This is a genomic window from Luteimonas sp. MJ250 (genome assembly GCF_039548455.1).
Classification (GTDB): domain Bacteria; phylum Pseudomonadota; class Gammaproteobacteria; order Xanthomonadales; family Xanthomonadaceae; genus Luteimonas.
In genome coordinates this window covers 1-57,671 of record NZ_JBCLVB010000016.1, presented here as the reverse complement: position 1 = coordinate 57,671, position 57,671 = coordinate 1, and the positions used below count along the sequence as shown (strand labels likewise).

The 57,671-nt window shown below is 70.4% G+C and carries 34 protein-coding genes and 1 pseudogene (1 of these 35 running past the window's edge); 9 read left to right on the top strand and 26 right to left on the bottom strand.

What is annotated here, in order from left to right:
* From WCE37_RS13870 to nudE, 8 genes are all read right to left on the bottom strand, one after another.
* Window positions 1-579: the 5' portion of an ABC transporter ATP-binding protein gene (locus tag WCE37_RS13870; RefSeq protein ID WP_343255477.1), read on the bottom strand. It extends 126 nt beyond the left edge of the window; 579 of the gene's 705 nt are visible here — the first part of the coding sequence; the start codon lies at window positions 577-579; the stop codon falls past the left edge of the window.
* The gene (locus tag WCE37_RS13865) at window positions 576-2,066 is read right to left on the bottom strand and encodes an efflux RND transporter periplasmic adaptor subunit (RefSeq protein WP_343279874.1); all 1,491 of its coding nucleotides are present in this window, start codon (window positions 2,064-2,066) and stop codon (window positions 576-578) included. The genes WCE37_RS13870 and WCE37_RS13865 overlap by 4 nt, the downstream gene beginning before the upstream one ends.
* 64 nt (window positions 2,067-2,130) lie before the next feature.
* Entirely contained in the window at window positions 2,131-3,435 is a 1,305-nt protein-coding gene (locus WCE37_RS13860; RefSeq protein ID WP_343279873.1) for a HAMP domain-containing sensor histidine kinase, read from the bottom strand.
* An 18-nt stretch (window positions 3,436-3,453) separates the two neighbouring features.
* Window positions 3,454-4,167 carry a response regulator transcription factor gene (locus WCE37_RS13855; RefSeq protein ID WP_343255474.1) on the bottom strand — a complete coding sequence of 238 codons (714 nt, stop codon included), beginning with the start codon at window positions 4,165-4,167 and terminating at the stop codon, window positions 3,454-3,456.
* Between the two features lie 88 nt (window positions 4,168-4,255).
* Window positions 4,256-4,558, bottom strand: coding sequence for a DUF962 domain-containing protein (locus WCE37_RS13850; protein WP_343279872.1), 303 nt, complete (start codon window positions 4,556-4,558; stop codon window positions 4,256-4,258).
* Between the two features lie 38 nt (window positions 4,559-4,596).
* Window positions 4,597-5,427 carry a nucleoside triphosphate pyrophosphohydrolase gene (gene mazG / locus WCE37_RS13845; protein ID WP_343279871.1) on the bottom strand — a complete coding sequence of 277 codons (831 nt, stop codon included), beginning with the start codon at window positions 5,425-5,427 and terminating at the stop codon, window positions 4,597-4,599.
* A 42-nt stretch (window positions 5,428-5,469) separates the two neighbouring features.
* Window positions 5,470-6,306 carry a 3'(2'),5'-bisphosphate nucleotidase CysQ gene (cysQ, locus tag WCE37_RS13840; protein ID WP_343279870.1) on the bottom strand — a complete coding sequence of 279 codons (837 nt, stop codon included), beginning with the start codon at window positions 6,304-6,306 and terminating at the stop codon, window positions 5,470-5,472.
* Complete coding sequence (gene nudE, locus WCE37_RS13835; RefSeq protein ID WP_343279869.1) at window positions 6,293-6,847, bottom strand: ADP compounds hydrolase NudE; 555 nt, start codon at window positions 6,845-6,847, stop codon at window positions 6,293-6,295. Before nudE ends, cysQ begins: the two co-directional genes overlap by 14 nt.
* Window positions 6,848-6,885: 38 nt before the next feature.
* Here nudE and bioA point away from each other — a divergent pair, with 38 nt between their 5' ends.
* Both bioA and WCE37_RS13825 read left to right on the top strand, forming a co-directional pair.
* Window positions 6,886-8,292 (top strand): adenosylmethionine--8-amino-7-oxononanoate transaminase, encoded by a 1,407-nt coding sequence (bioA, locus tag WCE37_RS13830; protein ID WP_343279868.1) that lies wholly within the window; start codon window positions 6,886-6,888, stop codon window positions 8,290-8,292.
* Between the two features lie 85 nt (window positions 8,293-8,377).
* Window positions 8,378-9,115 carry a 16S rRNA (uracil(1498)-N(3))-methyltransferase gene (locus tag WCE37_RS13825; RefSeq protein ID WP_343279867.1) on the top strand — a complete coding sequence of 246 codons (738 nt, stop codon included), beginning with the start codon at window positions 8,378-8,380 and terminating at the stop codon, window positions 9,113-9,115.
* Between the two features lie 20 nt (window positions 9,116-9,135).
* On the opposite strand, the gene WCE37_RS13820 is transcribed toward WCE37_RS13825, so the two are convergent.
* From WCE37_RS13820 to pilG, 7 genes are read right to left on the bottom strand one after another with little or no spacing between them, the layout of a single operon-like run.
* Complete coding sequence (locus tag WCE37_RS13820; protein WP_343279866.1) at window positions 9,136-9,624, bottom strand: chemotaxis protein CheW; 489 nt, start codon at window positions 9,622-9,624, stop codon at window positions 9,136-9,138.
* Window positions 9,625-9,637: 13 nt separating this feature from the next.
* Window positions 9,638-11,095, bottom strand: coding sequence for a chemotaxis protein CheB (locus WCE37_RS13815; RefSeq protein WP_343279865.1), 1,458 nt, complete (start codon window positions 11,093-11,095; stop codon window positions 9,638-9,640).
* Window positions 11,088-17,525: an Hpt domain-containing protein gene (locus WCE37_RS13810; protein WP_343279864.1), complete on the bottom strand. Its 6,438-nt coding sequence runs from the start codon at window positions 17,523-17,525 to the stop codon at window positions 11,088-11,090. Before WCE37_RS13810 ends, WCE37_RS13815 begins: the two co-directional genes overlap by 8 nt.
* An 11-nt stretch (window positions 17,526-17,536) precedes the next feature.
* Window positions 17,537-19,558, bottom strand: coding sequence for a methyl-accepting chemotaxis protein (locus WCE37_RS13805; protein ID WP_343255464.1), 2,022 nt, complete (start codon window positions 19,556-19,558; stop codon window positions 17,537-17,539).
* Between the two features lie 29 nt (window positions 19,559-19,587).
* Window positions 19,588-20,172, bottom strand: coding sequence for a chemotaxis protein CheW (locus WCE37_RS13800; RefSeq protein WP_343255463.1), 585 nt, complete (start codon window positions 20,170-20,172; stop codon window positions 19,588-19,590).
* A 1-nt stretch (window position 20,173) separates the two neighbouring features.
* Window positions 20,174-20,539: a response regulator gene (locus tag WCE37_RS13795; protein ID WP_343279863.1), complete on the bottom strand. Its 366-nt coding sequence runs from the start codon at window positions 20,537-20,539 to the stop codon at window positions 20,174-20,176.
* A gap of 19 nt (window positions 20,540-20,558) precedes the next feature.
* Complete coding sequence (gene pilG, locus WCE37_RS13790; protein WP_343255461.1) at window positions 20,559-20,960, bottom strand: twitching motility response regulator PilG; 402 nt, start codon at window positions 20,958-20,960, stop codon at window positions 20,559-20,561.
* Window positions 20,961-21,139: 179 nt separating this feature from the next.
* Here pilG and gshB point away from each other — a divergent pair, with 179 nt between their 5' ends.
* Both gshB and WCE37_RS13780 read left to right on the top strand, forming a co-directional pair.
* A complete protein-coding gene (gene gshB, locus WCE37_RS13785) occupies window positions 21,140-22,099 on the top strand; it encodes a glutathione synthase (RefSeq protein WP_343279862.1) in 960 nt (319 codons plus the stop codon).
* Between the two features lie 25 nt (window positions 22,100-22,124).
* Window positions 22,125-22,997 (top strand): energy transducer TonB, encoded by an 873-nt coding sequence (locus tag WCE37_RS13780; RefSeq protein ID WP_343279861.1) that lies wholly within the window; start codon window positions 22,125-22,127, stop codon window positions 22,995-22,997.
* Window positions 22,998-23,001: 4 nt separating this feature from the next.
* Here the strand turns inward: WCE37_RS13780 and tsaB are convergent, their stop codons facing one another.
* The 4 genes from tsaB to mrcB form a co-directional block, all read right to left on the bottom strand.
* Window positions 23,002-23,811, bottom strand: a complete 810-nt coding sequence (tsaB, locus tag WCE37_RS13775) for a tRNA (adenosine(37)-N6)-threonylcarbamoyltransferase complex dimerization subunit type 1 TsaB (RefSeq protein WP_343279931.1) — start codon at window positions 23,809-23,811, stop codon at window positions 23,002-23,004.
* A 134-nt stretch (window positions 23,812-23,945) separates the two neighbouring features.
* Window positions 23,946-26,141, bottom strand: a complete 2,196-nt coding sequence (locus WCE37_RS13770) for an ATP-dependent DNA helicase (RefSeq protein ID WP_343279860.1) — start codon at window positions 26,139-26,141, stop codon at window positions 23,946-23,948.
* A 90-nt stretch (window positions 26,142-26,231) separates the two neighbouring features.
* Window positions 26,232-26,780: a hypothetical protein gene (locus WCE37_RS13765; protein ID WP_343255456.1), complete on the bottom strand. Its 549-nt coding sequence runs from the start codon at window positions 26,778-26,780 to the stop codon at window positions 26,232-26,234.
* A gap of 62 nt (window positions 26,781-26,842) precedes the next feature.
* Entirely contained in the window at window positions 26,843-29,224 is a 2,382-nt protein-coding gene (gene mrcB / locus WCE37_RS13760; protein ID WP_343279859.1) for a penicillin-binding protein 1B, read from the bottom strand.
* Between the two features lie 145 nt (window positions 29,225-29,369).
* Between mrcB and WCE37_RS13755 the strand changes: the two genes are divergently transcribed.
* On the top strand, window positions 29,370-31,463 hold the full coding sequence (locus WCE37_RS13755; RefSeq protein ID WP_343279858.1) for a glycosyltransferase: 2,094 nt from the start codon (window positions 29,370-29,372) through the stop codon (window positions 31,461-31,463).
* A gap of 9 nt (window positions 31,464-31,472) precedes the next feature.
* On the opposite strand, the gene WCE37_RS13750 is transcribed toward WCE37_RS13755, so the two are convergent.
* Entirely contained in the window at window positions 31,473-32,729 is a 1,257-nt protein-coding gene (locus WCE37_RS13750) for a hypothetical protein (RefSeq protein WP_343279857.1), read from the bottom strand.
* 39 nt (window positions 32,730-32,768) lie between these two features.
* A complete protein-coding gene (locus WCE37_RS13745; RefSeq protein ID WP_343279930.1) occupies window positions 32,769-34,883 on the bottom strand; it encodes a bifunctional (p)ppGpp synthetase/guanosine-3',5'-bis(diphosphate) 3'-pyrophosphohydrolase in 2,115 nt (704 codons plus the stop codon).
* 119 nt (window positions 34,884-35,002) lie between these two features.
* Here WCE37_RS13745 and WCE37_RS13740 point away from each other — a divergent pair, with 119 nt between their 5' ends.
* Entirely contained in the window at window positions 35,003-35,482 is a 480-nt protein-coding gene (locus tag WCE37_RS13740) for a hypothetical protein (protein WP_343279856.1), read from the top strand.
* Here the strand turns inward: WCE37_RS13740 and WCE37_RS13735 are convergent.
* Window positions 35,475-39,758, bottom strand: a complete 4,284-nt coding sequence (locus WCE37_RS13735) for a DUF3418 domain-containing protein (RefSeq protein ID WP_343279855.1) — start codon at window positions 39,756-39,758, stop codon at window positions 35,475-35,477. The genes WCE37_RS13740 and WCE37_RS13735 overlap by 8 nt on opposite strands.
* Window positions 39,759-39,832: 74 nt before the next feature.
* Between WCE37_RS13735 and WCE37_RS13730 the strand changes: the two genes are divergently transcribed.
* Both WCE37_RS13730 and recQ read left to right on the top strand, forming a co-directional pair.
* Window positions 39,833-40,402: a Dps family protein gene (locus tag WCE37_RS13730; RefSeq protein ID WP_343279854.1), complete on the top strand. Its 570-nt coding sequence runs from the start codon at window positions 39,833-39,835 to the stop codon at window positions 40,400-40,402.
* A 106-nt stretch (window positions 40,403-40,508) separates the two neighbouring features.
* Window positions 40,509-42,344: a DNA helicase RecQ gene (gene recQ, locus WCE37_RS13725; RefSeq protein WP_343279853.1), complete on the top strand. Its 1,836-nt coding sequence runs from the start codon at window positions 40,509-40,511 to the stop codon at window positions 42,342-42,344.
* A gap of 124 nt (window positions 42,345-42,468) precedes the next feature.
* Here the strand turns inward: recQ and WCE37_RS13720 are convergent, their stop codons facing one another.
* Window positions 42,469-46,158, bottom strand: a complete 3,690-nt coding sequence (locus tag WCE37_RS13720; RefSeq protein ID WP_343279852.1) for a hypothetical protein — start codon at window positions 46,156-46,158, stop codon at window positions 42,469-42,471.
* Window positions 46,159-46,178: 20 nt separating this feature from the next.
* On the bottom strand, window positions 46,179-54,860 hold the full coding sequence (locus tag WCE37_RS13715; protein ID WP_343279851.1) for a CARDB domain-containing protein: 8,682 nt from the start codon (window positions 54,858-54,860) through the stop codon (window positions 46,179-46,181).
* A gap of 334 nt (window positions 54,861-55,194) precedes the next feature.
* Between WCE37_RS13715 and WCE37_RS13710 the strand changes: the two genes are divergently transcribed.
* Entirely contained in the window at window positions 55,195-56,586 is a 1,392-nt protein-coding gene (locus WCE37_RS13710) for an ATP-binding protein (protein WP_343279850.1), read from the top strand.
* A gap of 9 nt (window positions 56,587-56,595) precedes the next feature.
* Here WCE37_RS13710 and WCE37_RS13705 read toward each other — a convergent pair whose 3' ends face one another.
* Window positions 56,596-57,300 carry a response regulator transcription factor gene (locus WCE37_RS13705; RefSeq protein WP_343279849.1) on the bottom strand — a complete coding sequence of 235 codons (705 nt, stop codon included), beginning with the start codon at window positions 57,298-57,300 and terminating at the stop codon, window positions 56,596-56,598.
* Window positions 57,301-57,537: 237 nt separating this feature from the next.
* A pseudogene (locus tag WCE37_RS13700) lies at window positions 57,538-57,671 on the bottom strand (IS3 family transposase); the annotation flags it as partial.

Here is a 57,671-nt window from a genome sequence, read left to right as displayed (position 1 = left end):
GCGCTTGAACAGCGCCAGGATCTCTTCGCCGGTCTTCGAATCCAGCGCACCGGTGGGCTCGTCGGCCAGCAGCAGCGGCGGCTTGTTGACCAGCGCGCGTGCGATCGCCACGCGCTGCTGCTGGCCGCCGGACAGCTCGTTGGGACGATGCCCCGTCCGCCCGCCCAGGCCCACTGCGTCCAGCACCTCCTCGGCCATGCGCAGCCGCTCGGCCGGCGGCACCCGGGAATAGCTCAGCGGCATGGCCACGTTCTCGAGCGCGGTCATCCGCGGCAGGAGGTGGAAGCCCTGGAAGACGAAGCCGATCTTCTCGCGCCGCAGCGCCGCCAGCTCCTCGGCGTCGAGCGTGGAGACATCCACGCCGTCGCAGAAGTAGCTGCCGGAACTCGGGGTATCAAGGCCGCCGATCAGGTTCATCAGCGTCGACTTGCCCGACCCCGACGGCCCCATTATCGCCACGAACGCGCCGTGCTCGATGCGCAGGGCGACGTCCTTCAGCGCAACGACTTCGGCCTCGGTGCCGGCGGAGTAGACCTTGCCCAGGGCGCGGGTCTCGATGATCGGCACGGCTGTGCTCATCGCGCGGCGCGCTCGCCGGTGATGAGCTGGTCGCCGGCCTGCAGCGCGCCGGAGATTTCGGTGGCGGTGCCATCGGTCGCGCCGACGCGGACCATCACCGGCTCCGGGCTGCCGTTGGTCAACCTGTAGACCGTGGCCCGCGTGGCGCCGACCAGGTTGGCGACGGCCGCGTCCCAGCGCTGCGCCTGCGCGGCGTCCAGGCTGTCGCGGAATCCGGCGAAGTCCTCGCGAAAGCGCTGCAGCATGCGCTGGCGGATCTGCGAAGCCATCGCCCCGGAAGGCGCGCCACCGCGCGATTGGCCGAAGCCGCCACCGCCGCCATTGCGTGCGGCCGGCGCGGCCTGCCGTGCTGTCTGTCGCGCCTGGATCGCCGTGACCGCCTCGTCGAAGGCCACCTGCTGGTCGGTTGACAGCTCGAGCGCCACTGCCTCGCGACGGAGGTCGTCGGTGACGCCGCCGCGGGCGCCGCCCTGCGGCATCGTCGGCGCGGCGCCTTCGGCTCCCGTGGGCTTGTAGCGCAGCGCGGCGTTGGACACCTTCAGCACGCCGTCGCGGCGGCTGACCTCGATCTCGGCATTCACCGTCAGCCCCGGCAGCAGCGTGCCGTCACTGTTGTCGACGGTCACCACCACCGGATAGGTCACCACGTTGCTGGTGTTGGTCGCGCTCAGGCGGACCTGTTCGACCACGCCGCGGAACTGGCGGTCGGCAAAGGCATCGGCAGTGAAGCTCACGCCCTGCCCGGCCTGCACCTGGCCGATGTCGGCTTCGTCCACCGCGAGCTCGATCTTCATCTGCGACAGGTCTTCGGCGATGGTGAACAGCTCAGGCGCCTGCAGGCTGGCGGCGACGGTCTGGCCGGCCTCGATGGTCCGGGTCAGCACCACGCCATCCACCGGCGAGCGGATCACCGTCCGCTGCAGGTTGATGCGCGTGGTCTGGGTGGACGCGGTCTGCTGGGTGATCTGCGCCTGCGCCGAGGCAACCTGGGCCCGGGCCTGGTCCAGCGCGGCGCGCGACAGGTCGATGTCGCTGCGCGCCACCAGCTGGCGCTCGCCGAGCTCTGCCTTGCGCCGGTGGTCGAGTTCGGCGTTGCGCAGGGTTGCCTGCGCCTGGGCGAGGCTGGCGCGGGCGCTGGCGATTTGCGCCGAGCCCTGCTCGATCTGCGCCTGGTAGCTGCTGGGATCGATGCGTGCGAGCACCTGGCCCTGCTCGACCTTGTCGTTGAAGTCGACCAGCACTTCGGTCACCTGCCCCGAGATCTGGCTGCCCACGACGACCGTCGAGATCGCGCTCAGGGTGCCGGTGGCCGAGATCGCGACGCGGATGTCGCCCTCTTCAACTTCGACGGTGCGCCAGGCCCCGGCGTCGGCGGACGCGCTGCGCTGGCTGAAATACCAGGCGCCCGCACCAAGCGCGAGAATGGCGATGACGATGGAGACAAGGGTCTTTCGAGGGCGACTGGCGCGCTTGGGTCGATGGCTCATTTCGCTGCGTGATCCGGCTGGGGTCGTGGAGGCTAACGCACCAGTATGGCCGGCGTTGACCTGCTCAGTCCTCGCCTGCTGCCGGAAAGCGGAGAATGACGTTGGTGCCCTGGCCGAGCGCGCTCTCGATATGCACCGACCAGCCGTAGCGCGCCGCCAGGCGCCGCACGATGGCCAGGCCCAGGCCCCGTCCGCCGACGTACTGGTCGGCGCGGTAGAAGGGCTCGAAGACGCGCTCAAGCACGTCGCGCGCCATGCCGACCCCGGTATCGCGGACTTCGATACGATCGTGCTCCACACAGACCTCGATGCTGCCCGTCGGAGTGAAGGTGCAGGCATTGCGCACCAGCTGCTCGAGGATCACCGCCATCGCGCGCCGCGAGCCGCGCAGCGTGGGCGCGGCGTGCTCGACCAGCGAAATGCCGACGGCCGACTCTTCGATGAGTTCGCCGATCAGCGCCTGGCCCGCCGCGACCGCTTCGGCGGCCACGTCCAGCGCACCGAATTCCTCGGTGTTCAGCGGCAGGTCCTCACGGGCCAGGATCAACAGCGCGTCCACCACCGCTTCCATGTCGCGCGCAGCCACCTGCACGCGGTCCAGCGAACGATGCATCCGCGGCGGCAGCTCGGGGTCACGGCGCAGCATGTCCGCGGCCACACGCACCACGGTCAGCGGCGTGCGCAGCTCGTGGCTGGCTTCGCGGGTGAAGTCGCGCTCGCGACGGGTAAAGGCCTGGGTGCGTTCGGCCAGGCCGCGCAGCGCGCCCTCCAGCATGCGCACTTCACGCCCCACCTCTCCCGGCAGGCGGGCGGGATCGATGGCGTCGAGTTCGACACCCAGCGGATCCCAGTTCGCCACCTCCGCCGCCATCGCGGTTACCGGCAGCACCATCCTGCGTGCGATCCGGTAGCTGAGCCAGCTCACCGTCGCAATCGCGAGCGTGGTCAGGATCGACGCGATCAGCAAGGACCAGCGGCCGACGTTGTCGACCAGCCGGAATGCGATCCGCAGGTACAGGCGACCGCCTGGTCCGTCCTCGACCAGCAGCCGCTGCGACGTGCCATGGACCTTCAGCCGGTGCAGGCCTGGGCCCGCCGCGATGTATTCGGCGGGCACGCCCGCGGCCACCGGATCGGTGCCGGTCTGGACGAAGTAGCCGTTCACCGACGACGTCCACGGCGGCGGGTAGGCGGGATCCTCCGCCACTTCGCCCCAGAACCGGGACGCTTCCGCCTTGACCCACTGCGTCGCCAGCACGCCGCGCGCAAACACGGTCGACGCGTACAGCGAGGCCACGACCGCGATGATCGCCAGCAGCGCCTGCAGCACGAACACCCGGCGCAGCTTGCGCGGCAGCCCTTGTGGCATCGACGTTCTCCGCTGCCGTCAGGCGGGCGGCTGCTCGATGTCCGCGATCCGATAGCCGGCGCTTTGCACGGTGTGCAGCAGCGGCTTGTCGAAGGGCTTGTCGATGGTCTTGCGCAGGTTGTACAGATGGCTGCGCAGGGTGTCCGAATCCGGCAGGCTGTTGCCCCAGATCTCGCGCTCGATCTCCTGTCGGTTGACCACCCGCGGCGACTCGCGCATCAGGATGGTCAGGAGCTTGAGGCCGATCGGCGAAAGCTGCAGCTCGGTGCCGGAACGGGTCGCGCGCAGACTGGCCGGATCAAGCACCAGGTCGGCGACCTTCAGCACTTCCGAGCCCACTTGGCGGCGCTCGCGGCGGATCAGTGCGCGCAGGCGCGCTTCAAGCTCTTCCACGGCGAAGGGCTTGACCAGGTAGTCGTCGGCACCTGCGCCAAGGCCGGCCAGCTTTTCGTCCAGGGTGTCCCGCGCGGTCAGCATCAGCACCGGGGTCGACTTGCGGGCTTCCTCGCGCAGGCGCTTGCAGACCTCGACGCCATCCAGTCGCGGCAACATCAGGTCGAGCACCACCACGTCGTAATTGTTCTCGCTGGCCAGGCGGTATCCGTCAAGGCCGTCGGCGGCGTAATCCACCTCGAATCCGCGGCTCTCCAGATATTCACCCACCATCTCCGAAATATTGCGGTTGTCCTCGACGATCAACACCAGGCCACCCGGTTCCTGCGATCCGCGCATGTGCATGTCCTCCAACGGACGTCTTCAGCTTTGTGAAAGCGTGCCGGGAAACAGGTCGACGCGATGTGAAGACCACCCGCGGGGAGGGCTACAGCGGGATCCGGCCGGTCAGGATGTCCTTGAACATCACCCAGTCTCCTGCCAAGGAGTAAAGCGGGTGGCGAAAGGTGGCCGGCCGGTTGTGCTCGAAAAAGAAGTGGCCTACCCAGGCGAAGGCGTAACCGCAGCCCAGGGCTGCGAGCAGCCAGCGGGGATCGGCGGCGATCACGGCCGCGGCTACGCAGCCCAGCGCACCGCAGCTGCCAAGGAAGTGGAGGCGTCGTGACGTGCGGTTGCGGTGCTCGTCCAGGTAGAACGGATAGAACTCGCGGAAGCTGGCGAAGCGGGCCATGTGGTGGCTCCTGTCCTGCCGTTGCCGGCCATCATGCCTCAGCCACCGGAGGACCGCTCGGCGGCCTTGGCGAGGTTCCAGTACGCGTCCTGCGCGTCCAGCGGCAGGTCCGCCATGCGCGTGCCGTCGGCGGCGGCGAAGGCTTCCATGGCGCGGAAGCGGCGTTCGAACTTGTGGTTGGCGCGGCGCAGCGCAGTGCCGACATCCACCTTCGCGTGGCGCGCGAGGTTGGCCGCCACGAACAGCAGGTCGCCGAGCTCGGCTTCCAGGCGCTCCTGCGCAGCGGTATCGCGGGGCGCGGCGGCGACCGCTTCGAATTCCGCGCGGACTTCTTCCAGCTCTTCCTCCAGCTTCGCCATCACCGGCGCCGGGCCGGGCCAGTCGAATCCGGTGCGCGCGGCGCGGTCCTGCAGCTTCACCGCGCGCTGCCACTCCGGCAGGCCGCGGGTGATGCCCGCGAGCGCCGAGCCGTCGGCCGCGCCCGCGGCGGCGCGTTCGGCGCGCTTGATCGCTTCCCAGCTTGCAAGCGCGGCATCGGCATCGGCAGCTGCCGCATCGGCATCGCCGAACACATGCGGATGGCGGCGCTCCATCTTCTCGGAGATCGCCCGTGCGACGTCTTCAAAGCCGAAGTGACCGGCCTCGCTGGCCATCTGCGCGTGGAACGCCACCTGCAGCAGCAGGTCGCCCAGCTCCTCGCGCAGGCCATCCATGTCGCCACGGTCGATCGCATCGGCGACCTCGTAGGCCTCCTCAACCGTATACGGCGCAATCGTCGAAAAATCCTGCGCCAGGTCCCAGGGGCAGCCGTCGTCGGGATCGCGCAGCTTCGCCATGATTTCCAACAGTCGCTGGAGCTGGTCTGACATTTGTGGAACTCCGGGAAAGCTCTGCGGCGGATCTGCGCGGCGTCAGCCGCGAAAATCCATGGCAAAAGGATCTTGAACCCACTCCCGCCACGGCAACCCGGGATCGCCCAGCGCAACGAAATCCCCGTTGAGCACGGTGTCGCGCTGGTTGTAGCGGAAGGGGCGTCCGCGCAGGTCAAGCACGCAGCCGCCCGCGGCCTCGAGGATGGCCTGGCCGGCGGCGGTGTCCCACTCGCTGGTCGGGCCCAGGCGCGGATAGGCGTCCATGCCGCCCTCGGCGAGCAGGCAGAACTTGAGCGATGAGCCGAGGCCGATCGATTCGTGCCGTCCGATGCGACCGAGCATGGCCGCGGTGCGGGCGTCGAGGTGCGAACGGCTGGCGGCCACGCGCAGCGGCGCAGCAGCCGGGCGGCGGGTGGCGATGGCACGTTCCACGTCACCGTCGCGACGGCAGGCACCCTGCCCCGGCGCGCCGTGCCAGACCGCGCCCGTGACCGGCGCCTGGATCACCCCGAACACCGGCACGCCGTCGTCGACCAGGGCGATGTTGACGGTGAACTCGCCGTTGCCCTTGAGGAACTCGCGGGTGCCATCGAGTGGATCGACCAGCCAGAAGCGCGACCAGCCGCGACGCAACTGCAGCGGCACCGTATGCGCCGACTCCTCGGACAGCACCGGGATGTCCGGCGTCAGCCGCGACAGCCCGTCCAGGATGCAGCGGTGCGCGGCCAGGTCGGCCGCGGTCACCGGGCTGTCGTCGGCCTTGGCGCGCACCGCGACGTCGCCGCCGTACACGGCCATGATCGCCGCCCCCGCCTCGCGGGCGATCGCGATCACGCCTTCGCGCAAGGTATCGCGCACGCCCTCAGCCGCCGACATGGTGCTGCAGCCAGTCGCGGGCGATGAACAGTGCCGCGATCGAACGGCCTTCCGAAAAATCCTCGCGCAGGATCAGTTCGTGCAGGCGGTCCAGCTTCCACGGCACCACCTCGAGTTCTTCCGGCTCGTCGCCGGGCAGGCGCTCCGGGTAAAGATCGCGCGCAACCACCAGGTGCGTGGCGTGGCTCATGTACGTCGGCGCCAGAGTCAGGCTGCGCAGCACGTCGATGCGGCGGGCGCCGTAGCCGGCCTCTTCCTTCAGCTCGCGGTCGGCGGCCTCGGCGGGCGTTTCACCGGCGTCGATGCGGCCCTTCACCAGGCCCAGCTCGTAGCGGTGCACGCCGGCGGCGTACTCGCGCACCAGCAGCACGGTGTCGTCGTCGAGCAGCGGCACCACGACCACCGCGCCGTGGCCGCGGCCGTGCAGGCGCTCGTAGCGCCGGCGCTCGCCGTTGGAGAACTCCAGGTCCATCCGCTCCAGCCGGTACGGACCGGCATCGGACTCGGTGATGTCGTGGATGATCGGCAGCCGGCGGGTCATCGGCGCCCTCGTGCGGGCCGAGGGGCGATAATGCAGCGATGTCCGACAAGTCTTTGCACGATCCCGCCATTCTAGCCGAGGGCGACCACTGGCGATCCCGCGACCTCGCCGTCGTCTGGCACCCCTGCACGCAGATGCGGGAACACCCCGACACGATGCCCCTGCTGAGCGTCGCCCGCGGCGACGGCGCCTGGCTGGTCGGCCATGACGGCCGCCGCACGCTGGACGCGGTCAGCAGCTGGTGGACCAACATCCACGGCCATGCCGAGCCGCGCATCGCCGAGGCCATCGCGCGCCAGGCGCGCAGGCTGGAGCACGTGATCTTTGCCGGCGCCACCCACGAAGGCGCGGTCGAACTCGCCGAGCGCCTGCTCGCGATCGCCCCGCGCCAGCCCGGCCGCGACCCGCTGGCCAGGGTGTTCTACGCCGACAACGGCTCGGCCGGGGTCGAGGTGGCGCTGAAGATGGCCTTCCAGTGGTACCGCAACCGCGGCGACGAACCCCGGCGCACGAAGTTCGTGGCGCTGGCCAACGGCTACCACGGCGAGACCATCGGCGCGCTCTCGGTCGGCGACATCCCGCTGTACCGCCGGGTCTACGCGCCGCTGCTGGTCGAAGCGATGTTCACCCCCTCGCCCGACGCCTGGAACGCGCGCCCCGGCCAGTCGGACGAGGACTGCGCCGAAGAGGCCGCCGACGCCCTGGCGCGCCTTCTCGACGAGCATCCCGGAGAGGTCTGCGCCCTGATCCTGGAACCGCGGCTGCAGTGCGCCGGCGGCATGCGCATGCACCACCCGGTGTACCTGAAGCGCGCGCGCGAGCTCTGCGACGTGCACGGCGTGTTCCTGATCGCCGACGAGATCGCCACCGGCTTCGGTCGCACCGGCACCATGTTCGCCTTCGAGCAGGCCGGCGTGATGCCGGACCTGATGTGCGTCTCCAAGGGGCTCACCGGCGGCTTCCTGCCGCTGGCCGCGGTGCTGGCCACGCAGTCGATCTACGACGGCTTCCTCGACGATTCGCGCGAGCGCGCCTTCCTGCATTCGCACAGCTACACCGGCAACCCGCTGGCCTGCGCCGCGGCCCTGGCGACGCTCGATATCTTCGAATCCGACGACGTCATCGCCCGCAACCGCGTGACTGCGGCGAAGATGGCCGACGCCGCCGCATCGATGGCCGCGCTGCCGCACGTGGCCCAGGTCCGTCAGGCGGGGATGGTGGTCGCCTTCGAGCTGACCCGCGATGGCGAGCGCACGACGCCGTTCGATCCTGCCGCGCGGATCGGCCTGCACGCCTATCGCGCAGCGCTCGAGCGCGGCGTCATGCTGCGCCCGCTGGGCGACATCCTCTACTGGATGCCGCCGTACTGCATCGACGACGCCCAGCTTGCGCTGTTGGCGGAGACTACCGAGGCTGTGATCATCGAGGCGACGCGGAGCGCATAGCCGTCTATTCGCGGACAGCGCGGATCGGGCGGACGTTTTTTCAGCAGTTGTTCCAACACCAGGCCCCTTGCAATAGAGGATCCCGATGCGCCAGAACCGCGAATATGTGGACGGAACCCTGGCGGTCGGCGCCAGGCTTGCGCTGCCGGAAGCCGCGGCGGCGCATCTGCTCAGGGTGCTGCGCCTCGGCGTCGGCGACGAGTGCGTGCTGTTCAACGGCGACGGCTTCGACTACGACTGCCGCATCACCGCCGCCGGCAAGCGCGGCGGCGAGGTGGAGGTGCTGTCGAAGCGGACAGTGGACAAGGAGTCGCCACTGCGGATCACGCTGCTGCAGGGCGTGGCGCGCGGCGAGAAAATGGATTGGATCCTGCAGAAGGCGACCGAGCTCGGCGTCGCCGCCTTTGTCCCGGTCAACAGCGATCGCACCGAGGTGCGGCTGGACGATGCGCGCGTGGCGAAGCGCCTGGCCCACTGGCGCGCTGTGGTTGCCGCGGCCTGCGGCCAGAGCGGGCGCGCGTCTGTTCCAGCGGTGGAACCGCCGCTGATGCTGGCACGGGCGCTCGACACGCTGCCGGGCGAGGCGCTCAGGCTCACGCTGGATCCCGCGGCGGCGGACTCGGTGCGCGGCCTCGCCGCTCCCGGCACGGCGTCCGTGGTGGTTGCCATCGGGCCCGAGGGCGGTTGGTCACCGCGTGACCGTGCCATTCTGGCCGCGGCCGGATTCCAGGGACTGCGCCTGGGACCCAGGATCCTGCGCACCGAAACCGCGGGCATCGCCGCGATCAGCGCCCTGCAGGCTGCATTTGGCGACCTTTGCTGAGGCCTGGGCCCCGCCGGGGCTCAGGCCGCCAGCGCCTCGCGGATGGCACCTTCGATGGCATCGACGTCGGGCAGCAGGGTCGGCTCGTCGTTGAGCAGAACGCGCATCAGGACGCCCAGCGGCAGCTGCGGTGCGTCGCCGTCGGCGTCGCCCTCCCCGGCGTCCGCCACCAGCGCATCGCGCGACACCGTCACCAGGCGCGGGAAGCCCTTGGTCAGCAGGGCCACGTAAGGCAGGTGGCTGTCGCCGCCAAGCGCCTTCAGCACGACGACCTTGCTGCCCAGGCCGCCGGCATCATCGGCGATCCCGGCCAGGCGCGAAAACGAGGCCAGCGGCAGCTGCCAGCCGCGCCAGCGGATGCGGCCCAGCAGCCAATCCGGCGCGTCGGCCACCGGTTCCGGCGGGGCGTAGGACAGCACCTCGGCGATCATGGCGTTGGGCATCAGCAGGCGCGCGCCCTCCACCTGCATCAGCACGCCGCGGATGTCCTGGATGGCGGGAGAAGTCATGGGTCGATCCTCATCATGGCCAACGATCAAGCAGGAGCTGCGCGAGCTCGCCGGGTTCGGCGGCCTGCGCGCCACGGGCGACCAGGGTTTCGACCGCGGTGCCGTCGTAGCAGCTGGCTGGCGCCTGTGCGAGCACCATGGCACCCTCGCCGGCCAGGGCCATCGCTGCATCGACGCGGTCCACGCTGGCACCGCTGAGGAAGACGAGCGCGCTGTCGCCAGCTGCGAGCGAAGCGTAGTGGTCCAGCGCGCCGCCTTCGGCGATCGCGAAAACCCGGCGCGCGCGATCGCTGGCAACGGCCATGTCCGGCGCCAGGAAGTACACCGTGCCGGGCTCGGCCGGGCCACCGGCTTCGGCAAGCGCGACCGGGAGCGCGGTGGCGCGCTGCATCTGCTGCACCAGGCGCTCGTAGCGGCCTCCGTCGAGCTGCAGCCGGATCAGCACCGTGCGCGGGAAGTCCTTGCCGAGACCACCCAGCAGCTGGCGAACGGCGTCGGGGCCGCCGAGGCCGGCTTCGACCATGACCGCGCCGCGCAGCACACCGTGCCCGTAGCTCTCCGGGTCGGCGAGCGACAGGCCGTCGAGGCGCAGGGCAAGCGTGTCGATGTCGACGGCGTCGCCGCCACGTTCGCGCGTCGCGATGGGCGCATCGTCCTCGGCGAGCGACAGGCCGTCGCCGAGCGAACGCGGGTCGACCGCCGGCTCGCCCTCTTCGCGCGTCGCGATCGGCGCGTCGTCGTCGGCCAGCGAGAGGCCGTCGCCGAGCGTGAGCGGATCGACCGCAACGGGGTCGACGCCGGCCTCGGGATCCTCAGCGGTCGCGGCCGTACCGGCCAGCAGCCGGGCCAGGTCGGGATCGTCGGCCAGGGATACATCGTAGGCATCGGAGGACGAGGACCAGTCCATGTCTTCGGCGGATACCAGGCCGGCAACGTTCGACTCGCCCGCATCGGCTTCCGGCTGGAGCGCTTCAAAACCCTCGGCACGCGGCACGTCCGCGGCGAGGTCCAGGGCGGTATCGGCGAGGGCGTCGCTGTCCACGCTGGCGGGATCGAAGTCCTGTTCCGGAAGCCGGCCCGGCGCGGGATGCACGGCGTCGTCGGATCCCGCACCCGGAGGCAGGACGTCTTCGTGCCCGTTGAGCTTGGCGGCGAGGTGCCGCACCCAGCGTGCGGCATCCCAGCCGTCGCGCTGCGCGGCCACTTCGGCCTCGTCGAACATCACCAGTACGGCGGGATCCGACAGCAGCGCGTCGAAGTGCTCGAGCGAATCCTCGATCGCGGGTTCCAGGGCCACGAGTACGGCCGCCGGTGCCAGGGCGAGGGTCGCGGCGTGGTCGCCATCGGTCGGATCCACGATCGCGACCAGCGCCGCGCCGGCTTCGCCGATCGCGGCCTCCAGGCGCTGCCGGGCTTCGCCGGGGCGCGCGAGCAGCAGTACCCGGACGGGGGTCGTGCCCTGCTCAGCCATCGCGCTGCAGCTTCAGCAGGTCTTGGACATTGCGCAGCAATTCGTTCTCCTGGTACGGCTTGCCGAGATAGCGTTCGACGCCAAGCTCGAATGCGCGCTGGCGATGCTTCTCGCCGGTCCGCGAGGTGATCATGATGATCGGCACGTTGCGCAGCCTCGGGTCGGCCTTCATCGCCGTCGCAAGCTCGTAGCCGTCCATGCGCGGCATCTCGATGTCGAGCAGCATCAGGTCGGGCACGCGCTCGACCATCCGCTCGAGCGCATCGATGCCGTCCCTCGCCGTCGCGACTTCGTAGTTGTTGCGCTCAAGCACGCGGCCGGTGACCTTGCGCATCGTGATCGAGTCGTCGACCACCATGACCAGCGGCACGCGGCGCTGCTCGGTCGCAGCCACCGGCGCAACGTCGCGAGGCTGCGCCACCTGCTGTCGACGCACCAGCGGCGCGATGTCGAGGATCACCACCACGCTGCCGTCGCCCATGATCGTGGCGCCGAAGATGCCCGGCACCGATGCGACCTGCGGGCCAACCGGCTTCACCACGATCTCGCGGTTGCCGAGGATCTGGTCGATGGCCACCGCCACGCGCAGCTCACCGGAGCGGATCAGCAGCAGCGGCATCTGCAGGTGGCCTTCGGCGCGCGCCGCGGCATGGCCGACCAGGCCGCCGAGATCGTGCACCGTGTAGTCCTCACCACCGTAGGCGTAGCTCGCCCCCGGCTGCTCGAACTCGTCACGCGAAATACGGCCGACGCCGCGGACCGAGGCGATGGGCACGGCGAAGCTGGTCTCGCCGATCTTCACGAACACCGCCTGGGTGACCGCCAGCGTCTGCGGCAGGCGCATCGTGAACGTGGTGCCCTTGCCGGGCACGCTGGCGATGTCGAGTGCGCCGCCGAGCTGTCGAACCTCGCTCGCGACCACGTCCATGCCGACGCCGCGACCGGACAGGCGGCTGACCTCGTCGACGGTGGAGAAGCCGGGTTCGAAGATCAGCGCATCCAGGTCGCCATCGGCCAGCGCGACGTCGTCGCGGACCAGTCCGCGCTCGACGCCGCGGCGGCGGATCGCGGCGCGGTCGAGCCCCGCGCCGTCGTCGGCCACCACCAATACGACTTCAGAGCCCTCGCGGCGCACCGAGATGCGCACCGAGCCCTCGTCGGGCTTGCCGTCCTCACGACGCTTGCGCGGCGTCTCGAGGCCGTGTGCAACGGCGTTGCGCAGCATGTGTTCCAGCGGCGCGGTCATGCGCTCGAGGACGTTGCGGTCGAGTTCGCCCTGGGCACCGTCCAGCTTGAGCTGGGCATGCTTCCCGGTCTCGGTCGCGGCCTGGCGCACGACGCGGCGCAGGCGCGGCACCAGCGAATCGAAGGGCACCATGCGCGTGCGCATGAGGCCTTCCTGCAGGTCGGAGCTGACGCGCGACTGCTGCAGCAGCAGGGTTTCGTACTGGCGCGTCAGGTCGTCGAGCGTGCCCTGCAGGCTCGACAGGTCGGCCGCGGACTCGCCCAGCGCACGCGACAGCTGCTGCAGGGTGGAGAATCGATCGAGCTCCAGCGGGTCGAAGGTCGGATCCGCCAAATCCTGCTCGCGCTGGTAGCGGGCGATGATCTGCGCTTCGGTCTCGATGTCGAGGCGGCGGAGCTGGTCGCGCAGACGCATGTTCGTCTGCTCCATCTCGCCCATCGCACCGCGGAAGGCACCCAGCTGCTGCTCGAGGCGGGCGCGATAGATCGCCACCTCGCCGGCGTAGTTGACCAGGCGATCAAGCAGGTCGGCGCGGATGCGCACCTGCTCCTGCGGAGCGCGGACGGCGATGTCTTCGTCGTCGGCGTGGAGCGTGTCCACGACCGGCGCGGTGAGCGGCGGCAGCACGACGACCGGCGCGGCGGCGCGTTCGCCAGGCACCACACCCAACAGGTCCTCGCCGCGGGCGCGGGCGTCGAACGCGTCGATCAAGCCCTGCGAAGGACTGATCGCGAGCCGCTCACCAACGCGGGTGACCATCGCATGCAGGCGGTCGAAGCCGCGCTCGAGCAGCGGCACGTCGCCGCGTGCAAGGTCGAAGCGCTGCTCCGACACCGCCTCCAGCAGCGACTCCATCGAGTGGCCGAGCTCGCCGATCGCGAACACGCCGGCCATCCGCGCACCGCCCTTGAGCGTGTGCAGGTCGCGCTGCAGGCCGACCAGTGATTCACGATCGTCGGCGGATTCGCGCAGTCGTGCCAACAGGCCGTCGGAGTGGTCGAGAAGGTCGCGGCCTTCTTCGACAAAGATGTCGACCAGCTCGGAATCCAGGCCACTGAAGTCGAACTCGACGTCCGGATCCTCTTCGTCCGGGATCGCGGCAAGCATCGCCGTGCTCGCGGCCGCGCCGACACGGTCGGCTTCGAGGCGCTCGGCTTCAAGGCGCTCTTCTTCGAGGCGCTCTTCTTCGAGGCGTTCGGCTTCGAGGCGCTCTGTTTCGACTCGCTCGGCTTCGACTCGCTCGGCTTCGAGACGTTCGGCTTCGAGGCGCTCGGCTTCGAGGCGCTCGGCTTCGAGACGCTCGGCCTCGACGCGCTCGGCTTCGACGCGCTCGGCTTCGAGACGCTCGGCTTCGAGACGCTCGGCCTCGAGGCGCTCGGCTTCGAGGCGGTCTGCTTCGAGACGCTCGGCCTCGGCACGCTCCGCCTCGAGACGCGCGGTCTCGACTCGCTCGGCTTCCAGGCGTTCGGCTTCGGCCTGTTCCGCGGCGAGGCGTTCGGCCTCCTCGCGCTCGGCGTCGATGCGCTCCAGCTCGAGGATCTGCGCTTCCAGCGCTGCCAGTTCGATTCGCTCGGCTTCGGCACGTTCGGCTTCGGCGAGCTCGGCTTCCAGCCGCGCCATCTCGATGCGCTCGGCTTCGACCCGCGCCGACTCGGCGCGCTCAACGTCCGTGCGCTCCGCTTCAAGGCGCTCGGCTTCAAATCGTTCTGCCTCAAGGCGCTCCGTTTCGAGACGCTCCGCCTCAAGACGCTCCGCCTCAAGACGCTCCGCCTCAAGACGCTCCGCCTCAAGACGTTCCGCCTCAAGACGTTCCGCCTCAAGACGTTCCGCCTCAAGGCGCTCCACCTCGAGACGCTCTGCTTCGAGACGTTCTGCCTCAAGCCGCTCCGCTTCGAGACGCTCTGCTTCGAGACGTTCTGCCTCAAGCCGCTCCGCTTCGAGACGCTCTGCTTCGAGACGTTCTGCCTCAAGCCGCTCCGCCTCAAGCCGCTCCGCCTCAAGCCGCTCCGCTTCAAGCCGCTCCGCCTCAAGACGTTCCGCCTCAAGCCGCTCCGCTTCGAGACGCTCTGCTTCGAGACGTTCTGCCCCAAGCCGCTCCGCCTCAAGCCGCTCCGCTTCAAGCCGCTCCGCTTCAAGCCGCTCCGCATCCTCCGCAGCTGCCCCGGTGAAACCGGCGTAGGCGCTGAGGTCGACATCCACCAGCGTCGGCGCGAGCTCATGCGCGTCGCCATCGGCGTCCACGATGGCATCCAGCGCACCGGCCTCCGCGTCCATGGGTGCCGGCGCCGGCAAACCATCGCGCAGCGCCGCGAGGCGTGCGGCCAGCGCCACGACCACCGGCACTTCCGGGTGCGCCGACTGCAGGCCGGCGATGGCCGCACGGGCGACGTTGGCGAGCTCGCCGATCGCGGCGACGCCTTCGGCAGGGGCCGGATCAGCGCTTGCGAGCAGGCGGCGCACATAGGCCTCGCCCGGTGTCAGCGCCTGGGCCACCGTCGGCAACTCGGTCATCGCGAATGCGCCGTTCATCGTGTGCAGCGCGCGCAAAAGACCCTCGGACGCCGGGATGGCATCCGTCGATGCCCGTGCCACCCAGGCATCGACGGTGACCAGGTGGCCGGCGACCTCCGCATCGAGGATTTCGAGCAGGAGGGCATCGACGGACGCCGGAACCATGTCGAACCCGTCAGCGACCGGAGCTTCGCCTTCACCCGCGTCAGCTGCTGCAGCGTCGGCATCCACGGCTTCACCGGCAACGGCCTCCGCAGCGGCATCTGCACCGGCCTCGGCGTCAGCCACCGCGTCCGGAACACCGGCTTCGGCAGCCGCGTCCGCCGGCGCGGCAACCCTGTACTGCTCCGCGGCCGTCGCCTCGTCCGGCATGCCCTCGTCGCCCGCGGCGATGCGCTCGGCCGACGCCTGCATGCGCGCGAGGTCCGATTGGACGACCCCGTCACCGCGCAGCGCCGCCTGCAGTTCGGGAAGGGTATAGAACGCCTGGTCGACCATGGCCACCACGGCCGGGCTGGCCGTCCGCGTGCCGTCGAGCACGCGGTTGAGCATGTTCTCGACCTTCCAGCTGAACTCGCCCAGCGTGCGCGCGCCTACCAGCCGGCCGCTGCCCTTGAGCGTGTGGAATACGCGTCGGATCGGGCGCAGGCGCTCGAGGTCGTCGGGCTGCGCCCGCCACATCGGCAGCAGCTGGTCGAGGTTGTCGATTTCTTCGGCGAATTCCTCGAGGAAGACTTCGCGGATCTCGTCGTCGATTTCGTCGCCGGTGGCTTCGAAGCCGCCGCTGCCGGCGGCCGCAGGCGCGGCGGCGGACTGCCGGGAGGCCTGGTCCGGCAGGGCCGAGGCATCGGCCGGCGCCGGGGCGCGATCGATCAGCGCCGCCACCGTGCGTTCGATGTCGGCCTCGCTTACCCGCGGCCCATCGGCCACGGCCTGCGCCGGCATCGCCTGCTCCGGCAGCCTCTCGGCAGGCAGCGGCCAGTAGCCGAGCGCCTCCAGGCTGTGGCGACTGACGTTGAGGATTTCCTCACGGTTGAAGCGGTTCTCACGCAGGGCCTCGAGGTAGTACTCGAGGCTGGCCAGCGCGTCGGCGAAGGTGTCGAGCTGGCGGCCGTTGGGCACGCGCCGGCTGCCGATCAGTTCGTCTTCGATGTAGCGGCGCACGCCGGCCAGGTAGGCCGCCGGCTGCGGCAGTTCCAGCATTTCGAGGGCGCCGGCGACCTCGCGCAGCAGGCGCGGCACTTCCGCCAGCTCGCCGTGGTCCCAGCCGGTCTCGATGAAGGCCACAAAGGCCTGGCGCGCGTCGGCGAAGTTGGCGATCGCCTCGCGGGCAAGCACGTCGAGCACCTTGTCGGCCTCGCCTGCGGCAAGGTCGCCCTGCACCGGCGCGTCCTGGTCGCCGGCGCCGAGGCGCGCGACCTGGTCGTCGAGGGTGGCGTCGACGTAAAGCAGTGCGCCGGCGACGTCGAGCAGCGCGCCCTCGTCGGCCGGGCGCCGGCCTTCGGCGATCTCGGCCATCGCCTCGCGCTGCTGCTCGACCACGCCGCGGGCGATGCCCAGGCCAAGCATGCCCAGGGTGTCGCCGACGCGGCCGAGGGCTTCCACCTGCGGCAGCAGGCGGCCGAGGTCGGTCGCGCCGGTGCGCAGGTGAAGGTCGAGCGCGTCCTTGACCCGGAGCAGGTCTTCCTTGACCGCCGCGGCCACGGTGTCGAGCAGGGCCCGGTTGCGGCCGGTCATACTGCCCTGGGCGTGGCTGATCTCGGAGTCGGTCGGGAGCTGCGCCTGCAGCTCGAAGGTGTCGTGCAGCGCGCGCAGGTCGGCGTGGTCCGCGCTGGCGTGGGCGGCGTGGTACAGCAGCTGGCGGGTCGGCTCGAGCGACGCTTCCGCGCGCGGGATGCCGAAGCCGTCGTCCTCGAACAGGCGCCGGGACTCGCGCTCGACGCTGGCGAAGGCCTGGCGCAGCGTCGGGGTCGCCTCGATGGCGCCATCGGCGACGGCCCTGGCCACGGAGCCGGCCACCCAGAGCATGCGCCGCGCAGGCTCGGCCTGGACATGGCCAAGCAGGGCGTCAAGCGCCGTTGCCAGCGCCGCGCCGCCAGCGCCGCCGCCCTCCTCCGGCCACGCCGCCATCGCCGCGCGCAGCTCGGCCAGCAGCGGCTGGGCGCGCGCGTTGCGCACGGGCATCGGATCGTTGGCGACGTCCACCGGCGCCAGATCGCCCGGGAGCGGGCGCTGCAGGTCCGGTGCGAACAGCACGCTTTCCGACAGCCCGGTCTCGCCGCGCGCTGCGCGCAGGTCGTTGAGCAGCGGCAGCAGGACGATCGGGATGTCCTTGTGGCCGCTCTGCAGGCGTTCGAGGTAGTCGGGCAGCAGCACGACGCCGCGCATCAGCATCGCGCAGGCGGCGTCGCGGTCGGCCACGGCGCCGTCCTGCAGCGCGTGCGCCAGGCGCTCCATTTCCTCGGCCACCATCGCCGGCGCATACAGCTCGACCATGCGCAGCGTGCCCTGCACCTGGTGCAGGTAGCCGGCACAGAAGCGCATGCGGCTGGTGTCGGCGGGGTCGGCGGCGAAGTCCTCGATCTCGATCCGCGCCTGGCGCAGGGTCTCGTCGAGCTCCGGCTTGACCCAGCCGAGCGTGGTGTAGTCGATCGCGTCGCGCAGTGCGGTCATTGGTCTGTGCTTCAGGCCGGCAGCTTGAAGTCGGCGACCGAGCGGCGCAGGTCGGCCGCGAGCTGGGCGAGGTTGCCGATCGACTCGGCGGTCTGGTTGGCGCCCTGCGAGGTCTGCGCGGTGATCGACTGGATGGTGTTCATCGTCTCGGTGATGTTCGACGCCGCCGCGGACTGCTGCTGCGACGCACCGGAGATGCCCTCGATCAGCGCCGCCAGGCTGGTCGAGACACTTTCGATCTCGCCCAGCGCGGTACCGGCGTCCTCGGCCAGGCGCGCGCCGGCGACCACCTCGGACGTCGTCTGCTCCATCGAGCTGACAGCTTCGTTGGTGTCGGACTGGATGGTCTCGACCAGGGTCTCGATGCGCTTGGTGGCGTTGGAAGCGCGTTCGGCGAGTCGCTGCACTTCGTCGGCCACGACCGCGAAGCCGCGGCCCGCTTCACCGGCGGACGCCGCCTGGATCGCCGCGTTCAGCGCCAGGATGTTGGTCTGTTCGGAGATGTCGTTGATGAGCTCGACGATCGAGCCGATTTCCTGCGAGCTCTCGCCCAGGCGCTTGATGCGCTTGGAGGTTTCCTGGATCTGGTCGCGGATCGAGTCCATGCCGGCGATCGTCTCGCGCACCACGCCCGCGCCCTTGGTCGCGATCTGCACCGAGCGCTGCGCCACGTCGGCCGATTCGGCGGAGTTGCGCGACACCTGGTTGATGCTGAGCGCGATCTCGTTGATGCGGTCGGACGCGGAGTTGATCTCCTGCGCCTGGTGCTCGGCGGCCTCGGCCAGGTGCATGGCGGTGGCCTGCGTTTCCTGCGCGCTGGACGCCACCTGCACCGAGGTGTCGGTAATCGTCTGCACCAGGCTGCGCAGCTGCTCGACGGCGAAGTTGATGGAGTCGGCGATGGCGCCGGTCATGTCCTCGGTCACGGTGGCCTTCACCGTCAGGTCGCCTTCCGCGAGCGAACCCATTTCGTCCAGCAGGCGCATGATCGCCTCCTGGTTGCGGTTGTTGAGCTCCATCGTGGTTTCGTAGCGCTCGCGGCGGTCGCGGCTGAGCTCGCGCATCAGGCCGACCAGGGCAAGCGCGGCCAGGGCGAGGAAGGCGATCGAGATCCAGATGTTGCCGAGGATCGAGGTGTCGCTGAGCGAGCCGAAGGTGGTCAGCGACTGGAACAGGGTCTCGCTGTCGCCGAGCAGCTTGTCCGAGCCGGTGGTCAGCGAGGCCGCCGCGTTCTGGGCGCTGAACAGGTTCTGCGAGCTGGCCAGGATCGCGTCCAGATCCTTCTTCATCTCTTCCCACTGCGACGCCGCCTGGTCGAGCGCGGCCAGGGCGGCGGCGTTCGACAGCGCCTGCACGTTCATCGCCTCGTCGCTCGATCGCAGGCCGGCCAGCACCTGCTCGAACACGCCGGCATCGCGCGCCAGGGCGTCGCCGGCCAGCGATGCGCCCGGGCCACCCGCCTGGATCTCGGTCACGCGGCGGGCCATGGTCGAGGCCAGCACCACTTCGCGCAGCGCGATGTAGATCTGCGAGGACGGCGAGCCGCTGGCCGACATCGCGCGCACCACTTCGTCGAGCTGCGCCTGCAGCTGCGGCACGGCCTGGGTGAAGCGCTGGGCGTTGCCGGCAAAGGCCACCACGGCGGCCTCGCTTGCGATCACCTGCTCGGCGTTGGCGGCAAGCGGCTCCCAGGTGGCGGCCACGGCGCGGATTTCACCGGCGACGTCCGGCGTGTCGCCGAAGTTGCCGATCAGCTGCTGGATATCCCCGTCGATCGCGGCCTTGGTGCCCTTGAACGCGGTGTACGAGGCGCTGCTGCCGTCAACCGCTTCCCGGCCCTGGTTGGCCAGGCGCTGCGAGTTCACCTGCAGGCTGGACGCCGCGGTGCTGGCACCACCCAGGCGCGAAGCCTTGGTCATGGCGTAGATGGTATTGCCTGCGAATACCAGCAATGCGGCCACCAGGAGCCAGATCCAGACCCTGGCACCGATGCTGCGACCCTTGCCGGTCTCGTTGTCGATCACGTTGCTCATGGTCTACCCCTGGCCTGTCTGATGCGGCATCACGCCGCTGCTTGTCTGAATTCGGGCGTGCGGGACAGCCTGTCGAGGCTGAACACTCCCCACGCGTGGCCGCCTACTTTGTAGGCGCGATCGATGAAACCGGAATAGCGGCCCTCGGCAAGGACCTCGTGGTTCGACTGCTGCTCTTCCAGGAAGCTGCGCTGGCCGAACAGTTCGTCGATGGTCACCGCGACGTTGCCGCCGGGCTGGCGCACCACCAGCACGCGCTGGCCCTCGTGCAGCACCGTGCGCTCGCCCTCGAGGAACAGGCGCAGGTCGACCACCGGCAGCAGGTTGCCGCGGATGTTGGCCACGCCGAGCATCCAGGGCTGCGCGCCCGGCACCGGCGTGAGCTGCGGCAGCGGCAGGATCTCGACCACTTCGTCGAAGCCCGAGGCCAGCAGCCGCGGACCGACGCGATAGCCGACGCCGCGCCAGAGGCCTGGCGCATCGAGCTGCTCGGGCAGGCCGACCACGTGCGCCAGGCTGCGCCGTTCGAAGCCCGCGAGGACCTCGAAGGGCTCGGGCGACCGTGGTTCGGTGGACCGCGGCTCGGCCCGTGGGCGGACGTCGCGTCGCGCCATGTCAGCCGCCCAGCAGCGCGTTGATGCGCTCGACCAGCTCGCTTTCAACCGGCGGCTTGACGATGTAGCCCTTGGCCCCCTGGCGCATGCCCCAGGCCTTGTCGGTCTCCATGCCCTTGGTGCTGACGATCAGCACCGGGATGGCGGCCGTGGTGGCGTCGCGCGACAGCGCCCGGGTCGCCTGGAAGCCGTTCATGCCCGGCAGCACGACGTCCATCAGCACCAGCGCCGGCAGCTCGCGCCGCGCGACCTCGATGCCGTCTTCGGCGTTGCCGCAGGCAAGCACCTCGTGCCCGTTGCGCTCGAGGAGCTGGGTCAGGACCGCGGTGTCTGTCGGCGAGTCCTCGATCAGCAGGATCTTTGCCATGGTGTACCTGCCCCCCCGGTCAGGTGTTGACGTGCGTTCGGATCGCGTCGAGGAGTTCCTCGCGCGTGAAAGGTTTGGTGACGTACTGCTCGGAGCCGACGATTCGGCCACGCGCCTTGTCGAACAGGCCGTCCTTGGAGGACAGCATGATCACCGGCGTCTGCTTGAACAGCTGGTTGTTCTTGATCAGCGCGCAGGTCTGGTAGCCATCCAGGCGCGGCATCATGATGTCGACGAAGATGATCTGTGGCCGCTGGTCGGCGATCTTGGCCAGCGCTTCGAAGCCGTCGGTCGCGGTCACGACGTCGGCGCCCTCCCGGCGCAGCAACGTCTCCGCGGTGCGGCGGATGGTCTTCGAGTCATCAATCACCATCACGCGCAGGCCGTCGAGGCTGCCGGCGCGGTTTTGGTCCTGCGTCATCGTGTCTCCCCGGTGCATGGCGGCCGATTGTCAGGCGCCGCTGCGAACAGCCAATCTTCCAGCAGACCGCAGCAGTGTCAAGCGCGAAATCGACGGACTGCGGCCGGCATCCAGCTTATGCCCGTGGCCGCGCGCGCGCAGCTGATAACATTTGTCAGTATCTGCCGCGGATGGCCACCATGCCTTTAGATGTCGTTGTTGTGATGGACCCGATCGGATCGATCCAGGTCGCCAAGGATTCCACCTTCGCCATGCTCCTCGAGGCCCAGCGGCGCGGCCATCGGCTGCACTACGTGCTTCCGGGCGGACTGTCGATGGATGGCGGGCGCGCGCGTGCGCGCGCGGCACCGCTGAGGGTTCGCGATGACCCTTCGGACTGGTTCGAACTGGGAGCTGCGTCACAGCGGAACGTTGGCGACGGCGACGTGGTGCTGGTGCGCACCGACCCGCCGGTCGACGCCAACTACATCCACGACACCCAGATCCTGGACATCGCGCGCCTGGCCGGCGCCAACGTGGTCAACGACCCCCGCGGGCTGCGCGACCTCAACGAGAAGCTCGCCGCACTGCTGTTCCCGCAGTGCTGTCCGCCAACCCTGGTCAGTCGCGAGGCGGCCGCGCTCAAGGCCTTCGTCACCGAGCACGGCCAGGCCGTGCTGAAGCCGCTGGACGGCATGGGCGGGCGCTCGATCTTCCGCGCCGCCGCCGGCGAATCCAATCTCAACGTTATCCTCGAGACCCTCACCGACGGCGGCCGCCAGCTGGCGATGGCCCAGCGCTACCTGCCGGAAATCACCGAGGGCGACAAACGCATCCTGCTGATCGACGGCGTACCGGTGGACTATTGCCTGGCGCGCATCCCGCAGGGCGACGAGTTCCGCGGCAACCTCGCTGCCGGCGGCCGCGGCGAAGGCCGCCCGCTGAGCGAGCGCGACCGCTGGATCGCGGCGCAGGTGGGTCCGGAGATGGTCAGGCGCGGCATGCGCTTCGTCGGCCTGGACGTGATCGGCGACTGGCTGACCGAGGTCAACGTCACCAGCCCGACCTGCATCCGCGAGCTCGACGCGGAGTACGGCCTCAACATCGCCGGCCTGCTGTTCGACGCCATCGAGCGCGGCGCGCCCCGCGCCGACGCCTGATGCCGGCCGGGGCCGGCGCGCTGCGGTGAGTACGATGGCGGTGCCCGGCGGCGTCGGCGAGCGCGAGCGCCTGGGCGCGACCCTGGTGCTGTCGCTGCTGCTGCACGGGATGCTCGTGCTCGGCATCGGCTTCGCGCTTGAGGACGCGGCGCCGGTGATGCCCACGCTCGACGTCATCCTGACCCGCACCACCAGCCCGCTGACCCGGGCCCAGGCGGACTTCCTGGCCCAGGCCAGCAACGAGGGCGGCGGCGAGGACGACGCCAGCCTGCGACCGCGCGACCCACAGGCGGGCCAGCTGCCGAGCGACGAGGCCGGGATCGCCCAGCGTGCCGTGCGCGCGCAGTCGCCCGACGTCACGCCGCCGCCCGAGGCGCGGGTCATTGCCAGCCGCCACGGCGAGGACGCGACGCCCACGCCCCTGGCCACCCCGCGCAGCGACGAACAGCCGCTGCCGCGCGGCCCGGAGAAAATCGACCACGACCTGGCGATGGCGCGCCTGGCCGCAGAGATCCACCTCCAGTCCGAGCGCTACGCCAAGCGCCCCAAGCGCAAGTTCGTCTCCGCGAGCACGCAGGAATGGGTCTACGCCACCTACCTGCGCGCCTGGGTCGACCGCGTCGAGCGCGTCGGCAACCTCAACTATCCCGACGAAGCGCGGCGCCGCCAGCTGTCGGGGACGCTGGTGATCAGCGTGGCGATCCGTCGCGACGGCTCGGTGGAACGCGCCGAGGTGATCCAGTCAAGCGGCGTCCGCCTGCTCGACGACGCCGCGCTGCGCATCGCCCGCCTGGCAGAACCTTACCCGCCGCTGCCGCAGACCGACGAGGCGATCGACGTCCTGCACGTCACCCGCACCTGGAACTTCCTGCCCGGCGGCGAGCTGGTGGACGACTGAGGCCTCAGCCGCGACGTTCGCGCGCGGCGACCTGCTCGGCCAGGGTGAGCGCGACGTTGTTGCGCAGATACGCGGGCTCGACCAGCTCCGGCGCGATCCCGCCGCCTTCGGCGAGCGCCAGCGCGGCAAGCCGCGCGAGGTCGGCAGCGCGCGGCAGGGCCCTTGCGTCGATCGACGCGAGACGATCGCCAAGCCGGCGCGCCAGCGCGCCGTCGGCCGCCGCGAAGCCGGTGCCGACGCCGACGCCGACGCCGACGCCGTGCCAGGATCCACCGGGCGGCAGCTCGATGACGTCGGGCGCGGCCACCACCTCGCGATCCAGCGCGCGCAGGCCGTCGCCGTCGCGCACGAAAGAACCGGCATAGACCTCGCCCATGCGCGCATCGATCGCGGCGAGGATGAAGCCACCCGGCAACGCTTCGACGTCGGGGACATCGGCATCGGAATCTGCATCGACACCTGCCGCGTGATCGAGCGCATCCCGGCAGGCTTCCCGCTGGGTCCGCAGCCCACCCGACGCCAGCACCGCCAGCGTCGACACCGCGACCAGCGGGCGATCCAGCGCCAGTGCGATGCCCTGGGCGATCGAGATGCCCAGGCGCACGCCGGTGAACGCACCGGGACCGCGGCTGACGGCGATGGCATCCAGGTCCGCGCGCCGCAGCCCGGCTTCCGCCAGCAGGGTTTCGGCCCAGGGCAGCACCAGCTCCGCATGCCGCCGCGGCGCGATCTCGAAGCGCTCGCTGACCGCGCCATCGACCATCACGGCGACGGAGCAGGCTTCGGTGGAGGTCTCGATGGCGAGCAGGCGCATGTGCGAGCGGTAGTCGACGGGGGGCAACAGGTTACCGCGTCGGCGAATCGCCGCCGGCGTCGGACCCGCTAAAGCGCCGATCGCGGCCGTGGCCGCTCCCACAGTGACATCGGGCCCACGTGGCTGCGGTGATCTCAGCCTTCGTCGAAGAACGCCACCGCGTCGGCGACGTCGCGGGTGCGCGGGAACGGCGGCAGCGAGTCCAGGAAGCGGCGCCCGTAGCCCTTGCCCAGCAGGCGCGGGTCGCAGAGCACCAGCACGCCGCGGTCGGTCTCGGTGCGGATCAGGCGGCCCACGCCCTGCTTGAGCGCGATCACCGCCTGCGGCACCTGCTCGTCGCGGAAGGGGTTGCCGCCGGCGCGACGGATCGCCTCCAGCCGCGCCTCGAACACCGGATCGTCGGGCGACGCGAAGGGCAGCTTGTCGATCACCACCACGCTCAGTGCGCCGCCTGCGACATCGACCCCTTCGCGGAAGCTGGCCGAGCCGAGCAGCACGCCGTTGCCCGATTCGCGGAAGCGCTGCAGCAGCACGTGCCGCGGCGCTTCGCCCTGCACGAACAGCGGCCAAGGCGCGCCGCGCAGCGCCTCGGCCGCTTCGCGCAGCGCGCGGTGAGAGGCGAACAGCAGGAACGCGCGTCCGGCGGACGCCTCCAGGACCGGGCGGACCGCGGCGACGATCGCGGTGGTGTAATCGCGCGCCGAAGGCTCCGGCAGGCCCGGCGGCAGGTAGGCCAGCGCCTGGCTGGCCCAGTCGAAGGGGCTGGGCACCAGCAGGGTGCGCGGCTCGTAGAGACCCAACCGCCGTGACACGTGCTCGAAGCGTTCTTCCACGGTCAGCGTCGCCGAGGTGAACACCCACGCTGCGCGTGACTGCTCGCGATGCGCGCGCAGCGGCCCGGAGACATCAAGCGGCGTGCGCTGCAGGCGGAAGCCGCGCGGCGAAAGCTCGTACCAGCGCACGTCGTCGTCGCGAACCACCGGCTGCGGCGCCACGCCTGCCTTGGCTGACTCCGGACCGGACTCGGCGACCGCATCCGCAATGGCCGCGGCCAGCGGCGTCTCGACCCCGAGCCTGCGCCCCGAAACCGGATCAACGACCTCGCCGGTGCCGGGATCCAGGTCGACATCTTCCGCCGGCCCGTCGATATCGCGCCAGCGCCCCAGCCGCCCGCGGTGGTCGCGCGCGCGCAGCTGGCAAGCCTCCAAGCCAGGCGCGGCGGCGCACAGGGGCGCCAGCGCATCCGACAGCGCCAGCAGCGCGGCGTCGAGCGCGTCCAGCGCATCCGCCACCTCGGGTACAGCCAGCAGCTGCGGCCGCGTGCCGCGCGCAGGGAGGACGTCCATGGCGGCGCGCAGCAGGCGGGTGGCCTGCTCCAGCGCCCGCGCGGGCTCCTGCAGCGTCGCCAGCGCACCGGCGACGTCGCGAGACTCGGCGATCGCATCGCGCGCCAGTTCGACCAGCGGGCGTGCTGACAGGCCCTCGCCGAAGAACTGTGCGGCGAGCTCGGGGAGCTGGTGGGCTTCGTCGACCACGAAGGCTTCGGCACCCGGCAGGATTTCGCCGAAGCCCTCCTGCTTGAGCGCGAGGTCGGCCAGCAGCAGGTGGTGGTTGACCACCACCACGTCGGCCTCCTGCGCGCGCTGCCGGGCCTGGACCACGAAGCAGTCGCCCCAGAACGGGCATTCGGTGCCCAGGCAGTTGTCGGCCGTGGAGGTCACCAGCGGCAGCAGCGGCGAGTCGTCGGGCAGCGACTCGAGCTCGGCCATGTCACCCATCCGCGTGCGTCCACTCCAGGCCAGGATGCGCTGGAAATGGTCGGCCTGCGCCGGGGTCTGGAAGCGGTTCTCGCCGCGCGCGCGCTCCAGCCGGTGGCGGCAGAGGTAGTTGGCACGGCCCTTCAGGAGCGAGGTCCGCAGCCCGGTACCGAGCGCGTCGCGCACCCGCGGCAGGTCGCGGTGGTAGAGCTGGTCCTGCAGCGCGCGGGTGCCGGTGGAGATGATGGTCTTGCGCCGCGACAGCAGCGCCGGCACCAGGTAGGCGAAGGTCTTGCCGGTCCCGGTGCCGGCCTCGGCCAGCAGCACGGCGCGGTCGTTGAAAGCCGAGGCCACCGCCGCCGAGAAATCCTGCTGCGCCTGGCGCGGGCGGAAGCCCGGGATCACCGCGGCCAGCGGCCCGCCGGGGGACAGGGCCTCGCGGCTGTCGCGGGCGAGCGCGGGTTCGCTCCGTGCGCCAGCAGACGCGCCAGCCGCCAGGGCCGCAGCCGGGTCGACCGCAGCGCCGGCGACAGCGGCAAGCGTGGCTTGGTTGGAGTCGTCGGGGAGGCTCATCAGGACGTCATGATCGCCGCAAACACCGGCCAGCGGGTTCGTCCAATGGCCGACGCGGGCGTCGGGGATGCTGCCGGCTGCCGCTGGAGTTCACCAGCGCTGGGGTGGCGCCACCCGGCAGGCCTCGATCGCAGCCTTGGCCGCGGCCGCGCCCCCGGCATCGCCCTGCACCAGCCGCACCTGTTCCAGGGTGGCCCAGTGGCGGCGGCAGAGCGGCCCGACGCCGGAGCCCAGCGCCTGCGCCTGCGCGGCCAGTTCGCCGGCACGCGTGAAATCGGACATCAGCAGGGCCGCCTCCGCGCGCTCCTGGAGCAGCGCCGGGTCGTCCGCCACCAGCGCGATCGCCTGGTCCAGCGCGGCCGCCGCATCGGCGTGGTAGCCCTGCTGCTGCAGGCGCTCCGCGTCACGCCGCAGGTCCTCGACGCCCGGATCGCGCAAGGGCTGCACGTTGAGCTCGCCCTCGCCATCGCCGGCGACCGCACGGATGCCGGCGACCATCTGCTCCGGCGTGGCCCCGGTGAGCGACTGCACGGGCAGCGGCGGCGGCGCGGAAGCGCAGGCGGCAAGCGCCAGCAGCGCGATCGGCGGAAGCGCGCGGAGCGCGTGACGAAGTGTGCGGGGACTGCGGTCGGGACTCATGGGATGCGTTTCTGTCGGGTCGTCATGGCGGGGTGCCCCGGCAGGCTGCCTGCCGGACGCGGTCATCGGGGCTGTTCGGCGGGCTGCGGTGCGGTCGCGGGCTCGTCGCCGCGGCCGATGCCGAACCAGTCGCGCCAGCCGCCGCTGGACTGTTCCTCGGGCGGCGGCTCGCGCACGCAGGGCTGCCAGGGCGGCGCGAAACCTTCGGCGAAGGCGTAGCGGCGCGCGCCGGGGCAGCCGGCGTCGGTGCTGTTGCCGGCCACGACCCAGCTCCATTCCAGGCCCTTCCCGCCAACGCGCAGCGGCGCGGTGGGGAGCTGCTTGAACATCGCCGACCACACCCGCATCGCGCCGGTGGCGCCGTACAGGCCGGTCTGTTCGTTCTGGTCGTTGCCGACCCAGACCACGCCCAGATGGTCGCCGGTCCAGCCGGCGAACCAGCTGTCGCGGCCGTCATTGCTGGTCCCGGTCTTGCCGGCGATGTCCAGGTGCCCCAGGCCGTCGTTGACCAGCCGGCGACCGGTGCCGGAGGCCACGGCGTGCTGCAGCGCCAGGGTGACCAGGCGCGCGGCGGTGCGGTCGCCGTCATCGGGCTGCGGCGGCGCCTTGTCGTAGCGCTTGAGCACGCGGCCGTCCGGGTCGAGCACGCCGCGCACGGTGTACAGCGGCTGGATCTCGCCGTCGGAGGCGAGGAACTGGTACAGCTGAGCCATCGCGTACGGGCTCTGGTCCACCGAACCCAGGATCAGCGCCGGGTTCGCGACCGCGTCGATGCCGGCCAGCTGCTTGATGATGTGCGCCAGGCGCTCGGGGCGCACGGCCATGCCGACGCGCACCGTGGCCTGGTTGTACGAGCGCCCGAGGGCGTCGATCAGGCGCACGCTGCCGTGGCTCTTGCCGTCGGAATTGCCCGGGGTCCAGCGCTTGCCGTTCTGCAGGGTGACGGTGACCGGGGAATCGTCGACCCAGGTCGCCAGCGACCAGCGGTCGGGCAGCGCCAGGGCCAGCAGGTAAACGAAGGGCTTGAGCAGCGAGCCCACCGGCCGCTGCGCCTCGACCGCGCGGTTGAAGCCGGGGGTCTCGACGTCGCGGCTGCCGACCACCGCCACCACCTCGCCGCTGTGCACGTCGGTGACCACCACGCCCGCTTCCAGCGCTGGCCGGCCCTTGCCCGCGAGCGCCTTCAGCGTGCCGACCACCGCGCCTTCGGCATAGGCCTGCGCCGAGGGCGACATGCTGGTCATCACCGTCAGTCCGGCGCCCTGCAGCTCGTCGGCGGAGTAGTCGCTGGCCAGGTGGCGCCGCACCAGGTCGACATAGGGCGGAAAGCGGTTGGCGGCGATGCTGCCCGGGGCCGTGGTCACGCCCAGCGGAGCGGCCACGGCGCGGTCGTGCTCGGCCTGGTCGATGAGCCCGGTCTCGAGCATCTCGCCAAGCACGAAGTCGCGGCGCACCCTGGCGCGCTCGGGCTGCCGGCGCGGGTCGTAGTGCGAGGGGCCGCGGATGATCCCGACCATCAGCGCGATGTGCTCGGTCGAGAGGTCGTCGAGCCGGCGCCCGAACCAGTACTCGGCGCCGGCGGCCACGCCGCGGATGGCCTGGTTGCCGCGCTGCCCGAGGTAGACCTGGTTGAGGTAGGCCTCGAGGATCCGGCCCTTGTCGTAGCGCGCCTCGATGATCAGCGCGTACAGGACCTCGTTGAACTTGCGGCTCCAGGTCTGCTCGCGGCCGATGCCGAGCAGGCCGCTGCGCGCCAGCTGCTGGGTCAGCGTGCTCGCGCCCTGCCGCGCCTCGCCGGCCTTCAGGTTGACCCAGGCCGCGCGCGCGATGCCGCGTATGTCGATGCCGTGGTGGTGGGCGAAGTCGCGATCCTCCACCGCCTGCAGCGCGTCGGTGAGCTCCTGCGGCACGTCCTCCACCCGGATCAGCCGGCGCTCGGCCTGCTGCTTTCCGTAGAGAGTGGCGATGCGCGCCGGATCCAGGCGCACGGCCTCGGCCTCGCGCTCGCCGACCAGGTCGCGGATCGCGGCCACCTTGCCCTTGGCCAGGCGCACTTCGACGCGGCTCGGCGCCACCGCGCGGTCGACGTCGGTGAAGCCGCGGCTGGCGATGGTCCAGCGGCCCTCGTCATCGGCATAGGTGCCCGGGCGCGCACCGTCGCCTTCGCGGTAGCCGGCGGCATCAAGCTCGAGCTTCAGCGTGTCCGCGTTCATCGCCGTCCCCTTGGCCAGCGCGAGCGGCCGCCCGTAGACCCGCGTCGGCTCCTGCCACTGCAGCTGGCCGAAGCGCTCGCCGACCTGGTTGTTCAGGTACAGCATGTACGGGACCAGGAAGCCCAGGCCGAGGCCGACGGCGGCCAGTGCCCAGGTCAGCAGCGTGCGGCGCCAGTCGCGGCGCGGGCCGCCATCGTCGTGATCGTCTTCGTCGTAATCGATGCGTGCCATGTGGACCCGGCGGCCGTAGGTGGGGAGCGCCGGGCTGCGGCGCGGTGCGGAGTGCGAGAATGCACGGATTCGTGCCGAGTCTAGCCCAGCGCCTGCTGCGGCCCGCGGCCGCCAACCGTCCCCCTTCAGCCGGAGTTGTCGCTGGATGCCCTACACGATCGCCGACGCGCGCTTCCTGCTCGCCCGTGCCGCCGGCCTCGCCCATCGCGGCCTGTTGAGCCTGCGCACCCGCGGCCTGCGCTCCAGCTGGGAGCGGCTGCGGGCGCAGTTGCTGCCGCCGCCCCGGGCGCTGCGCGACAGCCTGTACCTGCCGGCGGCGACGCCGTTCGCGCCCTTCACGCTGGCCACCAGCGAGCAGCCCGTGGCGAGCATCGTGATCCCGGTCTACGGCCAGTTCGCGCACACCCTGGCCTGCCTGCGCGCGCTCGCCGCGCACCCGCCCGCGGCCGCGTTCGAAGTGATCGTGGTCGATGACGGCTCCGGCGACGAAACCCCGGACCTGCTGCCGCGCATCGACGGCCTGCGCTATCACCGCCGCGCCGGCAACGGCGGCTTCATCGCGGCCTGCAACGACGGCGCCGCGCTCGCCCGCGGCGACGTCCTGGTGCTGCTCAACAACGACACGGTGCCGCAGCCGGGCTGGCTGGACGCGCTGCTGGCAACCTTCGACACGCACCCGGGCACCGGCCTCGTGGGCGCCCAGCTGCTGTACCCGGACGGCCGCCTGCAGGAGGCCGGCGGCGTGGTCTTCGCCGACGGCAGCGCCTGGAACCACGGTCGCTTCGGCGACCCCGCCGATCCACGCTACGCCTACGTCCGCGACGTCGATTACGCCAGCGGCGCTGCGATCGCCATCCCGCGGCAGCTGTTCCTGGACCTCGGCGGTTTCGATATCCGCTACGCGCCGGCGTACTACGAAGACACCGATCTTGCCTTCGCTGTGCGCGCCGCCGGCCGCCGCGTGCTGTACCAGCCGGCCGCGCGCGTGGTGCACGACGAAGGCGCGACCTCGGGCACCGACATCGCGTCCGGCGCCAAGGCCGGGCAGGTGCGGAACCAGGCGGTGTTCCTGGCCCACCGGCGCGAAGCACTGGCCGGCTTCGGCGCGCGCGCCGAGCCGACCCCGGCAATCCTCCACCGCGGCCAGCGCCAGGTGCTGGTGATCGACGCGCTGACGCCGCAGCCCGATCGCGATTCCGGCTCGCTGCGCCTGGTCAACCTGATGCGGCTGCTGCGTGCGGAAGGCGCGCACGTGGTGTTCCTGCCCGCCAACCGCCGCTACGACGGCGCCTATACCGATGTCCTGCGCGAGCTCGGTGTCGAAGCCTGGTGCGCGCCGCATGCCGCCCGCGCACCCGCCTGGCTGGCCGAACACGGGCCGCGCTTCGACGTGGTGGTGGTCTGCCGCCACTACGTCGCCAGCGAGTTCCTGCCGCTGCTGCGCCGCCACGCCCCGCGCGCGCGCGTGGTGTTCGACAGCATCGACCTGCATTACCTGCGCGAAGCGCGCAGCGCCGAGGTCACCGGCGACGCACGCCTGGTCCAGGCCGCCGGACGCACCCGCCGCCAGGAGCTGGCGGTGATCGCGGCAGCGGACACCACGCTGGTGGTCAGCGCCGCCGAACGCGAGGTGCTGGCGGTCGATGCGCCCGACGCGCGCGTGGAGGTGCTGTCCAACCTGCACAGCGTGGCCGGCCCCGGCCTGCCCTTCGACCAGCGCCGCGACCTGGTGTTCGTGGGCGGCTTCCGGCATCCGCCCAATGTCGATGCCGTGCGCTGGTTCGTCGGCGAGGCCCTGCCGCGGGTGCGCGAGCGGCTGCCCGACGTCCGCTTCCACTGTATCGGCGGCGACGTGCCGCCGGAGATCGCCGCACTGGCCGACGCGCCGGGCGTGACCGTGCACGGCCACATGCCGGACATCACGCCGTACATGGACGGCTGCCGGCTGGCGCTGGCGCCGCTGCGCTACGGCGCGGGGGTCAAGGGCAAGGTCAACCTGAGCATGGCCCACGGCCAGCCGGTGGTAGCGACGACCTGCGCGGTCGAGGGCATGCACCTGGCCGACGGCCGCGACGTGCTGGTGGCCGATGACGCTGATGCCTTCGCCGATGCCGTGGTCCGCGCCTACTGCGACCGCGGCCTCTGGGAGCGACTCGCCAACAACGGCCTGGACAACGTGGCGCGGCACTTCTCCGCGGACGCAGCGCGCGAGGTCGTGCGCCGGGTGTTCTTCGGCTGACGCGCCCGCTCAGTCGAACCTGAGCGCCGCCGCGGCAGCGCGCACCCGCAGTTCGAAGTCGGCCAGGCCCGGCACCGCCGGGTCGGCCTTGCGCGCGGCGGCCAGCGCGCTGCGCGCAAGCGCGATCTCGCCGGCACCGAGGCGCTCGTCGCCGACGGCCAGCCAGCGCTCGGCAAGCTGCCGCTGCGCTTGGGCCACGTCTCCGGGGTCGTCGCCGAGCGCCGCGCGCGCATCCAGGCATTCACCGGCGCGGCGGAGCGCATTGGCGCGCAGCGCGCGCGCATGGCACTCACGCAGCCCGGGAAGCATCTGCGCGGCCGCGGCAGCGGCCTCGGGCGCGGTGGGATCCAGCGTGGGTGCGTGGCCGTCCATTGCCGCTGCCTGCAGGGCGCCGTCCGCGGCCGCCAGGTCGGTGCGACGCGGCAGCCGCGCTTCGCCGGCGAGCACGCGCGCGATGCCCTCGCCGTCCAGCCCCGTCTCTTCCATGAGGCGCGCATGGGTGTCGGCCAGGTCGACGTGGACCGGATCGTATTCGCGCACGGTCGCCACCAGGCGCACGGCCTCGTCGACGTCTCCCGCGCGCAGCGATTCGCGCGCCTGTGCGAGCAGTTCGGCCAGGGCGTCCTCGCGCCCGCGCAGCGCGCCGGCGTGCCCCGGCTGCAGCGCCAGCACGCGCGCGTACAGCGGCAAGGCACTGCCGGCGGCATCGTCCAGGCGGCCCTGCGCATGCACCTGCGCGGCATGCGCGAACAGACCGTCGACGCCGGCATGCTCGGCCTCGCGCAGGCGCAGCGCCTCGGCCAATGCGTCGGCCTCGGCGCGCGGCACCGACAGCGCGCGCGCCAGGGCCAGCTCGCGGTGGGCATCGCCGAAGCGGTCCTCCGCGAGCGCCGCCCGGGCCTGCGCGAGCGCCGCCATCGCCACCCGGGCCAGGCCCTGGCGCGCCGCGCCGCGGTCGGGATCCATCGCCAGTGCGGCTTCGAACAGTTCGCGCGCGCCACGGCCGTCGTCGGCGGTCAGCAGGCCCCTCGCCAAGGCCCGTTCGGCTTCGTCGTGGAGGGCCTGCGCGCGCGTCTGCGGCCACAGCAGGGCGCCGATCGGTGCCTGCAGCACCGCCAAGGCCACCACCGCGAGCATCGAACCGATCAGCCACCAGCGCCAGTGGCGCCACATGCCCAGGCGTTCCGGAAGCGCGGCCAGCCAGCGCGCGATGGTGCCGGCATCGGGCGGTTCTGGAAACGGGTCGGCCTGCCGGTGCGGGTTCACGCGCCGAAGCATAGACGGCCAGGCATGAACGCGTTGCGCTCAGGCGCGATGCGCGCGCTCCACGCCCGGCAGCGCCTCCAGCCGGCCGAGCAGGCGCGAGAGCTGGCCGAAGTCGGCCACCCTCAGCGCCAGCCGCAGCTGCACGCGGCCCTGCCCGCGCGCGGCGCCGCCGTCGATGGACAGCACGTGCGCGTCTTCCTGCGCGATCAGGTTGGTGACGTCCTTGAACAGGTGCTTGCGGTCCACGGCATCCAGGGTGACCGCGGCCTCGTGGCCGCCGCCGCTGCCGCCCCACTCCACCGGCAGCACGCGCTGCGGCTCCTTCGCCGCGAGCCGCGCGAACGCCGCGCAGTCCGCGCGGTGCACGCTTACGCCGCGTGCCCGCGTGAGATAGCCGGCCACCGCTTCGCCGGGCAACGGCTGGCAGCAGCGCGCGACCTGGGCCAACAGGTTGTCGACGCCGACCACGGTGAAATCCTGCCCGCCGCCGCGGCGCATGCGCCTGGGCGCGCGCAGCGCGATCACGCCGCTGCCTTCGGCCGCGGCGTCTTCAGTCCGGCTGCGCTCATGCTCCGCCACCGCACGCGCGACCTGGTGCGGGCCGACATCGCCCAGCGCGATATGGACGTGGAGTTCGTCGACGCTGTCGACATTGAAGCGCTTCAGCACCGCTGCCAGGTCGGCCTGTGCCATGCCCACGCGCTTGAGCTCGCGATCCAGCAGTTCGCGGCCGTCGGCCAGGTTGCGCGCCCTGTCGAGGCGGTGGAACCAGGAGCGCACCTTCTCCCGCGATCGCGCGCTGGCCAGGAAGCCGTTGGTGGCCATCAGCCAGTCGCGGCGCGGCTCGGACACCTTGCCGGTCAGGATCTCGACGCGGTCGCCCGAATGCAGCACGTAATCGAGCGGCACGATGCGGCCGTCGACCTTGGCACCGCGGCAGCGGTGGCCGACCTCGGTGTGCACGCGGTAGGCGAAGTCCAGCGGCGTCGCCCCGCGCGGCAGGTCGATGACCTCGCCCTTGGGGGTCAGCGCGTAGATCCTGTCTTCGACCAGTTCGGTGTCGAAAGCGCCTGCGAGCGCACCATCGCCCGTTTCGGCCGGGGCATCGAGCAGGTTGCGCATCCACTCGATCTTGCGGTTGACCGCGGCCTCGCCCGCGGCCGAGCGCTGCGAGCCCCCGGACTCCTTGTAGCGCCAGTGCGCGGCCACGCCGCGTTCGGCCTGTTCGTGCATCTCGCGGGTGCGGATCTGCACTTCCAGGGTCTTGCCGCCGGGACCGACCACGGCGGTGTGCAGCGAGCGGTAGTCGTTGTTCTTCGGGCGCGCGATGTAGTCGTCGAACTCGCCCGGCACCGGCGACCACAGCGCGTGCACGACGCCCAGCGCGGCGTAGCAGGCCTGGACGTCGTCAACCAGCACGCGCACGGCGCGCAGGTCGTAGAGCTCGCCGATGGGCACGTCCTTCTTCTGCATCTTCTTCCAGATGCTGTAGATGTGCTTGGGCCGCCCGGCGATGTCGCCGCGGATGCCGCCATCGGCCAGGGCCTCGCCGAGGACGCGCGTGACATCGGCGATGTAGCGTTCGCGCCCGGCGCGGGTGTCGTCGAGCAGCTTGGCGATGCGGCGGTAGGTATCGGGCTCCAGGTGGCGGAAGGCGAGATCCTCCAGCTCCCACTTCAGCTGCCAGATGCCCAGGCGGTTGGCGAGCGGGGCATGGATGTCGCGCGTCAGCCGCGCCAGCGCCAGGCGCGCCTCGTCGGACAGCGCGGAGGCGGCGCGCATCCGCGCCAGCTGCCTGGCCAGGAGGATCGGCACCACGCGCAGGTCGCGGACGATCGCCAGCAGCAGCCGGCGCAGGCCCTCGTGGCTGCGGCCGGCGCCCTGCTCGGCGTGCAGGGTCCAGACCTGGCCGGCCGCGGCCTGGCCGTCCAGCAGCGCGGGGATCGCCGAACGCCCTCCGACCGACGCCGCCTCGTGGCGCGCGGCCCAGTCGGGCACCACGTGCAGGATGGCCGCGGCCATCACCTCGTCGTCGGCGTCGAGCAGGGCCAGCGCCTGCAGCGTGTCCTCGAGCACGCCCGGCGGGTCGATGCACGGCGCGGGGCCGGCAGCCGCCGCCGCGCGCAGCCGCGCCGAGACCGCGTCGGGCAGCATCCCCAGTGCCGGCAGCGCCAGCAGGGCATCGATGTCCACGAGATCGGCCACGGCAAACCGGAGTCCACGGAAAGGCGAGGGTCTACACTAGCCCGACCTCGCCCTTGGGAACAGACGCCATGCCGGTACGCAGCTTCATCCTCGCCGCCCTGCTCTTCGTCGCCGCTCCGGCACTGGCCCAGCAGGGCATCGAAACGCAGATGACGCCTGCGGAGTTCGCGGCCGCCGGCCTCGACAAGCTCAGCGCCGAGGAGCTCACGCGGCTCAACGCATGGCTGGACCGCACCATCGAGGGTGAGACGGAGAAGGCTGCGGCCACGGCCAAGAAGCGGGTCGAGGATGAACATCGCGGATTCCTCAGCTTCGGGTCCGCCGAACCGGTGGTCGGCCAGATCAGCGGCGAGTTCCGCGGCTTCGGCCGCGGCCGCGAGTACACGCTCGACAATGGCCAGGTCTGGCGCCAGGTCGACACCGCCACGCTGGCCGGCGCCCGTCGCGACAGCCCGAAGGTGCGGATCACGCCGAGCGTGGTCGGCAACGCCTGGTACATGGCGGTCGACGGCTACAACACCCGCGCCAAGGTCGAGCGGGTCAAGTAAGCGCCGCCAGGCGCGCGGCCAGCTTTTTCGGCGAAACCCCGCCCTTGGCGCCCAGCTCCTGCGCGAAGAGCTGGACGCGAAGCTCTTCCAGGTCCCAGCGCAGCGCCTGCCAGCCGGGCCCGTCCGCCTGCCCTGTCGCACGCGCGCGGTCCAGCGCATCGACGAAGGGCTTGAGCTCGAGCATGCGCTGCTGGTCGCGCACGGGATCGTTCAGCGCGCGGCCGGCGCGCGTTGCCAGCGCCTTGAGATAGCGCGGGTACTCGGCGAGCGCTGCCGCCGGCACGTCGCGCAGGAAGCCCGGCGGCACCAGCGCCGCCAACTGCGCCTGCATGTCGTCGAGGTTGGCGCGCGCCCAGCCCATGAGCTTGCCGTCCAGCGCGGCGCGCACCTCGGCCACCAGCGCGAGGATCTTCTCGGCCTGCTGCAGGCGGCGCGTGGCCTCCGGGAACAGGGCCCTGCCGAGCTCGGCGCTGCGGGCTTCGAACGCCGCCGGATCGCGGATGTCGCCGAGGCCGTCCGCGGTCAGCGCGGCAAATGCGCCGTCGACCAGGTCCGTACGCAGCGTGTCCGCCGGGCGGCCGTCGCCTGACGCGCGCGGCGCGACGGATTCGATCGCGGCGTACAGCAGGCCGGTCTTGGGCTGGGCAGGCAGCTGCTTGCGCGCCTGTCTGATGCGGTCGGCCATGGCGATCGCAAGTAGCCGGCGCACGCCCTCGGGATGCCGGCGCTCGGCCTCGGCACGGTCGGCGTGGACTTCAAGCGAGGCGCTGTCGCCGGCATCGTGCAGCGCCGGGTAGGCCGGCACGCCGCCGGCGCCGGCGACCGAGACCGGGATCGCGGTGTCCGGGAATGTGCTCAGGGTCTCGCGCGCCAGCCCTTCCGAGGCATGCGCGGCGAATGCGTCAGCCGCATGCGCGCCGAAGCGCGCGCGCAGCTCGTCCAGGTCGCGGGACTCCGCCAGCACGCGACGGCCGTCGGCATCGAGCAGCCGCAGGTTGGCGCGCAGGTAAGCCTCCAGCGCCTCGACATCGAAATCGGTGGCGGCGATCTCGACGCCCGTCAGCCGCCTGAGGAACCGCGCCAGGGCGCCGGTGATGCTGTCGGTGGCGGCATCGGCGGTTCCGTGCGCCTCGGCGAAGGCACGGGCGAAGTCCGGCGCCGGCACGAAGTTGCGGCGCAGCGCCTTGGGCAGGCCGCGCAGCAGGGCCGTGGCCTTTTCCTGCACGAAGCCGGGGGCAAGCCAGCCCAGCCGTGGCGCATCCAGGGCGTTGAGCAGGTGCAGCGGCACGACCACGGTCATGCCGTCGTCGACCGCCCCGGGTTCGAAGCGGTAGTGCACGGCCAGGCGCGCGTCGCCGAGCGCGAAGTACGCCGGGAAGCGGTCGGCGTCGCTGCCGTCGGCGACCAGCAGGTCGTCGCGGGTCCACTGCAGGGCGCGGCGCTGCTCTTTCGGCAGCTTCGCGAACCAGGCGTCGAGCGCCTGCGCGCTGATGATCTCGGCCGGGATACGGTCGCGGTACCAGCGCAGCATCCAGTCATCGTCGACGACCAGGCCGGTCCGGCGCTGCTTGGCCTCTTCCTCCTCGGCCTGCGCAAGCGTGCGGCGATTGCGGGCGACGACGTCGGCACGCAGGTTGATCTCGCCGGCAACCAGGCCATCGCGCAGGAACAGCTCGCGCGACTCCTCCGGGTAGTGACCGCCGTAGTGGAACGCGCGTGCCGCCGCCAGCACCAGCCCGAACAGGCCGACCTGTTCACTGCCGATCACGCGGCCCTGCTTGCGCGACCAGCGCGGATCGAAGTGGCGGCGCGAGAGCAGGTGCGTGAGCTCGGCCTCGATCCATTCGGGCTCGATCGCGGCATTGGTCAGCGCCCACACCTTCTCGGTGTCGAGCAGGGTGGCGGTGAGCAACCACGGCGGCGGGCGCGAGGCCAGGGTCGAGCCCGGGAACAGCTGGAAACGACGCCCGCGCGGGCCTTCGTAGGCGACCTGCCGCCGCTTGTCGGTTGCCGGGGGTGCATGCCCGACCTGGGTCGGCAGCCCCGCGAGCAGCGCGCGGTGCAGGCGGACATACAGATCCCGCGCGGCGGCCTCTCCGGAAAGCGCGGGATCGGCCTCCTGTGTCCTCCGCTGCGTCGACGCCTCCGCAGCCGCCGACGGTGAACCGGGCGCTGCGCCCGGGTGCTTGCCGCGGCGACGCCGGCCACGGCCGCGCTGGCCGGGGACGGCATCGCTCCCGCCCGCACGCGCTCCATCGGCCGTGGTGGCGAACAGCGCATCGCCAGCGCGCTCCTCTTCCTGCCAGCCCAGGTCCGCGCACTGCAGCTTCAGCTGCCGATGCAGCTCGCGCCACTCGCGCATGCGCAGGAAGCCGAGGAAGTTGCGCTCGCACCACTTGCGCAGCTGCGATTGGGTCAGGTCCTCGTGGGCCACGCGATACGCCTCCCACAGGCGCAGGATGGCGACGAACTCGGACTTCGGATCCTGGAACGCGGCGTGCGCGGCATCGGCCGCGGCGCGCTGGTCGGACGGGCGTTCGCGCGGGTCCTGGATGCCGAGGAAGGCGGCGATCACCAGCATCTCGCGCAGGCAGCGGTGCTCATTGGCGGCCACCAGCATGCGCCCCAGCTTCACGTCCACCGGCAGCCTGGCCATCACCTTGCCCTGTGCGGTCAGGCTGCGCGCAGCATCCACCGCGCCGAGCTCGGCCAGCTGCTGCCAGCCATCGGCGATCGCGCGCGCGTCGGGCGGTTCCAGGAACGGGAAGTCTTCGATGATCCGGGCGTCACCGTCCCGGGATCGCCCGGATGCGCGTCCCGGCGACGCCGGGACACGGCCTTCAATCGCACCCAGGCCCAGCGACAGCATCCGCAGAATCACGCCGGCCAGCGCCGCGCGATGGATCTCGGGATCGGTGAACCGCGGCCGGGCGGCGAAGTCCGCTTCGTCGTACAGGCGGTAACAGGTTCCCGGAGCGATGCGCCCGCAGCGGCCGGCGCGCTGGTTGGCGCTGGCCTGGCTGATGGGCTCGATGTGCAGGCGGTCGAGCTTCTGCCGCGGGCTGTAGCGCTTCACGCGCGCCAGGCCCGGATCGACCACGTAATGGATGCGCGGCACCGTCAGCGACGTCTCGGCGACGTTGGTTGCAAGCACGATGCGCCGCTGCGGGCCGGGGTTGAACACGCGGTCCTGGTCGCGCACCGACAGCCGCGCGTACAGCGGCAGCACTTCGGTGTGGCGGTACTTGCGGCCTTCCAGCGCGCGGTGCGCGTCGCGGATCTCGCGCTCGCCGGGCAGGAAGACCAGCACGTCGCCGCCGATGCCCTGGCCGCCGCGGAAGATTTCGTCGCAGGCGGCGACGATGCCGTCGGTGACCGACATGTCGCGCGAACCGGCCCCGGCGGCGTCGCGCTCGCCGCCGCGCGGCTTCGCGGCCGCAGCCGAAGCCGAAGCCGGCGAAGACAGGCCCGCGTCCAGCGGCAGGTAGCGCAGGTCCACCGGATAGCCGCGGCCCTCGACGTCGACCACCGGTGCATCGCCGAAGTGCGCGGCAAAACGCGCGGTATCGATGGTCGCCGAGGTCACCACCAGCTTGAGGTCCGGGCGCCGGACCAGCAGCTGCTTCAGGTAGCCGAGCAGGAAATCGATGTTGAGGCTGCGCTCGTGCGCCTCGTCGATGATCAGGGTGTCGTAGCGCGACAGCCAGCGGTCGGACTGGATCTCGGCCAGGAGGATGCCGTCGGTCATGAACTTGATCGCGGTCTGTTCGCCGACGTTCTCGGTGAAGCGGACCTGGTAGCCGACCGCGCCGCCCAGAGGCACCTGCAGCTCCTCGGCCACCCGGCGCGCCACTGCGCGCGCGGCGATGCGCCGCGGCTGGGTGCAGCCGATCATTCCGGCAGCGCCGCGGCCAGCCGCCAGGCACAGCTTGGGCAGCTGGGTGGTCTTGCCGGAGCCGGTCTCACCGGCCACCACCACGACCTGGTGCGTGCGCAGGAGTTCGACGATGCGCTCGGCTTCGCCGGCAATCGGCAGGGCCGGGTCGACTTCGGCACGCGGCAGGCTTGCGGCGCGTGCTTCGCGCTGCGCGAGCGAGCGCGCAAGCGCGTCCTGGAACGCTTTTCGACGGGCTTGGTCACCGCGCGCCTGCTCCCATCGCCGCCACAAACCCAGCAGCCGGCCACGATCACGCGTCAGTGCGCCATCCACGGCTGTTCGTCCCGCGCGCGTTGACGCCGGGCTTCCATCCACGGGGCTAGACTCCAATTCACTCATTCACGATTCGCATTTCCAGGACGCTTTTATCCCCTGCCGCGCATTGTCGCGCGCTATCCACCAAGGACACAGTGATGGCCAAGACCAAGGAAAAAACCAAAACCGCCAAACGCAGCGCCACGCGCAAGGCATCGCCTGCTGCGTCGCCGGCCGCGGGCTCGGTGGCACCAGGCGTTGATATCGGGATCGCCGACAAGGATCGCAAGACGATCTCGCAGGATCTCGCCCAGTTCCTGTCCGACAGCTTCACGCTGTACCTGAAGACCCACAACTTCCATTGGAACGTGACCGGCCCGATGTTCAACTCGCTGCACGCGATGTTCATGGACCAGTACACCGAACAGTGGAACGCGCTCGACGAGACCGCCGAGCGCATCCGCGCCCTGGGCTTCAACGCCCCGGGGTCGTATGCCGAATTCATCAAGCTCTCGACCATTGCCGAAGAGCCCGGCCTGACCAAGGCGCCCGACTGGCGGGAAATGGTGCGCCAGCTGGTCGACGGCAACGAATCGGTCTGCCGCACCGCGCGCCGTGCCCTGGCCCACGCCGACGATGCCGGCGACGACCCTACCGTCGACCTGCTCACCCAGCGCCTGCAGGTCCACGAAAAGAACGCCTGGATGCTGCGTTCGCTGCTCCAGTAGCGCGTGCGCCGGCGGGTTTTCCCGTCAGGCCCGCCCCGCAACGCCCGACCCGGCGTCGGGCGTTCACGTTGCCGGCCCTGAGACGCCGGCCCGGTATCCTTGGCGCATGAGCGACCCTGCACACCGGATCCTGCGCGAAACCTTCGGCCACGAGGCCTTCCGTGGCGAGCAGGCCGCCATCATCGAGCACGTGGCCGGCGGCGGCGACGCGCTGGTGCTGATGCCCACCGGCGGCGGCAAGTCGCTGTGCTACCAGGTGCCGGCGCTGCTGCGCGAGGGCACCGCGATCGTGGTCTCGCCGCTGATCGCGCTGATGCAGGACCAGGTGGAGGCGCTGCGCCAACTCGGCGTCAACGCCGCCTTCCTCAACTCCACGCTCGATGCCGCCGAAGCCGCCGCCATCGAGCGGCAGCTGCGCGAAGGCACGCTTGACCTGCTGTACGTCGCTCCGGAACGGCTGCTCACGCCGCGCTTCATGTCCCTGCTCGATGCCAGCCGGATCGGCCTGTTCGCGATCGACGAGGCGCACTGCGTCTCGCAGTGGGGCCACGACTTCCGCCGCGAGTACCGCGAGCTGACCGTGCTCCACGAACGCTGGCCGCAGGTGCCGCGCATCGCCCTCACCGCCACCGCCGATCCGCCGACCCAGCGCGAGATCGCCGAACGCCTGCAGCTCGAAGGCGCGCGCCGCTTCACCAGCTCCTTCGACCGCCCCAACATCCGCTACACCGTGGTCAACAAGGACAACGCCAACCGGCAGCTGCAGGACTTCATTGGCGGTCATGCCGGCGAGGCCGGCATCGTCTACTGCCTGTCGCGCAACAAGGTCGAGAAGACCGCGGCCATGCTGGTCGAGGCCGGCGTCGACGCCCTGCCCTACCACGCCGGCCTGGACGCCTCGGTGCGCGCCGCCAACCAGCGCCGCTTCCTGCTCGAGGACGGCGTGGTGGTGGTGGCGACCATCGCCTTCGGCATGGGCATCGACAAGCCCGACGTGCGCTTCGTGGCGCACATGGACCTGCCGAAGTCGATCGAAGGCTACTACCAGGAAACCGGCCGCGCCGGCCGCGACGGCGACCCGGCGGAGGCCTGGATGTGCCACGGCCTGGGCGACGTGGTGCTGCTGCGGCAGATGATCGACCAGTCCGAGTCCGGCGAGGACCGCAAGCGCCTGGAGCACCGCAAGCTCGACGCCCTCGTCGGCTACTGCGAGTCCACCCGCTGCCGCCGCCAGGTGCTGCTGGCCTGCTTCGGCGAGGACTACGCGGCGAAGGGGCCCGGCGAGCCCTGCGGCAACTGTGACAACTGCCTGTCGCCGCCGGAAACCTGGGACGCGACGGTGGCGGCGCAGAAAGCGCTGTCTTGCGTCTACCGCACCGGGCAGCGCTTCGGCGCCGCGCATCTGATCGACGTGCTCAGAGGCTCGGAGTCCGAGCGCGTGCGGCAGTTCGGCCACGACGCGCTGAGCACCTACGGCATCGGCACCGACCTCGACGCCCGCGCCTGGCGCGGGGTCTTCCGCCAGCTGGTGGCCGCGGGCCTGCTCGAGGTCGACACCGAGGGCTACGGCGGACTGCGCCTGACCGCGGACAGCCGCGAGGTGCTGCAGGGCCGCCGCGAGGTGCTGCTGCGCAAGGAGGCGCCGCGCCCGGCGCGCGGCCGTGGCCGCGACGGCGAGGCCCGCGCGGCCCGGCCGGTGGTGGAGGTGGCGCGCGCCGACCAGCCGCTGTTCGAGTCCCTGCGCGCCATGCGCACACGCCTGGCCCAGGAGCAGGCCGTGCCGCCCTACGTGATCTTCCACGACGCGACGCTGCGCGAGATCGCCCGCCTGCGCCCGCGTACGCCGGGCGACCTGGCGCTCATCGGCGGCATCGGCGCCGGCAAGATCGAACGCTATGGCGACGAAGTGCTGGACGTGGTGTCCGAGGCCGAGGTGGCCTGAAGGCCGCTGCCTCCGCACCGCAACGCGGCAACCCGGCAAGCTGAAAAACGAAACCCGCCTGCATTCGCATGCGGGCGGGTTCGGATATCGCGATCGGGACCGCCGGGGACGGCGGTGGAAGGCCTCAGTAACTGCCGACGAAGTTGATGTACCAGCCCTTGTGGTTGTAGTCGAAGTCGGTCAGGTCATCGCTGAAGTCGGTGAAGTTGTAGCCGGCACCGATGCGGAAGTTCTGGCCGATGTCGCGATCCACGCCCGCCATCCAGCCGTTGCGGGTGCCGCCGTCGTCCACGTCGAGCCAGCGGTACTCGACCAGGCCGTGCCACTTGTACGTCAGCTCGTAGCGCAGCTGGCCGGCCGCGAAGGTGGTGGCCGAATCGAACCAGTCACCCGTGCCACGCCCGTAGCGCACTTCGCCTTCGCGACGCGCCAGCTTGGCCGCCGCTTCCCAGCGGTGCCCGAGGCGGTACACGCCCTCCAGCGACAGGACCTGGGTCCTCTGGTCGTAGTCCGCCCCGCCCAACTGGCCCAGCGTGGCCAGGTCGTACAGGTAGGAATAGCGACCGAACAGTCCCCAGCGGCTCTCGTTCCACGGCCGGTAGGCGAAGCCGAAGCTGCCCTCGATGAACTTCGCGCCGGCGGCCGGGTTGATGGCGTCGTCGGTATCGGCGTAGTTGAAGCGCGCCGCGATCCGCCAGCTCTCGTTGATCCGGTGCGCCAGGCGGTTGGTGCTCACCCACTGCGTGCGCTGCTCCACGCCGGTGTCCTCGCGCCATTCCAGCTTGCTCTGCCAGTCGGTGCGCTGCGAGGTGTGGCCGCCGAAGACGCTGACCGCGCGCCGGTCGATGTTGCCGCCCTCGCTGTTGGTCAGCTCGCCGTCGGTCAGGGTGAAGCCGAGGTTCCAGCCCTTGACCGGATAGAAGTCCATGCCGAAGGTGTGGGCCAGGCCGGATTCGCCGCGCGACTTGAGGAACTGGCTCTCGTTGAACATGTTGGCCTGGTTGGAGATCCTCCAGCGCTGCCCCAGCGTCCAGCCGTTGCGCGCGGCAGGATTGAACAGCGGGTCGTAGTCGCTGCGGTCGGTGGAATAGGTGTAGCTGCCGTAGAAGCTCTGCAGCGGCGACACCTTGTACTCCGCCTCGACGCTGGCGCCTTCGCCACGGTCGCCGGTGGTGGCCTCGGCGCCGACCGTGGACAGGTTGGCGAAGTTGTAGCGGCCACCCAGGGTCAGCGCATCGTTGTCCTCGTACTGGCCGCCGTCGTCGTCGAGGGTCACCTGGCCGATGCCGTACAGGTCCAGCGCGGTGCCGAAGCGGTGGGTGTACTTCACTGCGCCCAGCATCCCCGCCGCCGTCGCCTGCGCCTGCCGGCGCTCCTCGATGCGGCGCACCTCGGCCGTCAGGGCGTTGTACTCGCCCGGGCGCCATTCCAGGCTGGCCTGCGCCTGGCGCAGCACGTCGCCACCGCGTTCGGCATTGCTGTAGCGGGCGAACACGCTCAGGTCCGGCGAGAACTGGCCCAGCACCTCGGCGCCGTGTTCCTCGATGTCCATGCCGGTATCGAAGCGCGAGATCGAGTAGCCGGCGTCCACCTGCCGCCACCAGGCGCCTGCGCTCCAGTCGAGCCGGGTCCAGCCCAGCTCCATGAAGTTGGCGCGCGCCTCGACCGAGGTCGCATCGCCTTCGCGCGGGCCGGCCGGGTTGGTCTGCACGAAGCTCATGCCGCCGTTGTCGGAGAAGAACACCGGCGCACTGCTGGCCTCGGTCCGGCTGTGCTCGACCTTCAGGTAGGTGCCGCGGCCGGCCTGCAGGGTGAGGTCGGCGGCCATCAGGCTGTAGTCCTCGCCCGCGCGGTTCTCGTCGACGTACGTCAGGCCCACGCCGACGTGGTCGCCGAACCAGTGCTTGCCGCGGACGCCGGCGGTGATGTCGTCCGGGTCGAAGCTTTGCGGGACCCATTCGTAGTCCACCAGCAGCCGCTGCTCGTAGCCGTCCAGCGGCGCGTCGCGGGTGATGGTGGGCATGTTCTGGCGGCTGATCTGCGCCAGCGGACGGGTCAGCAGGAGCCGGCCCTGCAGCTCGTCGATCTCGTAGTCGGCGCCCCGCAGCAGCTCGATGCGCTGCTCGACGCGGCCGGTGGTGCGGTCGCGGACTTCCAGCACCACCCGGTCCGAGCCGGGCAGCACGTCGGTATGGCGCAGGTAGTACAGGCTGCCGCCGGTGCCGACGAACTCGCTGTGTCCCGGAGCGGTCTGCGCCTCGGAGCCGAACGCGCGCAGCTGCGTCTTCGCATCACCCCAGGCGTTGTTGTCCATGGAACGCCACTTCAGCCCCGCGCCGTACAGGGCGCGCGAGTACTGCGCGTACTCGGTCCCGGTGATGCCGGTGTGGAAGTTGCCCCACAGGGCCTCGTTCTTGTCCCAGTCCACGCGCACGTAGAACCGGCCCATGGTGTCGACGTCACGATACGCCGTGGAGTCGTCGCCATAGGTCGGGTAGTACAGGTCCGGATCCAGGCGGCGGAAGATGTCCTGCGGATCGGCGGTGGTGAAGCCGTCGAAGATGTCGCCGAGCGGACGGTTCTGCGTGTCGGCCTGCGCCGTCACCAGGTAGCGACCGGCGGTCTTGCCCTTGAGGTAGAACGCCAGGCGGCCGTCGCTGAGGATGTCGTCGTCGCGGCCAGCCAGAGCCAGGTCGCGCCCGGGCCCGCTGGCCCGGTTCTCGTACACGGTGATGTCGGCGAGCGCGACGCCGAAGAAGTAGCGGCCGCTGACCTCGACATCGAGCGGATAGCTCGACGCCTCGGCACCGGCGACGCCCTCGGACACGGCGATGTCGAACCGGTGCTGGCCGATGGGCATCAGGTACTCGGCGACGAACTTGCGCTCCATGTCCACCGGATAGCTTTCGCCGTTGATCGACAGCGTCTGGCCTTCGGGCACGTTGCGGCCCTGGATGCGCACGCGCGAGCCGTAGACCGGGATGTTCTGCTGGCGCAGGCCGTTGCCGGCGAACACATCCTCGACCAGCATCTGGTCCTGCGCCTGCTCGCTGCCAAGGCTGGTGCCGAGGCTGCGTTCGGCGCTGCTGCGCACCTGCTGCAGGCCGCGCTCGGCCTCGGCCGGGGTCACCAGCTGCAAGCGGCGCGGATGGGTTTCGTCGAAGCGGCCCTGCGCGTCATAGGCGCGGAGCACGTAGACCAGCTCGTCGCCCGCGCGGAACTGGATGGCCGACGGCAGCTCGCCGTCCCACTCGTCTTTCGCGACCGCCGTCACCGGCAGCGCGAACCGCGCCACCGGCGCGACCAGGTCGGCGTCGTTGCCACGGAACACCATGACCTCGTAGCGCTCGATGAAGCCGGTGTAGTTGCCACGGGCGAAGAAGCGCACCGGCTTCTGGATGCGACCGTCGGCGAAGGCCACCATCGTCGGAGCGGAGACCGACAGCTCCGGCTGGCCGAGGTTCGGGTCTTCCGTCGCCCAGATCACGCCGCCGCCGGGCAGGCGGATCGAGAAGTTGCCGGCGATGTCGGCGCGCCCGGGGCCTTCCAGCGCCACCGAGACGCGGCGATCGGGCTGCAGCGCAGCCGAACCCGAGTCCGCGTCGGTGCCCTCGGTCACCGGCTCGTCGTAGCTGCGCGTGCGAAGGCGGAACAGCAGGCCCTCCTCGCCGGCACATCCGGCATCGTTGCAGTCGAACACGGTCGGCGCGGCATTCCCGGCTTCAGCCGGAGCAGGCTGCGGGACATCCTGCGCCATCGCCACGGGGGCGAGGCCGGCCAGGATGCCCAGCAGGGCATGGTCAAGCAGTTTCATCTTCATCTTCCGGCCCCTGTTCATCGTGCATCCGTCCCGATCGGGGCTGCCGGATCACCGCTGGACTCCACTCTCACCTGTGCCCGGACCTCTGGCCGCAGGCGCGTCGCCAGCGCCTCGTAGACCGCCGTGGCCCGGCGCAGGCCGAGCGCGGCGTTGTAGGCGTGCGGGGCACGCACGTCGGTATGGCCGACAAGCACCACCACGCCTCCACCCAGCACCTCCAGGCGCGCGGCCACGGCGTCAAGCAGGCCGTTGAACTCCGGGCGGATCGCGGACTTGTCGGTATCGAACAGCACGGTCCCGAGCAGCGCGCCGCTGGCGGTTGCGCCCGCGACCACCGGCGAATGCGGATCGTCCACGCGGGTACCCAGCACCACCTCCAGCGCTTCGCGCGCCTCGGTCGATACCAGCGGTTCCAGCGCATCGCGCAGCGCGCCGGCACGGGCGAAGGCCAGCGCCTGGCTGTCGCCGTCGGCGGTGATCACGACTTCGCCACCGGCATAGGCGTTGACCCGCTCGGCCACCTGGCCGAGCACCGGCATGTAGGCCTCGCGCACCTCCGCGCTGTCCGGGGCGAAGAGCACTTCGCCCAGCTCCAGCTCGAGCTGCTCGCGGCCGCCCTGCAGGGCGCGCACCGGCGGCTTCACGCCGAAGTCGAAGCGCACAGGGATGCCCGGGGTGACGCGACGCACCAGCGGATTGGCGGTGGTGAACTCCGTCCCGGCCGGCAGCGTTGCCGGATCGACCTTCAGGATGAAGTTGCGGCCACGGCCCCAGTCACCGCCGTGCACGTCGGCGAGGTGGTAGCGGCCGTACTGGTCGGTCTCGATCAGCAGGCCTTCCACCGAGGCGATGCGCACGCCTGGGATACCGCGCTCGTCGATCCCCTGGTTGGAGATCACGTAGGCCACTTCGTAGCCGCCCTCCACCGAGGACACGCGGCGCTCCACCGTCGGCTCAGCGGCGTTCAAGCCGCGGGCGGCTTCGCCAGCGCGCTCGACGCGGGTGCTGCCATCGGCGGCCATGCGCACGGTGACGCCCTGGTCGCTGCCGAGGACGAAGTCGTCGGTGAACTCCAGCGCGCTCAGGCGCTGGCGGATCACCACGGTCGGCGCCGGATCGGCCTCCGACTCGCGGGCGCGGATCGCACCCACGTCGACGCCGTGCAGCAGCGGAGAGCTGGCGTCGGCCAGCGGCCTGGGACCGCTGCCGGTGTCGATCGTGGTCGAACCGGCCACGTAGGGGCCCGGCGCGAATCCACCGCTCACCGCCACGCCGCCGAGATCGGCACGGTCCTGCCAGCCGTCGCCGTCGCGGTCGTCGAAGACCGTGCCGAAGACCAGGCTGTCGTCCAGCATCGGGTCGCCATCGAGCAGCACTTCCGCGGTGGCGACGTTGGACAGCGGATTGCCGTCTTCATCCACGGCCACCGCCTCGTTGACGTGGGCGCCAAGGCGCACGCCCGCACCCACCCTCAGCAGGTAGACGATGGTGGCGTCGGCGCCCGCGGCGATGTCCAGTCCACCGATCCGCAGCGGATGGTGGCCCGGCGCCAGGGTGAAGGCACCGTCGGCATCACGCACCGACATCGATCCTTCGACGTAGCTGAAGCCCGTCGGCGGCGTATCGACCAGGGTCCCGTCGACCAGGTCCACCAGACCGATGTTCTCCACGGTCACCGTGTAGCGCACCAGGTCACCGATGTTGACGGTCCGGGTGGCGACGCTCTTCACCACGCGCAGCAGCGTCGGGTTGCCCACCACCTCGATGGTCGCGATCGCGATGTCGCAGTTGGCCGGATTGGCCGCATCGCAGATCGTGTAGGGGTAGGTATAGATGCCCGTGGGCACGTCCACCGCGATGGTGATGGTGCCGTCGGGATTCATGGACAGGCCCGGATGCGACGGCTCGCCCGGGGTCAGCACGACCTCCGGCACCGTCGCCGGATCCGCGCCGAGGGTGTCATTGCCGAGCACGCTCGGGGTGACGTCACCTGCGTCCACGGTCCCCATCGGATCGTTGATCGCCACGATGCGGGGCATCGGCGTCGGCGTCTCCACGTCGGTGTTGTTGTCCGGGTCCGGGTCGGTCTCGTTCCCGTCCACGCTGGCCGTGTTCCGGTAGTCGCCAGTGGCGTTGACGGTCACGGTGATCGACAGGCTCGCGGCATCGCCATTGGCGAGGTCGCCGATGGTCCACAGGCCGGTGGCCGCGTCGTAGCTGCCGTCGCCGGCGCTCGACACGAAGGTGTAGCCGCTGGCCAGCACGTCCGTGGCGACCACGCCGGTGGCATCGGCCGGGCCGGCATTGCGCACCGTGAGGGTGAAGACCACGTTCTCCCCGATGATGGGGGTCGCGTTGTCGACGGCCTTTTCGATGGACAGGTCGCTACCGGTCTCGATCTCCACCAACGCCTCGCCAGGCGGCGAGACGATCGGCGTGGCGGGCTCACCAGGCGTACCGGGCGGCATGCCTTCGGCGGTTGCGGTGTTGTGCACACTGCCAGCGTTCACGTCGGCTTGGGTCACGACGTAGGTCGCGGTCGCCGTCACGCGCTCGCCCACCAGCAGCACGCCTTCCACGCCAGGCCATGCGTACGTCAGTGCGCTCAGGCCCGGCAGTTCGTCGGTCACCGAGACATCGGTCAGCGTCACGTCGCCGATGTTGGTCACCACGAACTGGTAGCTGATCACGCTGCCTTCCGCGTACGGACCGGCCGAGGTCACGGACTTGGCCAGCTCGAGCGCCGGATTCTGGGCGATCGGCGTGTCGATTTCATCCGGCGGCGTCACGATCGGCGTCGGGGTCGGGTTGGTCGGGGTCGAAGGCGGCGTGCCCTCAGCGGTCGCGCTGTTGTGCACGTTGCCGGCGTTTACGTCGGCCGCGGTCACGACATAGGTCGCGGTTGCGGTCACGCTCTGGCCGACTTCCAGCACGCCTGCAGCACCCGGCCAGGCATAGGTGATGGCACTCAGGCCGACGAGTTCGTCGGTTACCGACACGTTGGTCAGCGTCACGTCGCCGGTGTTCTCCACCAGGAACTGGTAGCTGATCACGCTGCCTTCGGTGTACGGACCGGCCGACGTTACGGACTTGGTGATTTCGATGCCCGGTTCCTGGGCGATTGGCGTGTCCACCTCGCCCGGAGGCGTCGTCACAGGCGGCGGCGTCGGATTCGTCGGGGTCGAAGGCGGCGTGCCTTCGGCGGTCGCGCTGTTGTGCACGTTGCCGGCATTCACGTCGGCCGCAGTCACGACATAGGTCGCGGTGGCCGTGACGCTCTGGCCGACTTCCAGTACACCTGCCGCACCCGGCCAGGCATAGGTGATCGCGCTCAGGCCGACGAGTTCGTCGGTCACCGACACGTTGATCAGCGTCACGTCGCCGGTGTTCTCGATCACGAACTGGTAGCTGATCACGTCGCCTTTCGTGTAGGGACCGGCCGAGGTCACCGTCTTGGTGATCTCGATGCCCGGTTCCTGGGCGATCGGCGTGTCGATCTCGTCTGGCGGCGTCACGATCGGCGTCGGCGTCGGATTGGTCGGCGTCGACGGCGGCGTGCCTTCGGCGGTCGCGCTGTTGTGCACGTTGCCGGCATTCACGTCGGCCGCAGTCACGACATAGGTCGCGGTCGCGGTCACGCGCTGGCCGACTTCCAAGATGCCTTCAGCACCCGGCCACGCATAGACGATCGCGCTCAGGCCGACAAGTTCGTCGGTCACCGACACATTGGTCAGGCGCACGTCTCCCGTGTTCTCGATCACGAACTGATAGCTGATCGTGTCGCCTTCGGTGTACGGGCCCGTCGAGGTGACGGTCTTCTCGATGCTCACGCCAGGGTTCTGGCTGATCGGCGTATCCACCTCGCCCGGAGGCGTGGTCACCGGCGGCGGATTCGGGTTGGTCGGCGTGGAGGGCGGCGTGCCTTCGGCGGTCGCGCTGTTGTGCACGTTGCCGGTGTTTACGTCATCGGCCGTGACCGTATAGGTCGCGGTCGCGGTCACGCTCTGGCCGACTTCCAGTACACCTGCAGCACCCGGCCAGGCATAGGTAATCGCGCTCAGGTCCACGAGTTCGTCGGTCACCGACACATTGGTCAGCGTGACGTCACCAGTGTTCGTGACGACGAACTGATAGCTGATGGTGTCGCCTTCGGTATACGGCCCCGTCGAGATGACCGACTTCACCAGTTCCAGGCTCGGATCCTGCGTGATCGGGGTGTCTTCCTCGTCCGGCGGGCTGTCGACCGGCGGCGGGTTCGGGTTCGTCGGCGTCGACGGCGGCGTGCCGCCTGCGATCGCGCTGTTGTGCACGTTGCCGGCATCCACGTCCGCAGCCGTGACCGTGTAAGTCGCCGTCGCGGTCACGCTCTGGCCCGCGACCAGCACGCCAGCGGCACCCGGCCACGCATAGGTGATCGCGCTCAGGCCGGGCAGCGGGTCGGTGACCGACACGTTGGTCAGGGTCACGTCACCTGTGTTCGTCACGACGAACTGATAGCTGATAGTGTCGCCTTCCGTGTACGGACCCGTCGAAGTCACGGACTTGTTGAGTTCAAGTCCCGGCTCCTGCGCGACGGGGGTGTCCTCGTCATCCGGAGGACTGTCGATCGGCGGCGGATTCGGGTTGCTCGGGGTCGACGGCGGGGTGCCGCCCGCGGTCGCGCTGTTGTGCACGTTGCCCGCATTCACGTCGGCCGCAGTGACCGTGTAGGTCGCGGTCGCGGTCACGCTCTGGCCCACGAGCAGCACGCCGTCGGCGCCCAGCCACGCATAGGTGATGGGGCTCAGGCCCACCAGCTCATCGGTCACCGAGACGTTGGTCAGCGTGACGTCACCAGTGTTCGTGACGACGAACTGATAGCTGATGGTGTCGCCTTCGGTATACGGCCCCGTCGAGGTGACCGACTTCACCAGCTCCAGGCTCGGATCCTGCGCGATCGGGGTGTCTTCCTCGTCCGGCGGGCTGTCGATCGGCGGCGGGTTCGGATTGCTCGGCGTCGACGGCGGCGTGCCGCCAGCGGTCGCGCTGTTGTGCACGTTGCCGGCATCCACGTCGGTCGCAGTCACGACATAGGTCGCGGTCGCGGTCACGCTCTGGCCCGCCAGCAGGACGCCATCGGCACCCGGCCACGCATAGGTGATCGCGCCCAGGCCCGGCAGCGGGTCGGTGACCGACACGTTGGTCAGGGTCACGTCACCAGTGTTCGTGACGACGAACTGATAGCGGATGGTGTCGCCTTCGGTATACGGCCCCGTCGAGGTGACCGACTTCATCAGCTCCAGGCTCGGATCCTGTGTGATCGGGGTGTCTTCCTCGTCCGGCGGACTGTCGATCGGCGGCGGATTCGGGTTGCTCGGCGTCGACGGCGGCGTGCCGCCAGCAGTCGCGCTGTTGTGCACGTTGCCGGCATTCACGTCGGCCACAGTCACGACATAGGTCGCGGTCGCGGTCACGCTCTGGCCGACTTCAAGCACGCCCACAGCACCTGGCCATGCATAAACGATCGCGCTCAGTCCGACGAGTTCGTCGGTCACCGACACGTTGGTCAGCGTCACGTCGCCGCTGTTCTCCACCAGGAACTGGTAGCTGATGGTGTCGCCTTCGGTGTACGGACCCGTCGAGGTCACCGTCTTGGTGATCTCGATGTCCGGTTCCTGGGCGATCGGCGTATCCACCTCGCCCGGCGGCGTGGTCACCGGCGGCGGCGTCGGGTTGCCCGGCGTGGAGGGCGGCGTGCCCTCGGCGGTCGCGCTGTTGTGCACGTTGCCGGCAGCCACGTCCGCAGCCGTGACCGTATAGGTCGCGGTCGCGGTCACGCTCTCGCCCACCAGCAGGACGCCATCGGCACCCGGCCAGTCGTAGGTGATCGGGCCCAGACCCACCAGCTCGTCGGTCACCGACACGTTGGTCAGCGTCACGTCACCGGTGTTCTCCACCACGAACTGATAGGTGATGGTGTCGCCTTCGGTGTAGGGGCCCGTCGAGGTGACGGACTTCACCAGCTCCAGGCTCGGATCCTGCGCGATCGGGGTGTCTTCCTCGTCCGGCGGGCTGTCGATCGGCGGCGGGTTCGGATTCGACGGCGTGGACGGCGGCGTGCCGCCCGCGGTCGCGCTGTTGTTCACGTTGCCGGCATCCACGTCGGCCGCGGTGACCGTGTAGGTCGCCGTCGCGGTCACGCTCTGGCCCGCCAGCAGGACGCCATCGGCACCCGGCCACGCATAGGTGATCGCGCTCAGGCCCGGCAGCGGGTCGGTCACCGACACGCTGGTCAGCGTCACGTTGCCCGTGTTCGTCACCACGAACTGATAGGTGATGACGTCGCCTTCGGTGTAAGGACCGTCGGATGTCACCGACTTCTCCACTTCCAGGCCGGCGTCCTGCGCCAGCGGAGTGGTCTGGGTGTCGTCGTCCGTCACCGGGTCCGGCGTCGGGCCACCCGGAGGCGTCGGTGGCAGGCCACTGGCCGTCGCGGTGTTCTCCACTTCGCCGGCGTCCACGTCTTCCGGAAGCACCGTATGGACATTGCCGGTGCACACCAGTACCTGCGTGTCGCCCGCCGGCAGCGTGGCGATCACCGGGCAGTCCAGGCCCGGCAGCAGCGGATCGCTCACCGTCACGTTGCTCAGCGCCACGTTGCCGGTGTTCTCCACCGAGAACGTGTACGTGATCGTGCTCTCGTCGGCCGACAGCGCGCCCGTCTTCGTCAATTCGATCGACGCGCGGTCCACCGGATGCTCGGTCGCGCAATCCACGCAGACCGGATCGGGGCCACCGCCGCCTTCCGCCGTCACCGTATTGCCAACGGTGGCACCGGCATCCGGCGCCACGTTCGCGACATACGTGACGCTGTGCGTTCCGACCGCTGCCCCCGCGGGCAGGGTGAAGACATGGGTCGGCGCATTCGTGCCGTCGTGGATGAAGCCACCCGGGCTGGTCACGCTGTCGAAGGTCAGGCCGGCACCCAGCGCGTCGCTCAGCACCACGGCGCTGGTCGTCGGCGCATCGGCAACAGTCACGGTCAGCGTGTAGGACACCTGGGCGCCGGGCAGCACCGCGGTGCCGCTGTTCGGATCCGCGCTCTTCTCGACCGTCACCGAGGGCGCGATCGGGAGGATTTCGCTGCAGCTGTTGCCGGCGGCCGCGCAGTCGACGCCGTCGACTGCAACGTGGTTGGAGATCTCCGTGACGCCATCGGCCAGCGGGTCGTCCACCCTGACGATGAAGTCCAGGACGACCGAACTGCCCGGATCGATATCCAGCTCCGCCGCATTGCTGCAGCTGTTGAGGTAGCAGGTGAAGTCGTTGCCTGCCTCGACGACCTCGGTATTGTCCGGAATGCCCTCGGACACGGCGCCAACGGGCACGATCGCCGGCACGGAGCCGGTGTTGGTGACTTCGATCCGGTAGGTGACCACGTCGCCGGGGGATACCGTCGCGCCGGGCGCGGCGGGCTGGCCGTTGATCTGCGAAACGGTCTTGTTGACCGTGATGTCGAACTGGGCCGGGCGATTGACGATCTCGCAGTCGATGTTGTCGCCGGGCTGGCCCGAATCGATGACGATCTGCGGAGGATTGGCCGGATTGTAGGCCTGGTCGATCAGGATCGGCCCACCGTTCGCGACCTGGCATGTCACCCAGCGGCTGTACTGGCCCAGCACCGAGCTGGAACCGGGTGCCATCAGCTCTTCGAGCAGCAGCCGGTTGCCCGGCATCGCCATTGCGCTGATCCAGGACGAAACGCTGGTGGTACCGGTCGTGGTCCCAGTGGCAACCTCAGTACCGACGACGTTGCTGATCCGGTAGACGAACTGGTCCTGCGGCGCATTGCGGCCCTCCGGCAGCGACTTGCGCAAGCGCACGCTGCCCCAGCGCACCCCGACGGCGAAGCCCTGCCCCGCATCGGAGTGGATCTGGGCCATCACCGTGAACGGGGCCGTCGACGCCGGATCGCGGTTGGTCGAAAGCACCACCGTGTTGGCGTTGCCGGTAACCGTCCCGCTGAAGCGGGCGCAGTCGACATAGGACGACAGGCAGGCCGAGGCTGCGGGCGGCGTGGAGCGCGAGACGTTGTTGTTCGCGCTGTTGCCGAGCCATTCCAACACCTGCCACGACTGCCCGCCGGAGACGACGCCGAAGTCCAGGTGTTCCGGATTGTTGTTCAGGCGCTCGGCATCGGCCATGACGACCTGGAACGGCAGGTCGTCGATTTCACGTCCATCGGGCGCGAACAGGCGGATGTCTTCCAGGGTCAGGACGACGCCGTTGCCGCGCCCGTTGTCGGGAGTGTTCAGCGCGGCCGCATTGGGGGTCAGGATCGTGTAGTAACCGGAGCTGCCGCTGAAGTGCGAACCGGTCCAGGCCGGGGCCTCCCTCACCTCCAGTCCCGGGTTTGCGTGCGTGCCTCCGCTCAGCCGCGCTGTATACGTGATGCGCGACCCGTCAGGCAGCGCGACGTCGTAGTCCCTGGCCGTACCCGGGCTGCCGGCGGCAATGAGCTGGCCGGCCGTACCGAACTGCAACCAGCAGATCTCGGCGACATGCTGGCCGCTGGAGTTCGGGTCGGCAAGGCGGCACTCGGTCTGGGTGGCCTGCGCCATCACCGCGCCCGGAAGCAGCAGGGCCAGCCCGGCCAGGACCAGCGCGGTCCACATCCGTCGCGCGATCGCGACAGTCTTCGAACAGTCCAGATTCACCCGTAAATCCCCTTGATACATGCACGCGGCAACCCGCACCGCAGCGAAACCGTGCCCCCCGGGAGAGGGCGGTCGAATCCGGGCACGACGCAGGCACGTCAGTCGCCACAGATTCTTCTCGAGCGCGGCGCCAAGCCCACGCAGTGCGACGCACGACCAAGCGGTGGTGCGGAACGAGGCGAGAATACGAGTCGCAAAAGTGTGATGCACGCACGGTTTGTTTCGGTTTCTCACCGCGAGTGATGTTCGAATCCCGAGCACTGTTGCTGTGCACCGGGGCCGCGAGGCCGCTATCGTGCTCGAGGTCACGCAAAGGTCCTGGAGGGAGCTTCCATTGGTCATCGGCTGGTTCGGCAAAGCAGGGCGCTCCGCATCCACCTGGTTGCAGCGCCCGGGCATCCAGGATCCGGTCGACCGGCGCAATGCGCCGATGCTGCAGATCGTGCTGCTGCTGATAGGCACCACGGTCCCGCTGGCATGGGCCTGGCGCCTGCTCGGCACCGACATTCCGCTGCGTCCTGGCGAGACCGGCAGCCTTCTGGCGGCTCTGGTCGTGAGCACCATGGCGCTGTCCAGCCTGGTCCTGGTACGGCACAACCGGTTCCAGTGGGCGATCCGGCAGATGCTGGCGGTGGTGGCCCTCCAGCTGCTGTGGGCCTACTCCAGCAATGGCCTGTCGGCCCATGTGTTCGAACAGCCCCTGCAGGTGATGTGGCTATTCGTGGCCGGCATTGCCATCGGCCGCTGGGCGCTCTGGGTGATGTATGCGGTGCTTGCCGTTTCGCTGTTCCTTGGCGGGGCCAGCGAAGCCCGCGCGGGCGGGGGCGCCATGTCGGAGCTGCTGGGCGACGCCGGCATCCGCTCCATCATGTTCCTGGTCATCGCCGTGGTCATCGACCGCACCACCAGGGCCCTGCGCGGCAGCCTTGACGAAGCCCACCAGCAACGTGGGCAGCTAGTGAAAGCCAACGCCTTGCTGACGGAAGAAATCGCAGAGCGCGAGCGCATGCAGGAGCAGCTGCTGCACGCGCAGAAAGTGGAGACGATCGGCCACCTTGCCAGCGGCGTCGCACATGACTTCAACCACCTGCTGGCGCTGATCACGGGCTACGTGGACCAAGCGAGGATCGCTAGCAACGACGCCGAATTGCAGCAGGCCGTGGCGGGCATCGGCATGGCCGCGCAGCGGGCCACAGGAATCACCCACAAGCTGCTGGATTTCACTCGCTACGATGCCACCCGGCCCGAGCGCTTCGATGTCCGCGAAGTGCTCGTCGACCTGGCACCCCTGCTCCGCCAGGCGCTGGGATCGGGGATCACGCTGCATATGCAGCTTCCGCCGACTCCCTGCCCGATCACCTTCGACCGCGCACAACTCGGTCTTGCGATCCTCAACCTGGCCACCAATTCCGCGCAGGCAATGGCCGGCGAAGGCATCTTCGCGATCGAAGTCACAACGCATCCGGACGGCAGTTCGATCGACATCCAGGTGGACGACGACGGTCCGGGAGTCCCCGTCGAGATCCAGGCCCGGATCTTCGAACCCTTCTTCACCACCAAACCGTCGGGCGAGGGAACCGGCCTGGGTCTGTCGATGGTGTGCAAGCTGGTGGAGTCGTTCGACGGCCGCATGCGGCTGGAAAGTACGCCCGGCGCCGGCACCCGCATCACCATCACCCTGCCCAGCGCCGCTGCATTGGACCACGCGCTGACCGCCCCGGGCTGAGCCGGCGCCTTACCAGGCCAGCATGTAGCCAACGCCGCGCACCGTCTTCAGGGGCAGCCGGGTGTGCGCTTCATGCAGGCACTTCTGCCGCAGTCGATAGACCAGCATCTCGAGCCTGTGGGGATCGAAGTCGTGCACGTTCTCCACCAGGCGACCTATCAACGCCTCCCGCGGAACCGGCACGCCGGGCGTGGCAGCCAGCAGCGTGACCACCTGCCTTTCGGCCAGGTTGAGCACCACCGTCGAACCGCCGGGCGCGACGATGTTCCAGCCCTGGGCACCCAACCGCCATCCGCCTCCGGCGACGGCGCCGTCCGCGGTCTGGTCACGGGCTGCCGATTCATCCCGGCCCGGTCCGCGCGGACGGATCCGCTGCGCCACGTTGCGCAGCGTCGCGACCAGTTCCTGCATTGCCACCGGCTTGCCGAGGTAGGCATCCACGCCCGCCTCCAGCCCGCGCATGCGGTCGGTCGGGGACATCCGCCCGCTCAGGATGACGATGCCCACTACAGGCAGCGTGTCACGAAGGTGGCGGGCGATCTCCACCCCGCTGCCGTCCGGCAGGCCCACGTCGAGAAGCACGAGATCGAAGCGCTCCGACAGAAGCGAACGGTACAGTTCAAGCGCGCTGCCGAAGCCGACGGGGGTGAATCCGGAGCGCGCCAGCAGCGGGAGCAGGATCGCATCGCGGTATTCGGGATCGTCCTCGACCACCGCGATCGCCAGCGGTTCCATGCGCGCACCCTCGCATCCGGTGTCGTGCAGGCACCGCGCCGCATGACGGGACTGGTGGCCGTGATTCAATCGAATACAGCGGCCAACTAATTGATATTAATGATGCTGAACGAGAATGACTCGCTTTCTGACTCACAAACTGTGAGCTTACGCTCAGCACCAACTGAGCGGCATTCTAACTCCGCTATGCGTTATTGGCCAAAGCTCAGGCGTCCCGAACACGAAGTCCATCGACCAGACCTGGTTGGCGCGGTCTGGCCGCAACAGCGGTTGCCGTTCGCCCACTGGCACCTTCTTCCGCTTCCGGCGCCGCACCTGCAGCTTCGCTTCCTGGTACAGCCGCTCCACAC

What these genes read in the sequence shown, in the direction of transcription:
- WCE37_RS13825 (WP_343279867.1), top strand. Translation starts at nt 8,378, where the DNA reads ATGCGCCAGAACCGCGAATATGTGGACGGAACCCTGGCGGTCGGCGCC.
- WCE37_RS13755 (WP_343279858.1), top strand. Translation starts at nt 29,370, where the DNA reads ATGCCCTACACGATCGCCGACGCGCGCTTCCTGCTCGCCCGTGCCGCC.
- bioA (WP_343279868.1), top strand. Translation starts at nt 6,886, where the DNA reads ATGTCCGACAAGTCTTTGCACGATCCCGCCATTCTAGCCGAGGGCGAC.
- tsaB (WP_343279931.1), bottom strand. Translation starts at nt 23,811, where the DNA reads ATGCGCCTGCTCGCCATCGAGACCTCCACCGAAGCCTGCTCCGTCGCC.
- WCE37_RS13720 (WP_343279852.1), bottom strand. Translation starts at nt 46,158, where the DNA reads ATGAAACTGCTTGACCATGCCCTGCTGGGCATCCTGGCCGGCCTCGCC.
- WCE37_RS13735 (WP_343279855.1), bottom strand. Translation starts at nt 39,758, where the DNA reads ATGAGTGAATTGGAGTCTAGCCCCGTGGATGGAAGCCCGGCGTCAACG.
- WCE37_RS13815 (WP_343279865.1), bottom strand. Translation starts at nt 11,095, where the DNA reads ATGGCTGAGCAGGGCACGACCCCCGTCCGGGTACTGCTGCTCGCGCGC.
- nudE (WP_343279869.1), bottom strand. Translation starts at nt 6,847, where the DNA reads ATGACCCGCCGGCTGCCGATCATCCACGACATCACCGAGTCCGATGCC.
- pilG (WP_343255461.1), bottom strand. Translation starts at nt 20,960, where the DNA reads ATGACGCAGGACCAAAACCGCGCCGGCAGCCTCGACGGCCTGCGCGTG.
- WCE37_RS13850 (WP_343279872.1), bottom strand. Translation starts at nt 4,558, where the DNA reads ATGGCCCGCTTCGCCAGCTTCCGCGAGTTCTATCCGTTCTACCTGGAC.
- WCE37_RS13795 (WP_343279863.1), bottom strand. Translation starts at nt 20,539, where the DNA reads ATGGCAAAGATCCTGCTGATCGAGGACTCGCCGACAGACACCGCGGTC.
- WCE37_RS13745 (WP_343279930.1), bottom strand. Translation starts at nt 34,883, where the DNA reads ATGCTGCCCGACGCGGTCTCGGCGCGGCTGCGCGCGGCGGCGGCTGCC.
- WCE37_RS13800 (WP_343255463.1), bottom strand. Translation starts at nt 20,172, where the DNA reads ATGGCGCGACGCGACGTCCGCCCACGGGCCGAGCCGCGGTCCACCGAA.
- WCE37_RS13860 (WP_343279873.1), bottom strand. Translation starts at nt 3,435, where the DNA reads ATGCCACAAGGGCTGCCGCGCAAGCTGCGCCGGGTGTTCGTGCTGCAG.
- mazG (WP_343279871.1), bottom strand. Translation starts at nt 5,427, where the DNA reads ATGTCAGACCAGCTCCAGCGACTGTTGGAAATCATGGCGAAGCTGCGC.
- recQ (WP_343279853.1), top strand. Translation starts at nt 40,509, where the DNA reads ATGAGCGACCCTGCACACCGGATCCTGCGCGAAACCTTCGGCCACGAG.
- WCE37_RS13740 (WP_343279856.1), top strand. Translation starts at nt 35,003, where the DNA reads ATGCCGGTACGCAGCTTCATCCTCGCCGCCCTGCTCTTCGTCGCCGCT.
- WCE37_RS13730 (WP_343279854.1), top strand. Translation starts at nt 39,833, where the DNA reads ATGGCCAAGACCAAGGAAAAAACCAAAACCGCCAAACGCAGCGCCACG.
- WCE37_RS13820 (WP_343279866.1), bottom strand. Translation starts at nt 9,624, where the DNA reads ATGACTTCTCCCGCCATCCAGGACATCCGCGGCGTGCTGATGCAGGTG.
- WCE37_RS13770 (WP_343279860.1), bottom strand. Translation starts at nt 26,141, where the DNA reads ATGAGCCTCCCCGACGACTCCAACCAAGCCACGCTTGCCGCTGTCGCC.
- WCE37_RS13810 (WP_343279864.1), bottom strand. Translation starts at nt 17,525, where the DNA reads ATGACCGCACTGCGCGACGCGATCGACTACACCACGCTCGGCTGGGTC.
- cysQ (WP_343279870.1), bottom strand. Translation starts at nt 6,306, where the DNA reads ATGTCGGCGGCTGAGGGCGTGCGCGATACCTTGCGCGAAGGCGTGATC.
- mrcB (WP_343279859.1), bottom strand. Translation starts at nt 29,224, where the DNA reads ATGGCACGCATCGATTACGACGAAGACGATCACGACGATGGCGGCCCG.
- WCE37_RS13805 (WP_343255464.1), bottom strand. Translation starts at nt 19,558, where the DNA reads ATGAGCAACGTGATCGACAACGAGACCGGCAAGGGTCGCAGCATCGGT.
- gshB (WP_343279862.1), top strand. Translation starts at nt 21,140, where the DNA reads ATGCCTTTAGATGTCGTTGTTGTGATGGACCCGATCGGATCGATCCAG.
- WCE37_RS13855 (WP_343255474.1), bottom strand. Translation starts at nt 4,167, where the DNA reads ATGCGCGGATCGCAGGAACCGGGTGGCCTGGTGTTGATCGTCGAGGAC.
- WCE37_RS13865 (WP_343279874.1), bottom strand. Translation starts at nt 2,066, where the DNA reads ATGAGCCATCGACCCAAGCGCGCCAGTCGCCCTCGAAAGACCCTTGTC.
- WCE37_RS13765 (WP_343255456.1), bottom strand. Translation starts at nt 26,780, where the DNA reads ATGAGTCCCGACCGCAGTCCCCGCACACTTCGTCACGCGCTCCGCGCG.